This window comes from Streptomyces sp. NPDC058326 (assembly GCF_042879855.1).
Taxonomy (GTDB): Bacteria; Actinomycetota; Actinomycetes; order Streptomycetales; family Streptomycetaceae; genus Streptomyces.
Genome location: NZ_JBHVZO010000015.1, coordinates 1 through 52,970, shown reverse-complemented (window position 1 = coordinate 52,970; position 52,970 = coordinate 1). Strand labels below are relative to the sequence as shown.

The 52,970-nt window shown below is 72.3% G+C and carries 45 protein-coding genes; 19 read left to right on the top strand and 26 right to left on the bottom strand.

The genetic code is table 11. From position 1 onward, the window contains the following. Nucleotides 1-106: 106 nt before the first annotated feature. The 3 genes from ACFVYX_RS25265 to pulA all read left to right on the top strand — a co-directional run bounded on the left by ACFVYX_RS25265 (nt 107) and on the right by pulA (nt 8,343). Nucleotides 107-1,147, top strand: coding sequence for a LacI family DNA-binding transcriptional regulator (locus ACFVYX_RS25265; protein ID WP_389683900.1), 1,041 nt, complete (start codon nt 107-109; stop codon nt 1,145-1,147). 123 nt (nt 1,148-1,270) lie between these two features. Continuing rightward, entirely contained in the window at nt 1,271-2,971 is a 1,701-nt protein-coding gene (locus ACFVYX_RS25260; protein ID WP_389683751.1) for a carbohydrate-binding module family 20 domain-containing protein, read from the top strand. A gap of 71 nt (nt 2,972-3,042) precedes the next feature. After that, the gene (gene pulA, locus ACFVYX_RS25255; RefSeq protein WP_389683750.1) at nt 3,043-8,343 is read left to right on the top strand and encodes a pullulanase-type alpha-1,6-glucosidase; all 5,301 of its coding nucleotides are present in this window, start codon (nt 3,043-3,045) and stop codon (nt 8,341-8,343) included. 3 nt (nt 8,344-8,346) lie between these two features. Here the strand turns inward: pulA and ACFVYX_RS25250 are convergent, their stop codons facing one another. Next, nucleotides 8,347-8,865, bottom strand: coding sequence for a GNAT family N-acetyltransferase (locus ACFVYX_RS25250; RefSeq protein ID WP_389683748.1), 519 nt, complete (start codon nt 8,863-8,865; stop codon nt 8,347-8,349). A gap of 65 nt (nt 8,866-8,930) precedes the next feature. On the opposite strand from ACFVYX_RS25250, the gene ACFVYX_RS25245 reads away from it, so the two are divergent. Then, complete coding sequence (locus ACFVYX_RS25245; protein WP_389683747.1) at nt 8,931-9,263, top strand: 5-carboxymethyl-2-hydroxymuconate Delta-isomerase; 333 nt, start codon at nt 8,931-8,933, stop codon at nt 9,261-9,263. On the opposite strand, the gene ACFVYX_RS25240 is transcribed toward ACFVYX_RS25245, so the two are convergent. Then, a complete protein-coding gene (locus tag ACFVYX_RS25240) occupies nt 9,248-9,970 on the bottom strand; it encodes a TetR/AcrR family transcriptional regulator (RefSeq protein ID WP_389683746.1) in 723 nt (240 codons plus the stop codon). The two genes, ACFVYX_RS25245 and ACFVYX_RS25240, sit on opposite strands and share 16 nt — an antisense overlap. Before the next feature lie 37 nt (nt 9,971-10,007). Between ACFVYX_RS25240 and ACFVYX_RS25235 the strand changes: the two genes are divergently transcribed. Next, nucleotides 10,008-10,565 (top strand): hypothetical protein, encoded by a 558-nt coding sequence (locus ACFVYX_RS25235; protein ID WP_389683745.1) that lies wholly within the window; start codon nt 10,008-10,010, stop codon nt 10,563-10,565. Nucleotides 10,566-10,572: 7 nt separating this feature from the next. On the opposite strand, the gene ACFVYX_RS25230 is transcribed toward ACFVYX_RS25235, so the two are convergent. From ACFVYX_RS25230 to ACFVYX_RS25210, 5 genes are all read right to left on the bottom strand, one after another. Continuing rightward, on the bottom strand, nt 10,573-11,622 hold the full coding sequence (locus ACFVYX_RS25230; protein WP_389683744.1) for a PDR/VanB family oxidoreductase: 1,050 nt from the start codon (nt 11,620-11,622) through the stop codon (nt 10,573-10,575). Continuing rightward, nucleotides 11,622-12,506 carry a metal-dependent hydrolase gene (locus ACFVYX_RS25225; protein ID WP_389683743.1) on the bottom strand — a complete coding sequence of 295 codons (885 nt, stop codon included), beginning with the start codon at nt 12,504-12,506 and terminating at the stop codon, nt 11,622-11,624. Before ACFVYX_RS25225 ends, ACFVYX_RS25230 begins: the two co-directional genes overlap by 1 nt. A 157-nt stretch (nt 12,507-12,663) precedes the next feature. Continuing rightward, on the bottom strand, nt 12,664-14,811 hold the full coding sequence (locus ACFVYX_RS25220) for a hypothetical protein (RefSeq protein WP_389683742.1): 2,148 nt from the start codon (nt 14,809-14,811) through the stop codon (nt 12,664-12,666). Between the two features lie 101 nt (nt 14,812-14,912). Next, entirely contained in the window at nt 14,913-15,740 is an 828-nt protein-coding gene (locus ACFVYX_RS25215) for a tyrosine-protein phosphatase (protein ID WP_389683741.1), read from the bottom strand. A gap of 126 nt (nt 15,741-15,866) precedes the next feature. Then, nucleotides 15,867-16,853, bottom strand: a complete 987-nt coding sequence (locus ACFVYX_RS25210; RefSeq protein WP_389683740.1) for an NAD-dependent epimerase/dehydratase family protein — start codon at nt 16,851-16,853, stop codon at nt 15,867-15,869. A gap of 290 nt (nt 16,854-17,143) precedes the next feature. Here ACFVYX_RS25210 and ACFVYX_RS25205 point away from each other — a divergent pair, with 290 nt between their 5' ends. Together ACFVYX_RS25205 and ACFVYX_RS25200 are read left to right on the top strand one after the other, a co-directional pair. Then, on the top strand, nt 17,144-17,773 hold the full coding sequence (locus tag ACFVYX_RS25205) for a hypothetical protein (protein ID WP_389683739.1): 630 nt from the start codon (nt 17,144-17,146) through the stop codon (nt 17,771-17,773). A gap of 45 nt (nt 17,774-17,818) precedes the next feature. Continuing rightward, a complete protein-coding gene (locus tag ACFVYX_RS25200) occupies nt 17,819-19,291 on the top strand; it encodes a PepSY-associated TM helix domain-containing protein (protein WP_389683738.1) in 1,473 nt (490 codons plus the stop codon). Here the strand turns inward: ACFVYX_RS25200 and ACFVYX_RS25195 are convergent, their stop codons facing one another. The 4 genes from ACFVYX_RS25195 to ACFVYX_RS25180 form a co-directional block, all read right to left on the bottom strand. Further along, nucleotides 19,292-19,834, bottom strand: coding sequence for a winged helix-turn-helix domain-containing protein (locus ACFVYX_RS25195; RefSeq protein ID WP_389683737.1), 543 nt, complete (start codon nt 19,832-19,834; stop codon nt 19,292-19,294). It lies immediately after the preceding gene. Between the two features lie 351 nt (nt 19,835-20,185). Then, nucleotides 20,186-21,217: a glutamine synthetase gene (gene glnII / locus ACFVYX_RS25190; RefSeq protein ID WP_389683736.1), complete on the bottom strand. Its 1,032-nt coding sequence runs from the start codon at nt 21,215-21,217 to the stop codon at nt 20,186-20,188. A 138-nt stretch (nt 21,218-21,355) separates the two neighbouring features. Then, entirely contained in the window at nt 21,356-22,513 is a 1,158-nt protein-coding gene (locus tag ACFVYX_RS25185) for a hypothetical protein (protein ID WP_389683735.1), read from the bottom strand. Then, nucleotides 22,510-23,907: a hypothetical protein gene (locus ACFVYX_RS25180; protein WP_389683734.1), complete on the bottom strand. Its 1,398-nt coding sequence runs from the start codon at nt 23,905-23,907 to the stop codon at nt 22,510-22,512. Before ACFVYX_RS25180 ends, ACFVYX_RS25185 begins: the two co-directional genes overlap by 4 nt. Before the next feature lie 205 nt (nt 23,908-24,112). Between ACFVYX_RS25180 and ACFVYX_RS25175 the strand changes: the two genes are divergently transcribed. Continuing rightward, nucleotides 24,113-25,084 (top strand): Gfo/Idh/MocA family protein, encoded by a 972-nt coding sequence (locus ACFVYX_RS25175; RefSeq protein WP_389683733.1) that lies wholly within the window; start codon nt 24,113-24,115, stop codon nt 25,082-25,084. Here ACFVYX_RS25175 and ACFVYX_RS25170 read toward each other — a convergent pair. Both ACFVYX_RS25170 and ACFVYX_RS25165 read right to left on the bottom strand, forming a co-directional pair. Beyond that, complete coding sequence (locus tag ACFVYX_RS25170; protein ID WP_389683732.1) at nt 25,018-26,433, bottom strand: PLP-dependent aminotransferase family protein; 1,416 nt, start codon at nt 26,431-26,433, stop codon at nt 25,018-25,020. The genes ACFVYX_RS25175 and ACFVYX_RS25170 overlap by 67 nt on opposite strands. Before the next feature lie 34 nt (nt 26,434-26,467). After that, on the bottom strand, nt 26,468-26,827 hold the full coding sequence (locus tag ACFVYX_RS25165; RefSeq protein ID WP_389683731.1) for an arsenate reductase family protein: 360 nt from the start codon (nt 26,825-26,827) through the stop codon (nt 26,468-26,470). Nucleotides 26,828-26,975: 148 nt separating this feature from the next. On the opposite strand from ACFVYX_RS25165, the gene ACFVYX_RS25160 reads away from it, so the two are divergent. The 5 genes from ACFVYX_RS25160 to ACFVYX_RS25140 all read left to right on the top strand — a co-directional run bounded on the left by ACFVYX_RS25160 (nt 26,976) and on the right by ACFVYX_RS25140 (nt 31,964). Continuing rightward, nucleotides 26,976-27,251 carry a hypothetical protein gene (locus ACFVYX_RS25160; RefSeq protein WP_389683729.1) on the top strand — a complete coding sequence of 92 codons (276 nt, stop codon included), beginning with the start codon at nt 26,976-26,978 and terminating at the stop codon, nt 27,249-27,251. Nucleotides 27,252-27,395: 144 nt separating this feature from the next. Next, entirely contained in the window at nt 27,396-28,088 is a 693-nt protein-coding gene (locus ACFVYX_RS25155) for a Crp/Fnr family transcriptional regulator (RefSeq protein WP_389683728.1), read from the top strand. A 107-nt stretch (nt 28,089-28,195) separates the two neighbouring features. Continuing rightward, on the top strand, nt 28,196-29,101 hold the full coding sequence (locus tag ACFVYX_RS25150) for a hypothetical protein (protein WP_389683727.1): 906 nt from the start codon (nt 28,196-28,198) through the stop codon (nt 29,099-29,101). Between the two features lie 65 nt (nt 29,102-29,166). After that, nucleotides 29,167-31,146, top strand: coding sequence for a hypothetical protein (locus tag ACFVYX_RS25145; protein ID WP_389683726.1), 1,980 nt, complete (start codon nt 29,167-29,169; stop codon nt 31,144-31,146). Beyond that, nucleotides 31,143-31,964: a hypothetical protein gene (locus ACFVYX_RS25140; RefSeq protein WP_389683725.1), complete on the top strand. Its 822-nt coding sequence runs from the start codon at nt 31,143-31,145 to the stop codon at nt 31,962-31,964. The genes ACFVYX_RS25145 and ACFVYX_RS25140 overlap by 4 nt, the downstream gene beginning before the upstream one ends. A gap of 135 nt (nt 31,965-32,099) precedes the next feature. On the opposite strand, the gene glnA is transcribed toward ACFVYX_RS25140, so the two are convergent. Next, on the bottom strand, nt 32,100-33,524 hold the full coding sequence (gene glnA, locus ACFVYX_RS25135) for a type I glutamate--ammonia ligase (protein ID WP_389683724.1): 1,425 nt from the start codon (nt 33,522-33,524) through the stop codon (nt 32,100-32,102). Nucleotides 33,525-33,768: 244 nt separating this feature from the next. On the opposite strand from glnA, the gene ACFVYX_RS25130 reads away from it, so the two are divergent. Then, the gene (locus tag ACFVYX_RS25130) at nt 33,769-34,236 is read left to right on the top strand and encodes an RDD family protein (RefSeq protein ID WP_389683723.1); all 468 of its coding nucleotides are present in this window, start codon (nt 33,769-33,771) and stop codon (nt 34,234-34,236) included. Nucleotides 34,237-34,383: 147 nt separating this feature from the next. Here the strand turns inward: ACFVYX_RS25130 and ACFVYX_RS25125 are convergent, their stop codons facing one another. From ACFVYX_RS25125 to lipB, 4 genes are all read right to left on the bottom strand, one after another. Next, nucleotides 34,384-35,088: a DUF4191 domain-containing protein gene (locus ACFVYX_RS25125; protein ID WP_389683722.1), complete on the bottom strand. Its 705-nt coding sequence runs from the start codon at nt 35,086-35,088 to the stop codon at nt 34,384-34,386. Between the two features lie 10 nt (nt 35,089-35,098). Next, entirely contained in the window at nt 35,099-35,314 is a 216-nt protein-coding gene (locus ACFVYX_RS25120) for a hypothetical protein (protein ID WP_055602841.1), read from the bottom strand. Nucleotides 35,315-35,567: 253 nt separating this feature from the next. Further along, on the bottom strand, nt 35,568-36,524 hold the full coding sequence (gene lipA, locus ACFVYX_RS25115) for a lipoyl synthase (RefSeq protein WP_389683721.1): 957 nt from the start codon (nt 36,522-36,524) through the stop codon (nt 35,568-35,570). Nucleotides 36,525-36,626: 102 nt separating this feature from the next. After that, nucleotides 36,627-37,436: a lipoyl(octanoyl) transferase LipB gene (gene lipB, locus ACFVYX_RS25110; RefSeq protein ID WP_389683720.1), complete on the bottom strand. Its 810-nt coding sequence runs from the start codon at nt 37,434-37,436 to the stop codon at nt 36,627-36,629. A gap of 287 nt (nt 37,437-37,723) precedes the next feature. On the opposite strand from lipB, the gene ACFVYX_RS25105 reads away from it, so the two are divergent. Next, nucleotides 37,724-39,250, top strand: coding sequence for a regulator (locus tag ACFVYX_RS25105; protein WP_389683719.1), 1,527 nt, complete (start codon nt 37,724-37,726; stop codon nt 39,248-39,250). 28 nt (nt 39,251-39,278) lie between these two features. On the opposite strand, the gene ACFVYX_RS25100 is transcribed toward ACFVYX_RS25105, so the two are convergent. Both ACFVYX_RS25100 and ACFVYX_RS25095 read right to left on the bottom strand, forming a co-directional pair. Continuing rightward, entirely contained in the window at nt 39,279-40,655 is a 1,377-nt protein-coding gene (locus tag ACFVYX_RS25100; protein WP_389683718.1) for an NAD(P)/FAD-dependent oxidoreductase, read from the bottom strand. A 174-nt stretch (nt 40,656-40,829) separates the two neighbouring features. Beyond that, nucleotides 40,830-41,741, bottom strand: coding sequence for a TIGR01777 family oxidoreductase (locus ACFVYX_RS25095; protein WP_389683717.1), 912 nt, complete (start codon nt 41,739-41,741; stop codon nt 40,830-40,832). 46 nt (nt 41,742-41,787) lie between these two features. Here ACFVYX_RS25095 and ACFVYX_RS25090 point away from each other — a divergent pair, with 46 nt between their 5' ends. After that, nucleotides 41,788-42,297, top strand: coding sequence for a GNAT family N-acetyltransferase (locus ACFVYX_RS25090; protein WP_389683716.1), 510 nt, complete (start codon nt 41,788-41,790; stop codon nt 42,295-42,297). On the opposite strand, the gene ACFVYX_RS25085 is transcribed toward ACFVYX_RS25090, so the two are convergent. Then, complete coding sequence (locus ACFVYX_RS25085; protein ID WP_389683715.1) at nt 42,287-43,012, bottom strand: TetR/AcrR family transcriptional regulator; 726 nt, start codon at nt 43,010-43,012, stop codon at nt 42,287-42,289. The genes ACFVYX_RS25090 and ACFVYX_RS25085 overlap by 11 nt on opposite strands. 106 nt (nt 43,013-43,118) lie before the next feature. On the opposite strand from ACFVYX_RS25085, the gene ACFVYX_RS25080 reads away from it, so the two are divergent. Beyond that, a complete protein-coding gene (locus ACFVYX_RS25080) occupies nt 43,119-43,913 on the top strand; it encodes an SDR family NAD(P)-dependent oxidoreductase (RefSeq protein WP_389683714.1) in 795 nt (264 codons plus the stop codon). Between the two features lie 78 nt (nt 43,914-43,991). On the opposite strand, the gene ACFVYX_RS25075 is transcribed toward ACFVYX_RS25080, so the two are convergent. Further along, the gene (locus ACFVYX_RS25075) at nt 43,992-44,513 is read right to left on the bottom strand and encodes a DUF4240 domain-containing protein (protein ID WP_389683899.1); all 522 of its coding nucleotides are present in this window, start codon (nt 44,511-44,513) and stop codon (nt 43,992-43,994) included. A gap of 98 nt (nt 44,514-44,611) precedes the next feature. On the opposite strand from ACFVYX_RS25075, the gene ACFVYX_RS25070 reads away from it, so the two are divergent. After that, complete coding sequence (locus ACFVYX_RS25070) at nt 44,612-45,532, top strand: SDR family oxidoreductase (protein WP_389683713.1); 921 nt, start codon at nt 44,612-44,614, stop codon at nt 45,530-45,532. A gap of 28 nt (nt 45,533-45,560) precedes the next feature. Here the strand turns inward: ACFVYX_RS25070 and ACFVYX_RS25065 are convergent, their stop codons facing one another. After that, nucleotides 45,561-46,523 carry a helix-turn-helix transcriptional regulator gene (locus tag ACFVYX_RS25065; RefSeq protein ID WP_389683712.1) on the bottom strand — a complete coding sequence of 321 codons (963 nt, stop codon included), beginning with the start codon at nt 46,521-46,523 and terminating at the stop codon, nt 45,561-45,563. A 68-nt stretch (nt 46,524-46,591) separates the two neighbouring features. Here ACFVYX_RS25065 and ACFVYX_RS25060 point away from each other — a divergent pair, with 68 nt between their 5' ends. Then, nucleotides 46,592-47,980 (top strand): protein kinase, encoded by a 1,389-nt coding sequence (locus ACFVYX_RS25060; RefSeq protein WP_389683710.1) that lies wholly within the window; start codon nt 46,592-46,594, stop codon nt 47,978-47,980. 135 nt (nt 47,981-48,115) lie between these two features. On the opposite strand, the gene aceE is transcribed toward ACFVYX_RS25060, so the two are convergent. From aceE to sucB, 3 genes are all read right to left on the bottom strand, one after another. Continuing rightward, entirely contained in the window at nt 48,116-50,821 is a 2,706-nt protein-coding gene (gene aceE, locus ACFVYX_RS25055; RefSeq protein ID WP_389683709.1) for a pyruvate dehydrogenase (acetyl-transferring), homodimeric type, read from the bottom strand. 291 nt (nt 50,822-51,112) lie between these two features. Next, entirely contained in the window at nt 51,113-51,736 is a 624-nt protein-coding gene (locus tag ACFVYX_RS25050; RefSeq protein ID WP_389683708.1) for a GntR family transcriptional regulator, read from the bottom strand. Between the two features lie 120 nt (nt 51,737-51,856). Beyond that, nucleotides 51,857-52,970: 2-oxoglutarate dehydrogenase, E2 component, dihydrolipoamide succinyltransferase (gene sucB, locus ACFVYX_RS25045; RefSeq protein WP_389683707.1), on the bottom strand; the 1,114-nt coding region annotated here is incomplete at its 5' end.

Sequence of the window (52,970 nt, the reverse complement as noted above, 5' to 3'; positions counted from 1 at the left end):
CGGGGGGGGCCCCCGGGGGGGGCCCCCCCCCCCCCCCGGTGGGGGGGGGGGGGTCCCCCCCCCCCGGCGGGGGGGCGCGGGCACCGGCCCCCCGCGGCTCGCGGACATCGCGGCCCAGTCGGGCGTCAGCGAGGCCACCGTCAGCCGGGTCCTCAACGGCAAGGCGGGAGTGGCCGGCGCGACCCGGCACAAGGTGCTCGCGGCGCTCGACGTGCTCGGCTACGAGCGTCCCGTACGGCTCAAACGCCGCAGCGCGGGCCTCGTCGGGCTCGTCGTGCCCGAGCTGACCAACCCGATCTTCCCGGCGTTCGCGCAGGTCGTCGAGCAGGTCCTCGCCGGGCACGGCTACACCCCGGTGCTCTGCACCCAGATGCCGGGCGGCGCCACCGAGGACGAGCTCGTCGAGCAGCTCGTGGAGCGCGGGGTGGCCGGCATCGTCTTCCTCTCCGGCCTCCACGCCGACGCCTCCGCCGACCCGGCCCGCTACGCCCGGCTGACGGCCCGGGGCGTGCCGTACGTCCTCATCAACGGCTACAACGAGCACATCGACGCCAACTTCGTCTCCCCCGACGACCGGGCCGCGGCCCGCATGGCCGTCCGGCACCTGGTCGAACTGGGCCACGAGCGGATCGGTCTCGCCATCGGCCCCACCCGCTACGTGCCCTCGCGCCGCAAGGCCGAGGGCTTCACCGCCGAGCTGTACGAGCTCCTCGGCGTCGAACGGGCCGACGCGGAACGGTTCATCAGGCCCACGCTCTTCGGCGTCGAGGGCGGCCACGCCGCCGCCGACATCCTGCTCCGCGAGGGGTGCACAGGCATCGTCTGCGGCTCCGACCTGATGGCGCTCGGCGTGATCCGCGCCGTCCGTGCCCGCGGTCTCGACGTGCCGGGGGACGTCTCCGTCGTCGGCTTCGACGACTCACCCCTGATCGCCTTCACCAGCCCGCCGCTCTCCACCGTGCGCCAGCCGGTGCAGGCCATGGCGACAGCCGCCGTCGGCGCGCTCCTGGAGGAGATCGAAGGCAATCCGGTGCAGCGCACGGAGTTCGTCTTCCAGCCGGAACTGGTGGTCCGCGGCTCCACCGCGCAGCCGCCCGCCAAGGCCGAGGCCGCGTTTCCGCAGGTGGTCCCGCAAGTCCTTTCGTAACAACTTGCGTTGCGGCGTCCGGAGGGTTGACCGGGCGCCGGGGCGCTCGTACGGTCACGGCTGAAAACAGTTGCTGAAGTTTTCGGCAACTTCTTGCGACACCGACGTCGTACAGGAGGAAGCATGGCCAGAAAAACCGTGGCCGCTGCACTCGCCCTCGTGGCGGGAGCCGCCGCTGTGGCCGTCACGGGAAACGCCCCGGCGCAGGCCGCCCCCACAGGCGACAAGGACGTCACCGCGGTGATGTTCGAATGGAACTTCGCCTCGGTCGCCCGGGAATGCACCGACCGCCTCGGCCCCGCCGGATACGGATACGTCCAGGTCTCCCCTCCCCAGGAGCACCTCCAGGGCGGCCAGTGGTGGACGTCGTACCAGCCGGTCAGCTACAGGATCGCCGGACGCCTCGGCGACCGCGCCGCCTTCAAGAACATGATCGACACCTGCCACGCGGCGGGCGTCAAGGTCGTCGCCGACTCCGTCATCAACCACATGGCGAACGGCTCCGGCACGGGAACGGGCGGGACCCCGTTCTCCAAGTACGACTACCCGGGCCTCTACTCCGGCTCCGACATGGACGACTGCCGCTCCTCGATCACCAACTACCAGGACCGCGGCAACGTCCAGAACTGCGAACTGGTCCAGCTCCCCGACCTCGACACCGGCGAGGGGTACGTCCGCGGCAAGATAGCCGGCTACCTGAACGACCTCCTCTCCCTCGGCGTCGACGGCTTCCGCATCGACGCCGCCAAGCACATGCCGGCCGCCGACCTCGCCGACATCAAGTCCCGGCTGACGAACCCGAACGCGTACTGGAAGCTGGAGGCCATCCACGGCGCCGGCGAGGCCGTCTCCCCGAGCGAGTACCTCGGCAGCGGAGACGTCCAGGAGTTCCGCTACGCCCGCGACCTGAAGCGCATCGTCCAGAGCGAGAAGCTCGCCTACCTCAAGAACTTCGGCGAGGCCTGGGGCTACATGCCCTCCGGCCAGTCCGGCGTCTTCGTCGACAACCACGACACCGAGCGCGGCGGAGACACCCTCTCCTACAAGGACGGCGCGAACTACACCCTCGCCTCCGTCTTCGCGCTCGCCTGGCCCTACGGCTCCCCGGACGTCCACTCCGGCTACGAGTGGACCGACAAGGACGCGGGACCGCCCAACGGTGGCCAGGTCAACGCCTGTTACTCCGACGGCTGGAAGTGCCAGCACGCCTGGCGCGAGATCTCCTCCATGGTCGCCTTCCGCAACACCGCGCGCGGCCAGGCCGTCACGAACTGGTGGGACAACGCCAACAACGCCATCGCGTTCGGCCGCGGCTCCAAGGCTTACGTGGCCATCAACCACGAGTCCTCGGCGCTCACCCGCACCTTCCAGACCTCCCTGCCCGGCGGCGCCTACTGCGACGTCCAGTCGAACACGCCCGTGACGGTGAACTCGTCCGGCCAGTTCACGGCCACCCTCGCCGCCAACACGGCCCTGGCCCTGCACGTCAACGCCACGAACTGCGGAGGCGGCCCCACCACCCCGCCCGCCACCGCCAGCGCCTCGTTCAACGTCACCGCCACCACCGCGGTCGGCCAGAACATCTACGTCACCGGCAACCGCGCCGAGCTCGGCAACTGGGCCCCGGCCGCCGCCCTGAAGCTCGACCCGGCCACGTACCCCGTCTGGAAGCTCACCGTCGGCCTCCCCGCCGGAACGGCCTTCGAGTACAAGTACCTCCGCAAGGACGCCGCCGGAAACGTCACCTGGGAGTCCGGCGCCAACCGCACCGCGACCGTCCCCGCCTCGGGCCAGATCGTCCTGAACGACACCTTCCGCAGCTGAGGCATCCCCCTCTCCGCAGGGCCGCCCCACCGGGGCGGCCCCCTCTTCCCGTACCTCCAGGGAGCACCCCCGTGACACGCAAGAGAACGGCGGTCGCGCTCGCCGCCGCCCTGTGCGCCGCCCTCGTGCCCGCCATACCCGCGGCCGCCGCGCCCCGGCCCCCCGCGCCGCCCTCGGACCGGGCGCTCGCGGCCGAGCCCGCCCGCCAGGACCTCACCCGCGAGCAGTTCTACTTCGTGCTGCCCGACCGCTTCGCCAACGGCGACACCTCCAACGACCGGGGCGGCCTCACCGGCAGCCGTACGCGGACCGGCTTCGACCCCACCGACAAGGGCTTCTACCAGGGCGGCGACCTCAAGGGCCTGACCCAGCGGCTCGACTACATCAAGGGCCTCGGCACCACCGCCATCTGGATGGCGCCGATCTTCAAGAACCGGCCCGTGCAGGGGGAGGGGAAGGACGCCTCCGCCGGCTACCACGGCTACTGGATCACCGACTTCACCCAGGTCGACCCGCACTTCGGGACCAACGAGGACCTGGAGAAGCTGATCGCCGCCGCCCACGCCAAGGGCATGAAGGTCTTCTTCGACGTCATCACCAACCACACCGCCGACACCGTCGACTACGCCGAGAAGAAGTACGGCTACCGCCCCAAGGGCGCCTACCCGTACCTGGACAAGGACGGCCGCCCCTTCGACGACCGAGCCGCGATCGGCAAGGTGGACGCGGACTCCTTCCCGTACACCCCCGTCCAGAAGGCCGAGAAGGCGGACACCAAGGTCCCCGCCTGGCTCAACGACCCCACGGTGTACCACAACCGGGGCGACTCCACCTGGGTCGGCGAGTCCGCCGAGTACGGCGACTTCGTCGGCCTCGACGACCTGTGGACCGAGCGCCCCGAGGTCGTCGAGGGCATGAAGAGGATCTACGAGAAGTGGGTCCGCGACTTCAAGATCGACGGCTTCCGCATCGACACCGTCAAACACGTCGACCTGGACTTCTGGACGCAGTGGGCCACCGCCCTCGACGCGTACGCGAAGAAGCGGGGCCGCGAGGACTTCTTCATGTTCGGCGAGGTCTACTCCGCCGACACCACGGTCACCGCCCCCTACGTCACCCGGGGCCGGCTCGACGCCACCCTCGACTTCCCCTTCCAGGACGCCGCCCGCGCCTTCGCCTCCCAGGGCGCCGGGGCCGACCGCCTCGCCAAGGTCTTCGCCGAGGACTACCGGTACACCACCGACAAGGCCAACGCCTACGAGCAGGTCACCTTCCTCGGCAACCACGACATGGGCCGCTTCGGCACCTTCCTCAAGCAGGACAACCCGCACGCGACCGACGCCGAACTCCTCCGGCGGGCCCGGCTCGCCAACGAGCTGATGTTCCTCTCCCGCGGCAATCCGGTGATCTACTCCGGCGACGAGCAGGGCTTCACCGGCGCCGGCGGCGACAAGGACGCCCGCCAGCCCCTCTTCGCCGCCGAGGCCGCCGACTACCTCGACGACGACCAGCTCGGCACCGACCGCACCCACGCGAGCGACGCGTACGACACGAAGCACCCCGTCTACACGTCCGTCGCCGCACTGTCGCGCCTGACGAAGACCCACCCGGCCCTCCGCGACGGCATCCAGCAGGAACGGTACGCCGAGGGCTCCGTCTACGCCTTCTCCCGTACGGACGCCAAGGCGCGCACCGAGTACCTGGTCGCCACCAACAGCGCCACCACCGACAGGACCGTCACCGTCCCCGTCGACTCCGCGAACTTCCGTGCCCTGTACGGGGGTCAGGGCGCGGTCGCCGCCTCCGGCGGCAAGGTCACCGTCACCGTCCCGGCCCTCTCCTCCCTCGTCCTCAAGGCCGACGCCCCGCTCCCGGCCCCCGCCGCGAAGCCCACCGTCGACCTCAAGGCTCCCGCCGCCGGCTCCACCGGCACCGTCGAACTCACCGCCGACGTCACCGGCGGCGGCCTCAACCGGGTCGTCTTCGCCGCCCAGACCGGCGACGGCCGCTGGCAGACCCTCGGCACCGCCGACCACGCCCCCTACAAGGTCACCCAGCACGTGACCGCCCCCGCCGGCACCCCGCTCCGCTACAAGGCCGTCGTCGTCGACAGCGCCGGCCGCACCGCGAGCGACACCGCCGCCACCACGGCCGGCGCGCCCCCGGCCCCCGAGAAGCCGGTCGCCGTCGAACGGACCCACGCGATCGTCCACTACAAGCGCGAGGACGGGAACTACGACGGCTGGACCCTGAAGGCCGCCGGCCAGGAGGCCGCGTTCACCGGCCGCGACGCCCACGGCGCCTTCGCCTGGGTGAAGGTCCCCGAAGGCGCCTCCACCGTCCCGTACACCGTCGAGAAGGACGGTGCCGCCGAAGGACCGCAGCGCAGCATCAACCTCGGCCGCACCGGCGAGGTCTGGATCACGCAGGGCCAGGACGGCCAGTCCGACACGAACCCGGCCCCGGTCACCCCGGACAGGACCAAGGCCGTCATCCACTACCAGCGCCCGGACGGCAACTACGACGGCTGGGGCCTCCACACCTGGACCGGCGCCGCCCAGCCCACCGACTGGTCCAAGCCCCTCATGCCCGTCCGCACCGACGCGTACGGCGCCGTCTACGAGGTGCCGCTCACCGAGGGCGCGACCTCCCTCTCGTACATCCTCCACAAGGGCGACGAGAAGGACCTGCCCACCGACCAGTCCCTCGACCTCGCCACCTACGGCCACGAGATCTGGACGCTCTCCGGACAGCAGAAGTACCTGCTCCCCACCGTCGGCGCGGCCCCGAACCTCGACCTCACCAAGGCCGAGGCCCAGTGGATCGACCGGAACACCGTCGTCTGGAAGGTCAAGGCCACCGACGCCACCAGCCAGCAGCTGGTGTACGCGAAGGACGGCGGGATCACCGTCACCGACGGGTCGCTCAGCAGCGAGGGCCAGTGGCTCCGACTCGCTTCGGCCGCCCTCACCGACGCCCAGAAGGCGAAGTACCCGCACCTCAAGGAGTACCCGGCCTTCACCGTCGACCCGCGCGACGCCGACCGCGTCCGCGACTCCCTGCGCGGCCAGCTCATCGCCACCCAGCGCGCCGCCAACGGCGCCCTGCTCGCCGCCACCGGAGTCCAGACCGCCGGAATCCTCGACGACCTGTACGCGCCGAAGGCGACGAAGGCCGCCCTCGGCCCGGTCTTCCGCGCCGGCCGCCCCACCCTCTCCCTCTGGGCCCCCACCGCCCGGTCGGTCGCCCTCGAACTCGACGGCAGGACCGTGCCCATGCGGCGCGACGACACCTCCGGCGTCTGGTCCGTCACGGGCCCTCGGAGCTGGGCCGGCAAGCCGTACCGCTACGTCGTGAAGGTCTGGGCGCCCACCGTCCAGAAGATCGTCGTCAACAAGGTCACCGACCCCTACTCGACCGCCCTCACCACCGACTCCGCCCGCAGCCTCGCCGTCGACCTCACCGACAGCCGGCTCGCACCCAAGGGCTGGACGTCCCTGAAGAAGCCCGCCGCCGTGCCGCTCCGTGACGCCCAGATCCAGGAACTGCACGTCCGCGACTTCTCGATCGCCGACCCCACCGCGAAGGCCGAGCACAAGGGCACCTTCCTCGCCTTCACGGACAAGGACAGCAAGGGCTCGAAGCACCTCAAGGCGCTCGCCGACTCCGGCACCTCCTACGTCCACCTCCTCCCCGCGTTCGACATCGGCACCATCCCCGAGAAGAAGTCCGAGCAGACCACGCCCGCCTGTGACCTGAAGGTCTACGCCCCCGACTCCGAGGAGCAGCAGGCCTGCGTCGCCGCGGCCGCGGCGAAGGACGCCTACAACTGGGGCTACGACCCGCTGCACTACACCGTCCCCGAAGGCTCCTACGCCACCGACCCGGACGGCACCCGCCGCACGGTCGAGTTCCGGCAGATGGTCCAGGCCCTCAACGGCCAGGGTCTCCGCACGGTCATGGACGTCGTCTACAACCACACCGTCGCCGCCGGACAGTCCGACAAGTCCGTCCTCGACCGGATCGTCCCCGGCTACTACCAGCGCCTCCAGGCGGACGGCACCGTCGCCACCTCCACCTGCTGCGCCAACACCGCCCCCGAGAACGCCATGATGGGCAAGCTCGTCGTCGACTCCGTTGTCACCTGGGCGAAGGAGTACAAGGTCGACGGCTTCCGCTTCGACCTCATGGGCCACCACCCGAAGTCCAACATGCTGGCCGTGCGCAAGGCCCTGGACGAGCTGACCCTCGCGCGGGACGGCGTCGACGGCAAGGCGATCGTCCTCTACGGCGAAGGCTGGAACTTCGGCGAGATCGCCGACGACTCCCGCTTCGTCCAGGCCACCCAGAAGAACATGGCCGGCACCGGCATCGCGACCTTCTCCGACCGGGCCCGCGACGCCGTCCGCGGCGGCGGCCCCTTCGACGAGGACCCCGGTGTCCAGGGCTTCGCCTCCGGCCTCTACACCGACCCCAACACCTCCACCGCCAACGGCACCCCCGAGCAGCAGAAGGCCCGCCTCCTCCACTACCAGGACCTGATCAAGGTCGGCCTCACCGGCAACCTCGCCTCCTACACCTTCACCGACACCTCCGGGCGCACGGTCAAGGGCTCCGAGGTCGACTACAACGGCGCCCCCGCCGGATACGCCGCAGCCCCCGGCGACGCCCTCGCCTACGCCGACGCCCACGACAACGAGACCCTCTACGACGCGCTCGCCTTCAAGCTCCCGGCCGGCACCACCCCCGCCGACCGGGCCCGCATGCAGGTCCTCGCCATGGCGACCGCCACCCTCTCCCAGGGCCCGGCGCTCTCCCAGGCCGGATCCGACATGCTCCGCTCCAAGTCCCTCGACCGCAACTCGTACGACAGCGGCGACTGGTTCAACGCGATCCACTGGGACTGCCGCGAAGGCAACGGCTTCGGCATCGGCCTCCCGCCGGCCGCCGACAACAAGGCCAAGTGGGGCTATGGCAAGCCGCTGCTCGTCGACCCGGCCCTCACGGTCGGCTGCGCGCAGATCGACGGCGCCTCCGCCGCCTACCGTGACCTGCAGAAGATCCGCACCACCGAGCCGGCGTTCTCGCTGACCACGACCGGGCAGGTGCAGGAGACCCTCTCCTTCCCGCTCTCCGGCCGCGACGAGACCCCGGGCGTCATCACGATGCGCCTCGGCGACCTGGTCGTCGTCCTCAACGCGACCCCGGCCAGCACCTCCCAGAAGATCGCCGACCTGGCGGGCAAGGGTTACGCCCTCCACCCCGTCCAGGCCGGCGGCTCGGACGCCGTCGTCAAGTCCGCCTCGTACGAGGCCGGTTCGGGCACCTTCACGGTCCCGGCGCGCACGGTGGCCGTCTTCAGGGCCGGATGACAGTCACCGCCGGGGGAGTGACCGCTCCATCAGGGTGACCCCGTAGCGCGTGCCGTCGGCGGCGAGCTTTCCCGGCTCCTCGCCGACGGCACGGTAGCCCGCGGCCTCGTAGTACGTACGGAGCCGCGGGTTGTCCGTCAGACAGTCCAGCCGGGCGACCGTCCGCCCGGCCGACGCGATCCGCTCCTCGGCGTGCGCGAGCAGCGCACGCCCGGTGCCGGACGGCGCGGCCTCCCGGTCGGCCATCAGCCGGTGGACGTACCCGGCGTCCGGCGGCTGAGGACCCCAGGCCTGCGGGTCCTCCCACCACAGTTCGTACGCGCCGACCGCCCGGCCGTCGTGGGACGCCAGCCACACCTCGCCCGCGCCGATCCGGCCGCGGAAGTGTCCGGCGCTCCTGCCGCCGGGCTTCCACTGGTCGATGCCGTTCCGCAGCATCCACCGGGCCGCCCCGTCGTACATCCCCACCAGCAGGTCCAGATCACGCTCGTCCGCCTGCCGGAAGGTCACTTGTGTCGTCATGGCGATCACCGTAAAGCTGTGGCCGGACATCCGACAGCCGTATCCTCTGCCCGGGAGTGACCCTCATGCCGCAGATCACCGTCGACTACTCCGCGCCCCTCGACCGGCGCGGTTTCGCACGCGCCCTGCACCCGCTCGTCGTCGAGACGGTCGACACGAAGCTCGACGCCTGCAAGACCCGGTTCCGGGAGGTCGAGGAGCTGATCGTCGGCGACGGAACGGCCTACGACGCCGTCGTGCACGTCGAGATAGCCCTGCTGCCCGGCCGTACGGAAGAGATCAAGGCGCGGCTCTCCGAGGCCGTTCTCGACCTGCTGACGACCAGCCTCAAGACGACCGAGGGCGTCCGCCTCTCCGTCGAGATCCGCGACCTCGAAGCGTCCTACCGCAAGCGCTGACCGGGCACCGCCGACGCCTCGGGCACGAGCGCGACGAGCCGGGCCACCAGCTCCCCGAAGGGGCCGTCGGCCGGCTCGTCGGCGAGGATGCCGACGAGGATCCCCGCCATCTCCGGGTCGTACGCGGCACTCACCGCCGCGAGCGCCGCGAAGTCGTGCACCAGCTGCAACTCGAGCTCCGCGCGCGGGACCCGGCGCCCGTCCAGCCAGAGCAGCGCCGTCGACTCGGCGAGCGACACCCAGGACCGCACGACCAACTCGAGCCGGGCCGACGGCTTGTCGACCTCCAGATGCGCCAGGATCTGCTCGTACGCGGCCTGCCGCACCTCGTCGATCATCGCGTTCGTCGTCGACGACCCCACCGCGGGACCGCCCCGCATCAGCGCCGCGAACCCCGGCCCGTGCTCGTCCACGAAGTCGAAGAACCGCCCCATCACCCGCAGCAGCCGCGCCCCGAGCGGCCCCTGCGGCGGCTCCACGAACCGGGCCGCCAACTCGTCGGCCGCGCGCCGCAGCGCCGCCTCGTAGAGGCTCTGCTTGCCGGGGAAGTAGTGGTAGACCAGCGGCCGCGAGATGCCCGCGGCGGCGGCGATCTCGTCGATGGAGACCTCGTCGGGAGAGCGATGGCTGAAGAGTTCGAGGGCCACCCCGATCAACTGCTGCTTGCGCTCCTCGACGCCCATCCTGCGGCGTACACCGGTCGTCATACGAACAGCCTAACGGGGTCCGTTACGCTGCTGCTCCATGAGCGCTTCCGACCAGGACACCAAGGCCGCGAAGGCCCCGGAGGCCCCTGAGGCCGACGAGCCCAGCCGCGAGGCCTCCTCCGGGGAGACCCCGGAGGAGACTTCCACGAAGACCTCCGCCGAACACGCCGAAGAAGCAGCGGAGGAGGGCCCCGAGGAAGCCGCCGTGGAAGCCGCGGAGGAAGCCCCCCGGAAGGCCGCCGTGGAAGCCGCTGCCGGCGGTGCGGCGGAGGACGCCGGAGAGGAGCCCGCCGAGGGTGCCGACGAGGCCTCAGCGGCCGTCGAGGAGGGCCCCGCCTCGGGACTCACACCGAAGCAGGCCCGGCGGCTGCGCGTCGCCGCCGCCTCCGTCCTGCTCGTGGCGATGGCCGTGGTCCTCGTCGTCCGTCTCGCGAGCCGGACGTCCGTCCTGGTCGTCGGTGTGTACGGCCTCGCCATGATTCTCTGCGGCGTCGTGATCGAGCTCTCCCGCAACGGCCGTACGCGGCTCGGCACCTGGCTCCTGGTGGGAGGCCTCCTCGCCGCGCTGGCCTTCGACTGGCTGATCCTGCCCTGACCCGCTTCTAGAGGTCGAGTACGAGCCGCTTTCCCGCACAGCGCGAGACGCAGATCAGCATCGAGTCGGCCCGCTCGGCGTCGGTGAGCAGCTCGTCCCGGTGGTCGACCTCCCCCTCGACGACCTGCTGCCGACAGGTCCCGCAGAACCCCTGCCGACAGGAGTACATGACGCCGGGAACCTCCTCGCGTACCACCGAGAGGACCGACCGGTCGGCCGCCACCGTCACCGTACGGCCGGAGCGGCGCAGTTCGAGCTCGAAGGCGGTGCCGCCGGTCGTCGCGGCGGCCGAGAAGCGCTCCAGGTACGGCGCCCGGTCCTCCGGCATCGCCGCCGTCACCGCGTCCATCAGACCGTCGGGTCCGCAGCAGTACACCGGGGTCTCGGCGGGGACATGGGCGAGGAAGCCGAGGTCGGGGCGGCCCGACTCGTCCTCGGGGACGACCGTGACCCGGTCGCCCAGCGCCTCGACCTCCGTCAGGTACGGCATCGTGGCCCGGCTCCGCCCGCAGTACACGAGCCGCCAGTCCGCCCCTGCCGCCTCGGCGGCGCGCAGCATCGGCAGGACCGGGGTGATGCCGATGCCGCCCGCGACGAACACGTACGCGGGGGCGCCGACCAGCGGGAAGCGGTTGCGCGGGCCCCGGATCTCGATCTCCACGCCCGCGTGGAGCCGCTCGTGGACCTCGCGCGAACCGCCTCCGCCGTCCTCGATGAGACGCGTGGCCACGGTGTACGAGGAGAGGTCGGCCGGGTCGCCGCAGAGCGAGTACTGCCGCACCAGGCCGGAGGGCAGGACCAGGTCGACATGGGCGCCGGGCCGCCAGGCCGGCAATCCGCGCCCCTCAAGGCGCAGTTCGACGACGCCGTCGGCGGGCGTGGCGCGCCCGGCCACCACGACCTTGCGGGGGACGGTGCTGCCCCTGCCGTACCCGGACACGGGCTCGTCGAGGGCGGGCATCGGCCACAGCGGGGCCGTGGACATGCGGCTGCGGACGGCGCGGCGGACCAGCAGGGCGGCGCCCGCGACGAGGGCGACGGTGGTGAACCGCGGCATCAGCGGCCTCCGTTGGCGCCGGGCGACGAGGCCAGGTAGGCGATGGCCTGCGCGGTGTCGCCCTCCTGGGAGGGGTGGTAGGCGCGGCTGAGATAGCGGGGTATCGAGCGCAGCATGTCCGGGGTGGAGGGCAGGACGCCCTGCCGGCCCTTGCGGACGAACTGGCCGAGGGAGGCCTTGCCGTCGAGGAGGCTCGGGTCGTTCTCCATGAAGAAGCGGACGCCCCGCTGCCAGAGGAAGACGAGCGCGGAGAAGGCGAGCGCCCAGGTGCGGGCGCGCCGCCGGTAGCCGCCGTCGAGGTGCAGGAAGAGCTCGAAGGCGACCGAGCGGTGCTCGACCTCCTCGGCGCCGTGCCAGCGCAGCAGGTCGAGCATGACGGGGTCGGCGCCGACCCGGTCGAGCTCGTCGGCGTTGAGGACCCAGTTGCCGAGGAAGGCGGTGTAGTGCTCGATGGCGGCGATCAGCGCGACCCGCTCCATCAGCCACCAGCGGCGCGGCCGGCCCGGCGGCAGCGTGCGGTCCCCGAGGAGCTTCTCGAAGAACCAGTCGACCTGCGCGGTGTACGGGGTGGGGTCGAGGCCCTGCTCCCGGAGGTGGGGAAGGACGTCGTCGTGGGCCTGGGAGTGGACGGCCTCCTGGCCGATGAAGCCGATGACGTCCGCGCGCAGCCGGTCGTCGGTGATGTACGGCAGCGCCTGCTGGTAGACGTGCACGAACCAGCGTTCGCCGGCCGGGAGCAGCAGGTGCAGCACGTTGATGGTGTGCGTGGTGAAGGGATCGCCGGGTACCCAGTGGAGCGGGGTCTGCTCCCAGTCGAAGGAGACCTTGCGGGCCTTGAGCTCCACGTGCTCCGACGCCACCGGTGCGGGCTGCGTATTAGACATGACGTCAATGTACTGAGGCGTAGGGGATGACGACAGGTCTGTGCACCCCCATTTTCGCCACCTCTCTTTCCGGCTCTCTCCGCTTCCTCTCCGGTGCTCTCAGGCTCCCTCGCCGGCTCGCTCGCCGGTGTCCTCTCCGGCTCCCTCTCCGCTCGCGCTAGCGCAGGGCTTCGATCCGCGTTCCGTCCCGCAGGGTGCCGTCCAGGTCCGCCCGGGCCCCGGCGGCCGCCTTCACCGCGAGGACCGGGCCGTCCGCGCGGCCCTTCACCCCGCCCGAGGTCTCCAGGGCGGTGACGTCCGGACTGCCCGCCGCCAGGACGTACCAGCCGCCGCTCGGCGCCTGCCACAGGACGCCCGCCAGGACCCGCGGATCCCGCACCCCGCAGGCCGGTGACCCCTCGGAGCGGGCCGCGAGCGCCGCCGGGACCCCGGGGGACGGGACCAGGAACTGGGCGAGGACCCTGCTGCCCGTGCCCCGCCAGGTCTCCGCGCGCGTGCACAGCCAGGTGCCCCGCCCGGCGCCCTCGGGGAGCGGCTGGTCGGCGAACCGCCAGGCGTTCACCGACCGCACTCCGTGCGCCCGTACCGCCGTCAGCTGGCAGGCGGTACGGGCCCATGCCGCCCGCGCCTCCGGCCCCGTCGCGTCCACCGGCCCGGCCGGCGGGCCCCACAGGAGCCGGGCGGGGGCCAGTTCGCCCAGGTCGGCGAGGAGCCGCAGCCCCGAACCGTCCCGTACCTGGAGGGTGTTCCAGCGGGTGCAGCCCTTCGCGAGCGCGGGGCTCGGCACCGGCTCGGTCATCCCGTGCGCGTCCCGCGCCAGTGGCCGGGGCTCCTTCGCGGGCGCGAGGAGGTCCCGTACGGCCGTCTCCTTCACCCAGGGCGCGGTCAGGTAGCGGACGTTGCCCGCGGCGCGGGACACGACGAGAGCCGCCGAACCGATGGTGTCGGCCCCGTCCGTGCGCGCGAAGTCGAGCGCGGCGCCCGCGGTTCCCCCGACCGGCTCCGCGTACCGCACCGCCCGCAGCCCGTCGTGGAGGAGCACCACCCTGGCGCCGTCCACCACACCGGCGAACAGCAGGTGCGGCGGGCCCATCGGCGGCCCCACCGGCGTCCCGGGCGTCGCCGAGGAGCGCACGGAGACGCCGGGCCTCGCCCAGACGGCGAGCGCCCGCCGCAGCAGCGCGCTGTCACCGGTCAGACCGCCACGGGCGGGCCACACGGAGAAGTCCTGCCTCGTCGAACCGGGCCAGGCGGCCGGGGCGACGCGCTTGAGCGTCCCGGGGTCGAGGGCGGCCTCGGCGGCCGGGTTACGCGCGTACGGGGGCGCCGCAGCACCGTTTCTGCTCCATCCGTCGCCGGGCAGCCCGAGCAGTGCCCCGCACACGACGAGCGCGGCGACGGCGACGACCGCGGCCCGACCGTGCTGCCGCCGCCGCAGGAGATCGGTGGGCCGCGCCTGAAGCGCACAGGGATCGAACTCGGCGGACTCCAGCAAGGCGGCGCCACTGACACGGCTGGAAGGAGCGGGCGGCGCGGTCGCGCGCCGACCGGGCCCGCTCGCGCGGCCGCGCGGTCCGCCGGGGCCCCGGGGGCCGGCCTGTTCGGCGACCTTCTCCGTCCGCCCGTCCGGGCCGACGGGGCCCTCCACGACGGCGTCGGGCGACCCGGCCGAGGCCCCGGCCTCCGGTTCGTCCACAGCGCCCGGTTCGTCCACCGCGCCCGGTTCGCCCACCGCCTCCGGTTCGTCCACCGTGTCCGCCTCCGCCAGCGCCGCCGCCGGGTCCTCGACGCCGACCGACGCCAGAACCCGCAGCACCTCGGGGTCGCCCTGGCGTTCCAGACCACGCAGGACGTACGCCGCGCGTCCGGGCCCGGAGAGCCGGGAAAGCCGCTGGTCCAGGGCGAGTTCGTCAGCTCCGCCCACCCGGGGGAACAGCCGGAGCCCCCACACGTGGGGGAGCAGCGGCGGGAACTGCGCCCGGCGCGGCAGCGCGAGGCGCCGAAGCGGCAGCCCGGCGACGATCGCCTGCCGCAGCACCTCCCCCCGTACGTACGCGTAGCCGGGATCCACGGCGTCCTCCGCGAGCCGCGGCGCCGGCAGGGCGGGGCCCGGCACCCGGCGGCGCGGCAGCGAACGCTGGACGAGCGCGTGCGCGGTCAGCACCCGGCGGTTGCGGCCGAGCGACGGCGGCAGCACGAGATACGCGATGCGGACGAGACGCGGATAACGCTCGACGAGCGCGGCCTCGGCCTGCTCGACGTCGACGGGGCCCACGGGGGAGGGAACGAGATCCTGGGTGCTCACGTGCAGCAGAACGAGCGATTCTTCCGATGGTCACCCCGGCCCCGGGAGGTGACCCGCCGCGGGCCTCCGGCCGACAAGACACCTAGGGGGTGTCTTGTCGATCACGCGGTTCCGCCGGCTCGGCCCGCCGGTACCCCCTGCACCGTCAGCCGCTCACGGATCCGCTCCGTCACCTCGTCCGGGACGCCGAGCCCCTCCCGTACGTACTTCTCCATCGACCCGTGCCGCACGGCCACTTCGTCGAGCGCCGCCTCCAGGTACTCCGGCACGACACCGATCAGGTCAAGGGCGAGGTCCGGATCGCCGCCCTGCGCGGTGAAGCCCTCGATCATCGGCGCGAACGCCTGCCGTACCGCCGCGTTGACCGCCAGGTACTCGCTCCGCACGGTCCTGTCGTCCGCGCCGAGCAGACCGAGGACGACCGTCGCAGCCCAGCCCGTACGGTCCTTGCCCGCCGAGCAGTGGAAGAGCAGCGGCCCGGCGCCCGGAGCCCCCAGCTCGGTGAGGAGGGCGCGGTAGGAGGCGCGCCCGGAGTCGCTGGAGACGAAGGTCCGGTACGTCCGGGCGAAGGCCGCCCGGACCTGGCCCCCGCCGAGATACTCCTCGGCGAGCGCCGGGTCGGTGAGCAGTTCCCTCAGACGGGCGGCGGGCGGCAGCCCGCTGACGGCCAGATGGTCGGCGAGCACGTCCGCGACGAGCAGCCGCGCGCCGGCGGGCAGCCGGTCGGGCCGCTCGCCGCGCTCCCTCTCCGTCCGGAGGTCGACGACCGTACGGATGCCGAGGCCGGCGATCGCCGGCTCGGCCGGGTCGAGCCGGTCGAGCTGCGCGGAGCGCAGGACCTGGCCGGGACGGACCGAACGCCCGGCCCCGAGCGGCAGACCGCCGAGATCGCGGAGGTTGGCCACGGAGGCGGCGGGGATGACGGGCATGCGGCGGCTCCTCCGGTTCGTACGCGTTCGTCTCGACCGTAAGGGATCATCCCGGTTCGGGCAGGCCAGGGCGCTTCCCCGCCCTGCCGGGACGCTTCGGAGGTCCGGCGGGCCCGCCCCCAGGGGCTACGCCAGGAGCTCCGCCTCTCGCGCGGCGGAGAGGCCGACCGGCGGCCGGTCGGGGCGGTGCGGCGGGACCCCGCCGATCGATTCCAGCCACGCCCATGTGTCGGCGACCGTCTCCTCGACCGGCCGGCAGCGCAGCCCGGCCGCGAGCGCCCGCGAGACGTCGGCGGTGTGCATCGCGTCGTACATCTCGCCCGGCGGCAGCCACACGGGCAGCTCCGTCCACGGCTCCACCCCGGCCACGAGCAGTGTCTCGGGGTCGGTCCAGCGGAGCTCGGCGCCCGCGCCGGTGACCCGTACACAGGCGTCGAGCAGCTCGCCCATGGTCGTGTGACCGGGCGGCGAGACGAGGTTGTACGGCCCCGAGAGCCCGGCGGCGACCGCGTCGAGCGTCCACTCGGCCAGGTCGCGGCCGTCGATGTACTGGATCGGCAGGGCGGCGGGTCCGGGGGCGAGGACGGGGCCGCCGCGCGCGATCCGGCCGAGCCACCAGGGCAGCCGGCCGATGTTCTCGTACGGGCCGACGATGAGGCCCGCCCTGACGAGCAGCGCCCGGTCCGTGCCGAAGGCCTCCGTGACGGCGAGCTCGCCGCCGCGCTTGGCCTCCGCGTACGGCACGTCCCCGGCGTCCGGGGACCCCTCCACCAGCGGCCCGTCCTCGTCGAGTCCGGCGGCCGGCGGCCACGCGTAGACGGAACGGCTCGACACGTACACGTACCGCCCGACCCGTCCGGCGAGCAGCCGGGCCGCGTCCCGTACCGCCGAGGGAGCGGCCGACCAGGTGTCCACGACGGCGTCCCAGGAGCCGGCCGCGAGGGCGGCGAGACCCTCAGGGCCGGTGGTGCGGTCGCCGAGCAGCGAGGTGACCCCCGCGGGCGGTGCGTGCCGGCCACGGTGGAAGACGGTCACCTCCCAGCCCCGTTCGAGCGCGGCCTCGACGACCGCGCGTCCCACGAACTCCGTGCCTCCGAGCATCAGCAGCTTCATGATCGGATCCTCTCCGGAGGCGCATCGCGGGGCCAGCGCTTTCCGCTCCGGGAGGATTCCGCCACGGGAGGAACGGCACGGGAACTCGCGAGGACGCCACGGGAGGAACGGCACGGGAACCCACGAGGACGTCACGGCATCCGCGTCGCACCAGGAGGCGGTCTCGTGCGGGGCGCGGCCGGGTGACAGCATGGTGGGCGATGACGGATGCCCGGTCGCCCCTGCGCGCGCTGCGAGCCGCCCTGTTCGCGGTGGTGTGCGTGACCTTGGCAGCTGTGGGGCATTCGTCCATGTCTGCCCACCGGCTTCCCGTGCTCGCCCTGCTCGGCGCCTTCGCCGTGACGGCCGCCGCCGCCTGGGCCGCGGCGGGCCGGCGCAGGGGCGCGCCGGCGATCGCGGGCGCGCTGCTCGCCGTCCAGGGCGGGCTGCACCTGATCTTCTCGATGGCCGGATCGCACCCGGGCGACACGGGCCACACGCCGCCGACGCCCGCGCACGGCGGCAGCGGCGGGACGCACACGCACGCGCACGGCGGCACCGGCGGGACACACGCGGTGCACGCGACGCACGGCGCGGGGGCGGGCGCCGACACGGGCATGGACATACTCTCCGGCGCGGCCTCAAGCACCGCCGGCATGCTCGCCGTCCACCTCCTCGCCGCGCTCCTCTGCGGCCTCTGGCTGGCGCACGGCGAAGCGGCGTTCTTCACGCTGGCGCGAGCCGCCCTGGCGTACGCCTTCATCCCCCTGCGCCTGCTGTCCGCACGCGTCCGCCTCCCCGACGCCCCGCGCCGCCCGGTCCGCAGGACCCGGCGGAACACCCACCTGCCGCACACCGTCGTCCTCGCGCACACCCTCTCCCGGCGCGGCCCGCCCCACGCGCGCGTACCCCACGCCACGGCCCTCGGAGCACACGTCTGACCCGGGGGTCCTTTCCCCCTGTCTGCACCGACTCCCAGGACAGCCATGACCATCGACGATCCCGCACGCCCGGAAACCGCCGAACCCCCCCGCCCGGCAGCCCCCGACGCGCCGCCGCCGAAAGCGCCGGAACCGTCCGAAGCCGCCCCGGCCCCCCAGAAGCCCGGGACCTGGAGCGCCCTGCGCCCCCTCGTCCTCCGCCTCCACTTCTACGCGGGCGTCCTCGTCGCCCCCTTCCTCCTCGTGGCCGCCGCCAGCGGCCTGCTGTACGCGCTCTCCTTCCAGGCCGAGAAGACCGTGTACGCGCACGAGCTCGCCGTACCCGTCGGCGACACGACCCTGCCGCTCGACCGCCAGGTGAACATCGCCCGCAAGGTCAATCCGAACGGCACCGTCACCGCCGTCTGGCCGGGCGCCGAACCGGGCGCCACCACCCGGGTCCTGATGGCCGACCCCGACGTCCCCGAGGGCACCTCGCTCGCCGTCTTCGTGGACCCGTACACGGGGGACGTACGCGGGCAGCTGCCCAGCTACGGCAGCTCCGGCGCGCTCCCGCTGCGGACCTGGATCGACGGTCTGCACCGCGATCTGCACCTCGGCGACCTCGGCCGCAACTACAGCGAGCTGGCCGCGAGCTGGCTGTGGGTCATCGCGCTCGGCGGCCTGCTGCTCTGGCTCGGCCGGCGACGGAGGAACCGCCGCGCCCTGTTCGTCCCCGAGGGCGGTCCGGCGTCCCGCCGCCGCACGCTGTCCTGGCACGGCTCGGTCGGCCTGTGGGCGGTCACCGGACTCGTCCTGCTCTCCGCGACGGGTCTCACCTGGTCACGGTACGCGGGCGAGAACATCGGCGCGGTCCAGGACGGACTCGGCGGCGCGACGCCCACCCTCTCCGCGACCGTCGACGGAGCGGCGGCCGACGGCTCCTCGGAACACGAGGGCCACGGAGGCGCCCACACCGGGACCGGCGCCACCGCCCAGGGGCCGGACATCGGCCTCGACAAGGCACTGGAGGCGGCCCGCGCGGCCGGCATCGACAGCCCGAGGATCTCGGTCGTCCTGCCGGCCGAGGGCAAGGGATACGTGGTCAAGGAGACGGACACGCAGTTCCCGCTCCAGCTGGACTCGGCGGCCGTGAACCCGGCGGACGGCACGGTCGTCGACCGCCTCGCCTTCGCCGACTACCCGCTCCTCGCCAAGCTGACCCGGATAGGCATCGACGCGCACACCGGCGTCTTCCTCGGCCTCTTCAACCAGCTGGCCCTGGCGGCCCTGGCGCTCGCCCTGATCCTGCTCGTCCTCTGGGGCTACCGCATGTGGTGGCTGCGCCGCCCGGGCCGTCCGGCGGCCCGGGGGGCGTGGCGGCGCGTCCCGGTGACCATGCTGCTGCCGCTCGCGGCGACCACGGCCCTGGTGGGCTGGTTCTTCCCGCTGCTCGGCCTCAGCCTGCTGCTGTTCCTGGCGGCCGACCTCGCCCTGGCCCTGGTGTCCAGGCTTCGGGCGAGGTCGCGAACGAGCTGATCAGGGCGCGTACTTGTAGCCGACCCGCCGCACGGTCTGGATCGTGTGGCGGTGCTCGGCGCCCAGCTTGCGACGCAGCCGGGCCACATGCACGTCGACCGTACGGCCGTCGCCGACGTGCCCGTACCCCCACACCGTGCTGACCAACTGGTCGCGGGTGTGCACCCGGTGGGGGTTCGCCACGAGATGGGCGAGCAGCTCGAACTCCAGATACGTCAGGTCGAGCGCCCGCCCGTCCACGGCGGCGATCCGCCGCACGCCGTCGATGGCGACGGGCCCCTGCTCCTCCACCGCGACGGACGCGGGGGCGGCGACGGGCAGCCGCGGCTGCTGGTCGGCCGGTACGAGCACCAGGTACCCGACCATCGGCGGCCCTCCCGGCAGCGTCGGCAGGGTGTGCGGGGGAGCGGGCAGCAGGGTGGCGCCGGGCGGCAGGAAGTCCGCGACCCGGGCGAGGTCGACGCCCTCGTCGGGCTCGACGGCACGCAGTCGGTGCCGTCCGGGACGGACGGCCGTGAGGGAGGCACTCTGGGTGTGGGCCATGAGAGGTCAGCTCTTTCGCGCGGAGAAACGGACGGACAGGAGTCGTACGTCGTGCGCGTCGGCCGAAGGCCGTGGATCGGACCGTACCGATCGGGGCGTTAGAGGGCCGACGCGTTCCTCGCGCGGCAACACACCCGGTCGAAGTCGTGATGCTGCCGGGAAGGCCAGAACGGCTCGAGGTCATGACGACCCGTCGCGCTGTCGTTCCGTGTGAGGGCCATATCCCTATTCAACCAGAAGGGAACGCGGGTGAGCAGCCCCGTACCGGCCAGAACCCGGCCGCCCGTCCCCCCATGACGGAAGGGGCGCCCCCGTGCGAAACGGTGGGCGCCCCTTCCGGAAAGGTGCGGATCAGACCTGGCCGGCCTTCTCCAGGGCCTCGCAGCAGGTGTCCACCAGGAGGCGGGTCACCGTGTACGGGTCCACGTTCGCGTTCGGGCGACGGTCCTCGATGTAGCCCTTCTGGTCCTGCTCGACCTGCCACGGGATGCGGACCGAGGCGCCTCGGTCCGAGACGCCGTAGGAGTACTGGTCCCACGGAGCGGTCTCGTGCAGACCCGTCAGGCGGTCGTCGATGCCGGCGCCGTAGTTCTTGACGTGGTCGAGCGGCTTCGAACCCTGGCCGAGGGACTCGGCGGCGGTGATGATCGCGTCGTAGCCCTCGCGCATCGCCTTCGTGGAGAAGTTGGTGTGCGCGCCCGCGCCGTTCCAGTCGCCCTTCACCGGCTTCGGGTCGAGCGTCGCCGAGATGTCGAAGTCCTCGGCCGTGCGGTACAGCAGCCAGCGGGCGATCCACAGCTGGTCCGAGACCTCCAGCGGAGCCAGCGGGCCGACCTGGAACTCCCACTGGCCCGGCATGACCTCGGCGTTGATGCCGGAGATGCCAAGACCCGCCGTGAGGCAGTTCTCCAGGTGCGCCTCGACGACGTCACGGCCGAAGATCTCGTCCGCGCCGACACCGCAGTAGTAGCCGCCCTGCGCGGCCGGGAAGCCGGCCTCGGGGAAGCCGAGCGGGCGGGAGCCCTTGAAGAAGGTGTACTCCTGCTCGATGCCGAAGATCGGCTCCTGAGCGGCGTACTTCGCGGCGACCTCGGCCAGCGCGGCACGCGTGTTGGACTCGTGCGGCGTCATGTCCGTGTTGAGGACCTCGCACAGCACCAGGATGTCGTCGCCGCCGCGGATCGGGTCCGGGCAGGAGAAGACCGGCTTGAGGACGCGGTCCGAGGCGTGGCCCTTGGCCTGGTTCGTGCTGGAACCGTCGAAGCCCCAGATCGGCAGCTGGTCGAGCGCGAGCGCGTCACCGACGATGATCTTCGTCTTGGAACGAAGCTTCGCGGTCGGCTCGGTGCCGTCGATCCAGATGTACTCAGCCTTGAAGGTCACGGGCCTCATCCTTTGGGCGTGCTGCTGCGGGAAACGCAACGGCTCGCGGCGCTGCGAGAAGCTGCGGTGTCTGTGTCCGGTCGCAGCTTCGCAACACGGGATTTCCCGTCGGTTGCCCGAATGTGAACCCCGTGTTACTCAGCTTTCCTGTGTTTCCCGCAACCGCTGTGCGACACCGTGCGCGTCGAGGAGTCCACCGAGCCCGGCACCCCGCACCCGCCGCACCACCTCGGCGTACGAGGTCCCGAGGGCCTCCGCGGTCCGTCCCAGGTGCCAGTCGCAGGCGGCGAGCCGCCGCAGCAGATGCCCCTTCCGGATCTGGTTCTCCGAGAGCCGGAACGTCTTCAGATAGACCGCCCGGCCCTTGCGGTCGGTGATCAGCTCACCGATGTGCTGCTCCCGCCCACCGCGCTGGAACGGCGGAAGGAACCGGTACAGGTCGAAAGGACCCGCCCGGTACACCCGCTCGAAGGCGTACGAGGTCTCCAGGAGGTCCCGCGCCATCAGCTCGTCGTGCGCCACCGCCCAGGACCGCTCCTGCTCACGCGCCGCCGCCCGCAGGTCGGCGAGCGTACGGATGCCGCCCGCCCCGTCCCTGATCCGCGCCGTGAACTCGGGCACGGGCCCGCCGTAGTACGCGTACTGGTGCACCAGCTCCCCGAACAGGTCCTCCACGAGCGTCGGGTGCAGCAGCCGGTAGTCGTCCGGGTGCGGCACCACGAACGCGGCGGCCAGCGTGTCGGCCACGTACAGGAACATCCCGCACTGCCCCGGATGCGGCTCGAAGACCCGCAGCGCCTCCGCGAGCCCCGGCACCGCCCACCCCGCGTAGGCCGCCTCGGCACGCGGCGAGAGGCCGTGCCGCAGTGCCTCGCGCGACCAGTCGTCCCAGACCACCGACGGCCCGCCGAAGTGCAGCGCGAGATATCCCTCCAGGGCGAGGTGCAACGGGAGGAACCGCAGCCTCCGCTCACCCTGGCGCCGCTTCGCCATCCGGTGGATCCGCCGCACGGGCACGCAGGCGGGCGGCTCCTCACCGCCGAGCCGGGTCCCGTACGCGGCGGACTCCGCTCCCGTCCCCACGTCCGTCCCCGACCAGTCGGCGACGAGACCGTGCGGGAGGTACGAGGTGTAGGTGGTGCGGTCGGGCAGGTCGACGGCCCCGAACCCTCCGTAGACCTCACGGCGCAGCCGCAGGTCCGGCACCGGCTCGGCCCGTACCAGCGGAACGATCCGCACCCCGCCCCACACCTGCGAGGGCCGGACGTCGAGCCCGGTCAGATCGATCCTGGTCATCCTTCGGCCCTTTCGAGGAAAAGCTCCACCCGCCGGTCCAGATAGGCCCGCAGCTCGCCGAACCCCGTCCGGCCCTCGGCGAACTGCGCGATCTCCACCAGCGCCGCCAGATCCTCCGCGTCCCGGATCCCGGCGACGGGCACGCTCGGCGCGAGCCGGCGCACGTCAAAACCCTCCGCGTCGTATACGGGGTTCAGGTGCACCACGCTGGTCCGCCGCTCCGGATCGAGCCGCGTCCGCCACACCCGCAGCACTTCGCCCGCGAGCCCCGGCGGGGCGTTGTCCCAGCCGTCGGAGACGATCACGAGCCGCTCGGGGCCGCTCTCCAGGGCGTCGAGGATCCGCAGGCCCAGCGGGGTCGGCCCGGACGGCCGGACGAGCAGGGGATCACGGCCGCCCGAGGTCCACAGCGGGGTGTACGCCCCCGGCGCCGCGAGGGCCTCCAGGAGATGGTGGGAGCCGAGCGCCACGGCCAGCGGACGGCGCCGCTTCACCGCCGAGCCCGAGGAGGAGAAGCTGTCGTCGAGCACGGCCGCGACCCGCCCCCAGCTCCCGGCGTACGGGCCCGCAGCGCGCCGGGCCGCGGCCCGCAGCGCACCCGTCAGCTCGGCCCGCCGCTCCACCCGCTCGCCGAACGGCAACGAGAGGACGTACAGGGCGAGACGGGTCAGCGGCATCACGGACAGGTCGGCGGCCCGATCGGCCCTGAGCTGTTCGAGGCGGGTCATCCGGGGCGCGATCCGCTCCAGGAACACCGCGCGCGGCACCCCGTGCTTGGCGGCGAAACCCTCAGCGACCGTGAACGGCAGCTCGTAGAGCGCCCCCTGCTCGTAGCGGGCCCGGCGGAAGGCGTCGAGCGTCGCGTTCTCGTACCGGACCCGGCGGCCGGGCGCGAAGAGGAAGTCGCCGGTCTCCGGATCGGGCAGTCGCCCGTGGACGTGCCGCAGGGCGGACTTCAGACCGGCCCGGTACTTCACCGCGTCCAGGGCGGGATCGGGGCGGGCCGCGAGCCACGCGCGCGTGATCGCGCGCGTACGCCGGTTGTTGACCCCGGCCCTGCGCAGCGCGCGGAACAGCCGGTAGACGCGCTGCGGCGGGAGCAGCGCCAGGCGCGCGCCGATCAGCCGCCCCTCCGCGCGCTTCTCCTCGGGCCCGCCCGCCTCGTCGGCGGTGCGCAGCAGCCGCTCGATGATGAGGCAGGCGTTGTGGTGGTTGATGTCGAGCGCCAGGGCGGCGGCGTACACGGGCCGGTAGTTGACCCGGACGTACTCGTGGACGAAGCGGAGCGAGAAGTCCTGCGCGGCGGCGGAGGACCGGAACTCACGCTGGCCGGTGGCGGTCACGGCGGCGTTGACGAAGAGGAGCACGTCCTCGGCGGCGACGAGCTCGGACATGACTCTCCCCTTCTCGTGGGCGCCGGCCGGGGAATGAGGGCGCGAACAGCGAAGACGTTGCTTCAGAGGCAGGTTCCGGAAGTCGCACCGGAGTCCCGCGGCCGGCCCGGAAACGCTAACACCGGGCGGGGGGAGGTCCGCCAGGCATTTCGGGGCGGTCGGCATCACCGGGGCCGTTGTCACTGCCACCCGGCAGACTGGGGGCATGGCGAAGAACCCGGGCGCGAAGCCCCGTATCGGACTCCTCGGCACCGGCCCCTGGGCCGCGCGCACGCACGCGCCCGCGCTCGCCGGGCATGCCGGGATCGAGTTCAGCGGGGTGTGGGGCAGACGCCCCGAGGCGGCGGCCGCGCTCGCCGCCGCGTCGGGCACGCGCGCGTACGACGACGTGGACGCCCTCTTCGCGGCAAGCGACGCCGTCGCCCTCGCGCTGCCGCCGGACGTGCAGGCCCCGCTGGCGGTGCGGGCCGCGGAGGCCGGGTGTCACGTCCTCCTCGACAAGCCGGTCGCGACGACGGTCGCCGGGGCGCGCGAGGTGACCGAGGCGGTCGAGGCGGCCGGGGTCGCCTCGGTGGTCTTCTGCACGCTGCGGTTCGCCGAGCCGACGGCCCGCTGGATCGGGGAACAGACGGCGGCCGGCGGCTGGTTCCTCGGCGAGGCGCACTGGCTCGGCTCGCTCTACGGCCCGGGTTCGAGCAGCGCGTACGCGGCCTCCCCGTGGCGGCGGGCGAAGGGCGGTCTCTGGGACGTGGGCCCGCACGTCCTCTCCGTCTACCTGCCGGTCCTCGGCGACGTCACCGAGATCACCGCGGCGCCCGGTCCCGACGACACCCATCACCTGGTCCTGCGGCACGCCTCGGGCGCGAGCAGCACCGCCACGCTCACCCTCAGCGCCCCACCGGAGGCGGCAGGGGCGGCCCTCACGCTGTACGGCTCCGGTGGCAGAGCCGAACTGCCCCCGTGGGACGGGGCGGTGGACGCCTTCGCCGCGGCCGTGGACGCCCTCGTCACGGCGGCCCGTACGGGCGTGCCGCACGCGTGCGACGCCCGCTTCGGCCTCCGCCTCACCGAGATCCTGACGACGGCGGAGGCGCAGGTGGCCCGTCGCCGTCAGGAGCAGCCGCCGCGCGAGGTCTCCTCCAGCGCACCGCACAGCGCCTCCACAGCGGCCCCGTAGAGCCGCTCCGGCGGAGTGGCGTAGCCGACGACCAGGCCGTCCGGGCGGGCCGGGTCACGGGCGTCGGGGTGGCGGTAGGGGGCCAGGCCCTCCACGGCGATCCCGTGCCGGGCCGCCGCGTCGAGGGCCGCCCGCTCCGTGCCGGGCGGGAGCTCCACGACGGCGTGCAGGCCGGCGGCGATCCCCGTCACCCGCACCCCCGGCACCCGCTCGGCGAGCGCGGACACCAGCCGGTCGCGCCTCCGCCGGTGCCGCTGGCGCATCCCCCGGACGTGCCGGTCGTACGCGCCGGAGACGAGGAAGTCGGCAAGGGTGAGCTGCTCCGTCGCGGAGGCGTACGGCTCGCGCTCACCCTTCGCCGCGACGACCCCGTCGACGAGCGCCGACGGCAGGCACATCCAGCCGAGCCGGAGCGCGGGGGAGAGGCTCTTGCTGACGGACCCGACGAAGGCGGTGCGCTCGGGGTCGAGGCCCTGCACGGCGCCCACCGGCCGCCGGTCGTACCGGAACTCCCCGTCGTAGTCGTCCTCCACGACCAGGCCGCCGGAGGCCCGCGCCCACTCCAGGACGCCGGCCCTGCGCCCGGGATGCAGGGGCCCGCCGGTGGGGAACTGGTGGGCGGGGGTGAGCAGCACCGCGCTCGCGTGCCGGGGGATCTCCCCGGCCCGTACCCCGTGGTCGTCGACGGCCACCGGCATCGTGGTGACTCCGGCGTCGGCGAGGAGCCCCCGGTGGAAGGGGAGCCCGTACGCCTCGACCGCCCAGGGGTCCGCCGTGCCGAGCACGCGCGCGAGCAGCCGCAGGGCATGCGCGGCGCCCGAGCAGATCACGATCCGGTCCGGGGAGGTCCGTACGCCCCGGACCCGCGCGAGGTACTCGACGAGCGCCCGGCGCAGTTCGATCCGTCCGTGCGGGTCGCCGGTCCCGAAGGCCTCGTGGGGCGCGGCGGTGAGGGCCCGCCGGGCCGCCGCGAGCCAGGCGGCCCGCGGGAAGGCGCCGGGGTCGGGCTTGCCCTGGACGAGGTCGTACGGGAGCGGGGGCGGCGCGGCGGGCCGCACGGGCCCGGGGGCGGGCGCGGCGATCCGGTCGGCGACCCGGGTGCCGGAGCCCTGCCGGGAGGTGAGCCAGCCTTCGGCGACCAGTTCGGCGTAGGCGTCGGCGACGGTGTTGCGGGCGATCCCGAGGTCGGCGGCGAGCGTCCGGTAGGGCGGCAGCCGGGTCCCGGGGGCAAGTCGCCCGCCGCGCACGGCTTCGCGCAGGGCCGCGATGAGCGCGGCCCGCCGCCCTCCCGCCGGGCTCAGCTCCAGATGCAGGTCGGCCCCGAGCCCGTCGGCGTCCGTCTCCCTCACGCCGGGACCCCTCCTCTTCCCCTCGCTCCTCCGGTCAGCGGGACAGGGCGTCCCGGACGGCCTCCTCGGACCGGCCGACGACGGCGGTGCCGTCCTCGGCGGTGATGATGGGCCGCTGGATGAGCTTGGGGTGCTCGGCGAGCGCCTCGATCCACCGGTCGCGGTTCTCGGCGTCCCGGGGCCACTCCTTCACGCCGAGCTCCTTGGCGTCGGCCTCCTGGGTCCGCGTGATGTCCCACGGTTCGAGCCCGAGCCGTCCGAGCACCGCCCGGATCTCCTCCGGCGAGGGCACGTCCTCCAGATAGCGCCGCACGGTGTACTCGGCGCCCTCTGCGTCGAGAAGGGTGAGGGCGCTGCGGCACTTGGAACAGGCGGGATTGATCCAGATCTCCATACGCCCACGGTACCCCCCAGCCCTCCCTCCACCACCCCCCAAACCCTGTCTGGCCAGGGGCGATTGTCAGTGGGGGCTACTAAAATAGGGGGTGAAGGTGAGGGTCCCGGGGAGGGCCCCCACCCCATCGTTCGCCAGGAGGTAGCCCATGGCTCTGGCCGTGATCCGGACGCCGTCCATCGAACCCTGGAAGCCCCTCCAGAGGAAGCCCCTGCCCGCGGGCCGCCCCCGCGAGTGGTACGTGACGCACAACCGGCGCCTGAAGGCCATGCGCCTCGCGATCGCCCTCCTCGACGCCGGCGTCTACGTCCCGTCGAAGGCGACGAACGCGACGATACGCACCACGGCCGACCACATCGGCATCCACCCGCCCTCGGACACCACCTGCCGCATGGTCCGCACCTTCATCCGCTACGGCCGCTGACCGGGCCGGAAGTCGCGGAGGGGCCGCCGTCCCGGGAGCCCGGGTCAGCGGCTCCTCCGCCTTGTCGCTGGGGCAACCACACGTATCAAGCCATCGAGAGCGAATCACCGGAGGGAGACAGTCCCCCAAGGATAGAACCGCGTTATGACGGTTGATCCCGGAGAAGTGCCAGGACCTGGCCAGCGACTGTCCCCGGATGTGTGGCGGGAACTGTGCGGCCTCGGAGTGGAACGACGGTTCTGGGCCGGCAGCACCATGCTGCGTCAGGGTGCGTCGGGCACCCACCTGCTGGCACTCACCGATGGGCTGGTCAAGGTTGTAAGGCGGGAGGAGAGCGGGGAATCCACGCTGCTGGCCTTTCGTGGCCCAGGTGACCTGCTGGGTGAGGTGGCCGTCTTCGATCACCAGGTACGGATCGCCGATGTCATCGCGCTGCGGCCTTGCAAGGCGGTGACGCTGGAAGCCGAGAGGTTCCGCGCCTTCGTGCAGCAGCGGGGCCTGGTCATGGAGCTGATGCAGCAGACGCTTGCCCGCCTTCGTGAGGCCGACCTGAGACATGCCGAACTGCAGCGGCTTCCCATCCCTACGCGTCTGGCCCGATCACTCGTACGTCTGGCGGACCTCATGGGACCCGTACCGGTCGGTGACGGGCCGTTGCGGCTGACAGGGCTGACCCAGGAGGAGCTTGCCCAGGCCATCGGCGTCACCCGGAACGCCGTCGTCGGCAGCCTTCACGAACTGCGTCAGGCCGGAGCGGTGGAAACGGGACGGCGAGTGATCGGGATCTGCGACATGGACACGCTCCGAGCCTGGGCGGCCGGGATCGAGAACATGTGATGGTCACCACCTCCCAGGCGCACAGCGCTGGGCATTCGACGAGCGCACCTCCGTCGATGCTTGCGGCGGGCCGCGGATCTGCGGCCCCTGCCCCTCGGAGGTCGCCCATGTCCCAGCAGCTGCCCACATTGTGGACCGAGAGCCGTCCCCTGCCGCCCTACACGGCCGTGCTGGCCGTCGACGCCAAGTACTTCACTGGTCTGCCGGCCATTCTGCACGCTCCCGTCAGCCAGATGATCCCCGAGCTCGTCGACCAGGCGCTGGTCAAAGCCGGGCTGACCGGAGTGCAGCAGGACAAGAGGTTTTTGGCCAACACGGGAGACGGCATCGTCTTCGGCTTCGATCCGACGCAGCTGCCGTTCGTCATCTCGCCATTCCTGAACGTGCTGGACGAGGTACTCGCTCAGTACAACGCCCTGTCGGTCGGCCCCCGCATCCGTCTGCGGGCCAGCGTGCACGTCGGCCCGCTGCCGGACGAGGGCCGGTCGAGTGACGGCAACGGAACGCCCCGTAACGACACCCACCGGCTGCTGGACTCCCGGCCCGTCAAGGCGGTCCTGGCCTCCTCCAGTGAGGAGACCACACACCTCGCGGCGATCCTCTCGGACCGGGTGTACGAGGACGTGGTGCGGGGTGGCTACGCGGGCCTGCACCCGGACCGGTGCATCGAGGTACCCGCCACGGTCGAGGGGAAGCCCTTCGCACAGCGGGCCTGGCTGTTCATCCCCTCGCCCTCCGCAGCCCTTTTCCGAGCGGGTGTCCTGACCCCCGACACGCCGCGCGAGCCTGATGGGACGACCGGGCCGTCCGACCGTCCCGGCGAGCAGCTGGGAAGGGTCTACCAGGGCAACACGCAGGAGGTCCGCGAAGGCATGGCCATCATGGGCGACGTGTCCGGCGGTGCCAGCTACCAGGGCGGTGCCACACACAACAACGCCACCAACCAGCACTGGGGTGGCGGGGACAACGTCTCGGGCACCAAGAACACGGGCGCGTCCGGGGAGCAGCGGTGACCGCGCCTGGAGCTGAGGGGACTTTCGAGGATGTCCCGCAGGGCGCTGCGGCTACCGCGCCGAGCGTGCCGTCGACGTACGAGGGCAACGAGCAGCGCGTGCGGGACGGATTGGCGCTGATGGGGAACGCCTATGGCGCCATCACCGTCAACAACCTCACGGTTCGTCGTGACGGCGAGGCGGAAGGAAAGATCGCGAAGCCACGGTTTCGTGAGGGTCCGTACCCGCCGGAAGAGGTCGGTGACCGGCTGCGCGCCTTCGTGGAACCGAGGTCCTACGCGCTCTGCAAGGAAGCCCTCCGTGGACGGCGCGTGTTGCTGCTGCGGGGCGAATCCGGAAGTGGCACCAGTACGGCCGCTTTCGCGCTGCTTCGCGACCTGACCGGCAACGGTCGGATCATCGGTCTCGACTCGGCCAACGGCCTGACCGACTGGCAACCGTCGATGTCAGCCGGTTACGTGGTCCAGGGCAACGCGCCTGAGGCCGGGGAGCGGCTCGACGAAGTGGCGCTCAACCAACTCACCGACCGTCTTCGCGGCAAGGACGCGTACCTGGTGGTCATCGTGAACCAGGTGAGCACGTTGCCGCGAGCAGTCCAACTTTGGTGTCACAATCACATCGCGCCTTCGCCCCGCGATGTGGCGCAGGCACGGCTGAACGGCATGGCCAACGAAGGAACCCTCAGCGTGGAGCAGCTGAGAAAGGCGGTCAATTCGCTCGACCTGCCGCCGTTCAGGGACATCCTGGCTGCCGAGCGATCTCCGGGCGCTGGCGTCGACGTGGCCGAGGAACTGCGGGAAGTCGCGGCCAACCGCCGAACGCCGGAGGCTGCGGCCGACAACCTGCGGGCCGGGACCGCCGAGGCAGCGAAGAAGCTCCTGAACAGTGTGCGCCGCAACGTCGATGACCTGGCCCTGACCGCGACCATCGCCCTGCTCGAGGAACAGGACCGTTCGGTCGTCGAGAGGTTCGCCGCACAGCTCAGGCCGCTGCTCAGCACGCGTGCCACACCGTCACCCGGGGAGGCGATCGATGACCTCCTCGGCCGTGACATCGACGACCGTCTCGCAAAGGTGCAGGCGCGGCTGCTGCCCCGTATCGCGGGAACCTCACGGAGCCATCGCTACTGGAGCGAGCCCGTGGCCTTTCGCGGCAAGCACCTTGGCGAGCAGGTCCTCCGGCGGCTTTGGCTCGACTACGAGGGCTTCTCCGAAGTCCTGATGGCGTGGATGCGTGAACTGCCCTACGAGCCCGGAGTGGACAGGGCTGCGGGTCGACGGATCGGACAGGTGCTCTGTCAGGCATCAGGCCCCGATGTCCTCCGGCAGCTCGACCCGTTCGCCGGCTCCTCTCTCAGCTGGCAGCGGAGACTCGCTGCCCACGCCCTCGGAGAAGTGGTCCAGGACGCGATGCTTTCCGCCGCAGTCCGAGCGCAGCTGCGTCAATGGAGCCGCCTCAAGGCGCCCGAAATGCGCTGCACGGTAGCCGAGGCCTGCGCCGGCAGCCTGGGGCTTGCTCTGCCCCACTTCGCTGTCGACCTGCTGCACACGGTCCTGGACGCCAAGGGCGGACCTTTGGGTGACGACGTGTACCGAGCGGTCTCTGCCGGACTGGGTGTGCTTCTCACCGAGGACGCCAACAGAGAACGTGTCGTCGGCAAGCTCACCACCTGGCTGGGCGAGACACGTGACACCGCCCGCCACACGTACGCGGTTCGAGCGGTCCACGCTCTGTGTGACGGCGGTTTTCCCGCGATCAACCGAGCCGGTGTCCGCAAGGTGACCCTCGCGGACCTGTTCGCCGGCTCCTGGGAGCCTCTCGTCCCTCTGGTACTGGCTGCGCTCGACGACGACCAGTTGCACGACGCGATGGTGAAGGGCCTGTCGTCTATGGAATCCTCCCTGGGACCGGACGGACGCCTGAGGGTGGAAGCCTTCCTCGGCGCGGTGGCGAAGGCCTCGGGAGGCAGCCGGGGCCTTCGTAGACTTCTCTTCGCCCGAATCCGTGACCGTGCTCCGGTCCCAGCGAGGGAGGCCGTGCGATGATCGATGCTCTCGTGGAACCGTTGACCACCTCCCCGCTGCGCAGCCTGCTCCGTCTCCGGCTCGGCACCCGGGTCGACCGTGCGCTGGTGTTTCTCGCGGCTGGCGAGGAACCGCGGGTGGCGCGTCCGAAGCGCGATAAGACGTGCCCCTACCGGGCCCCGCGCATGACCTCGGTGGGCCGCAGAGGCTTCGATCAGGCGTACTGGGTGTCGTTGGTGGAGCGCGACGCCGTGGTGGACCTCCAGGACCGTCGGTCGGACACGTGGGCCGGAGACTCGACGCGAGCGTCTGTCACCTGGCGGGTTGCGGACCCCGTAGTTGTCACCAGGGAGCGTCTGTCAGCGCGGGAAGTACCGCCGTGGATCGCCCACGATGCTGCCAGGCGGAACCTGCGTGCTGGCATGGACCACGGGGAGTTCGAGATTCCGGAGGTGGGCATCTCCTACCGGCTCGGGCGATCGGTGCCGGCGGCTGTCCCTCAACTTTCGCAGACAGCCGGCATGCCGTTCGTCTGGGGCGACGAGCGACGGGAGGCCTATCGCTTCTACCGCGAAGCGGTGGCTCAGGGCCCGTACAGCCTTGCCGGGCTCTGGCTGCTGCACCATCCGGATCAGGCACGGGAGGTTCTCGACTGGACCGTGCAGAACCGGAGCGTTCTCAGCGACCAGGCCGAATGGGAACGGTCGCTCGTGGCGCTGTTGCAGGGATTGACCACAGAGGACCGCGGCTTCATCGGGATCAAGATGGCCGAACTCCTCAGCGGAATGGGCGTTCCCCAGGCCGACGAGACGCTGCGCCGCGTGCAGTCCGCACAATGACGTCCAGGGTATGGTTCGGCGACCTCGTGAGCCGTTCTCGAGACAAGCGGCCTGAAGCGGCCCGGTCGCCGAACGGCGAAGGCCGCCGCCCCCGATTTCGGGGCGACGGCCTTCGGCACGTGCCAAGGCTCCGGCTTAGAGGTCGAAGTACAGCTCGAACTCGTGCGGGTGCGGGCGCAGCTGGATCGGGGCGATCTCGTGGGTGCGCTTGTAGTCGATCCACGTCTCGATCAGGTCGGAGGTGAAGACGCCGCCGGCCTGGAGGTACTCGTTGTCGTTCTCCAGGGCGGAGAGGACGGCCTCGAGGTTGGTCGGGACCTGCGGGACGTTGGCGTGCTCCTCGGGAGCCAGCTCGTACAGGTCCTTGTCGATCGGCTCCATCGGCTCGATCTTGTTCTTGATGCCGTCGAGGCCCGCGAGGAGCAGCGCCGAGAAGGCGAGGTACGGGTTCGAGGACGGGTCCGGCGCGCGGAACTCGACGCGCTTGGCCTTCGGGTTCGAGCCGGTGATCGGGATGCGCATGGCCGCGGAGCGGTTGCGCTGCGAGTACACCATGTTGACCGGGGCCTCGAAGCCCGGGACCAGGCGGTGGTACGAGTTCACCGTCGGGTTGGTGAAGGCGAGCAGCGACGGCGCGTGCTTGAGGATGCCGCCGATGTAGTAGCGGGCGGTGTCCGAGAGGCCCGCGTAGCCCGTCTCGTCGTAGAACAGCGGGTCGCCGTTCGACCACAGCGACTGGTGGACGTGCATGCCCGAGCCGTTGTCGCCGAAGATCGGCTTCGGCATGAAGGTCGCGGTCTTGCCGTTGCGCCAGGCGACGTTCTTCACGATGTACTTGAAGAGCATCAGGTCGTCGGCCGCGGCGAGCAGCGTGTTGAACTTGTAGTTGATCTCGGCCTGGCCGGCGGTGCCGACCTCGTGGTGCTGGCGCTCGACCTGGAGGCCGACGTTCTCCAGCTCCAGGGAGATCTCGGAGCGCAGGTCGGCGAAGTGGTCGACCGGCGGGGCCGGGAAGTAGCCGCCCTTGTAGCGGACCTTGTAGCCGCGGTTGTTCTCCTCCGCACCGGTGTTCCAGGCACCGGCCTCGGAGTCGATGTGGTAGAAGCCCTGGTTCGCCGAGGTCTCGAAGCGGACCGAGTCGAAGACGTAGAACTCGGCCTCGGGGCCGAAGTACGCGGTGTCGGCGATACCGGTGGAGGCGAGGTACGCCTCGGCCTTCTTCGCGATGTTCCGCGGGTCACGGCTGTACTGCTCGCCCGTGATCGGGTCGTGGATGAAGAAGTTGATGTTCAGCGTCTTGTCGCGGCGGAAGGGGTCCACGCGGGCCGTCGACAGGTCGGCGCGGAGCGCCATGTCGGACTCGTGGATCGCCTGGAAGCCGCGGATCGACGAGCCGTCGAAGGCGAGCTCCTCCGCCGGGTCGAAGGCCGTCGCCGGGATCGTGAAGTGCTGCATCACGCCCGGAAGGTCGCAGAAGCGGACGTCGACCATCTTGACGTCGTTGTCCTTGATGAACTTCTGGACCTCGTCGGCGTTCTGGAACCCGTGCTTCTCGGACATCCCACTCCTCCTACTCCCGGCCCGGGGAGGGGCGGGGTTGCAGCTCGGTCATGCGGCCAGTGCGGTGGCACACGCTGGACCCGACCATAGGCAGACGGGATTTCTCAAGCATGACCCATTTGTTTCGTCCAAGTTAACCGGGGTGGGTGCCGTTCCGGTGTCCGGCGCCGTTCACCGCCCGATGCGGCCCGTGTTCGCCGACCCGGGCCGAAGTGATCAAAAACGGGCGCAGTACCGTGGTCGGGTGGACAACAGGCAAGCACTCGGATCATGGCTCTCCGGCCCCCGCGCGGCGGCCGAGGACGCAGGCGTCGACTTCGGTTACCGCGGTCAGCAGCTGGGGCTGCCGGAGGAGGGCCCCGGTTCGATCGCCCGCCCCGGCAGGCGCCTCGGCGCCCTCGCTGTCGACTGGGCCCTCTGCACGCTGATCGCATACGGCCTGATCACCGACGGCTACAACCAGGCGACCGGCAACTGGGCCCTCCTGATCCTCCTCGTCCTGAGCGTGCTGACGGTCGGCACCATCGGCTCGACGCCCGGCAAGCGCCTCTTCGGCCTCGGGGTCGTCTCGGTGCGCGGTGGCCGGCTCGGCCTGCCGCGGGTGGCGCTCCGCTCCCTGCTGGTCTGCCTGGCGATCCCGGCTCTCATCTGGGACCGCGACGGGCGCGGCCTCCACGACCGCCTCTCCGGCGCCGTCCAGGTCCGTATCTGACCGCCATGAGCGCGTGACGTCTTCACCGTCATGACTGTCATGAGCGTGTGATCGTCATGAGCGTGTGAGCCGCTGATCGTCATGACATGCGAGAGGGGCTCCGGACCTCGCGGTCCGGAGCCCCTCTTCTGTGTTCGGTCGGGCGCGTCAGCGCATCTTTCCGCCCCGCGGCATCCGCATGCCCTTCGGCATCGGACCCTTCGGGAGCGGCATGTTGCTCATCAGGTCGCCCATCGCCCGCAGCCGGTCGTTGGCCGCCGTCACCTGCGGGCCGGTGAGCACCCGAGGCAGCTTGAGCATGGTCGTACGGACCTTCTTCAGCGGCACCTGGCCCTCGCCGTCGCCGACGATGATGTCGTGCACCGGAGTGTCCACCACGACGCGGCTCATCCGCTTCTTCTCGGCCGCGAGCAGCGTCTTGACCCGGTTCGGGTTGCCCTCGGCCACCAGCACGATGCCGGCCCGGCCGACCGCCCGGTGCACGACGTCCTGGCTGCGGTTCATCGCGACCGCGGGGGTCGTCGTCCAGCCGCGCCCGACGTTCTGCAGCACCGCCGCGGCCGCGCCCGGCTGGCCCTCCATCTGCCCGAAGGCCGCGCGCTCGGCGCGCCGCCCGAACACGATGGCCGCCGCCAGGAGCGCCAGGACGAAGCCCAGGATGCCCAGGTAGACCGGGTGCCCGATCAGGAAGCCGATCGCGAGGAGGACACCGAGTACGACGATGCCCACGCCTGCGACGACAAGTCCGACCTTCGGGTCGGCCTTTCGGGTCATCTTGTACGTGAGGGCGATCTGCTTGAGCCGCCCCTGGTTCGCAGCGTCAGCGCTGCCCGTGTTTGCCTTCCTCGCCATGTCCTGAAGTTTACGTGGCCCGGGAAGTCCGGCCCGACGCGACCTCCATCACGTGCTGGGCCTCCACCCGGTCCCTGGCGCGACGGCGGTCCTCCAGGACGGAGTTCCAGGCGTTGCGCCGTGCGGTGCGCTGCCCGGCGCCGAGGAGCAGTGCCTCCACGGCCTTCAGGGCGTCGGTGACGGACGGGATCGCGGTGACGCGGACGTGCGTCGATGCGGCCGGCATGTCGGGGTCCTCCCTCGATTGCGGGTGAGACGAGGCGGGGGTGTGAGCAGGCGGTGGCGGTGAGTGAAACCAGGCTCACAGATCGGTGTTACCAGGGCGTGACCCGGTGGTCAAACACTGATGAAACGTTGATACGGCCAAGTGGGCGGCCGGGGAGACGCCGACGCGGCCCGTACCTCCCCGCTGAGCTGCGGGAGCGTACGGGCGGCGCCGGATTCGGCCACTACTGACCGGTAACTACTTGTGCTCGGGTTCACACGCCCTGGGCGGCGGCGCGCTTCTCCATGGCCTGCTGGTACAGCCGGCCCGCGCGGTACGAGGAACGGACCAGCGGGCCCGACATCACACCGGAGAAGCCGATCTCGTCGGCCTCCTCCTTCAGCTCCACGAACTCCTGCGGCTTCACCCAGCGCTCCACGGGGTGGTGCCGGACCGAGGGGCGCAGGTACTGGGTGATCGTGATCAGCTCGCAGCCCGCGTCGTGCAGCTGCCGGAGCGCCTCGCTGACCTCCTCACGGGTCTCGCCCATGCCGAGGATCAGGTTCGACTTCGTGACCAGACCGTAGTCCCGCGCCTGCGTGATGACGTCGAGGGAGCGCTCGTAACGGAAGCCGGGACGGATCCGCTTGAAGATCCGCGGCACCGTCTCCACGTTGTGCGCGAAGACCTCGGGGCGGGAGGCGAAGACCTCCGCCAGGAGCTCCGGCACCGCGTTGAAGTCGGGCGCGAGCAGCTCGACCTTGGTGCGGCCCTCGGCGCGCTCCGCCGTCTGCTGGTGGATCTGGCGCACGGTCTCCGCGTACAGCCAGGCGCCGCCGTCCTCCAGGTCGTCGCGCGCGACGCCCGTGATGGTGGCGTAGTTCAGGTCCATCGTGACGACGGACTCGCCGACGCGGCGGGGCTCGTCACGGTCGAGCGCTTCGGGCTTGCCCGTGTCGATCTGGCAGAAATCGCAGCGCCGGGTGCACTGGTCGCCGCCGATGAGGAAGGTCGCCTCACGGTCCTCCCAGCACTCGAAGATATTGGGACAGCCCGCCTCCTGGCAGACCGTGTGCAGCCCCTCGCTCTTCACGAGGCTCTGCATCTTCGTGTACTCGGGCCCCATCTTCGCCCGGGTCTTGATCCACTCGGGCTTGCGCTCGATGGGGGTCTGGGCGTTCCGGACCTCCAGGCGCAGCATCTTGCGTCCGTCGGGTGCGACTGCGGACACATCGGCTCCTGTAGCTTCGATTCTTCGGCGCACACCAGGGTACGCCGTTGCTTCCCATGCCTTACTACTGCTGGCCAACCTCTGGCCAGTGCCCTGCATTCCTCAGGCCGAGGCCGTCTCCACCGGACGCTCGATCTCGCGCGGCTTCAGCTCCGCACCCTCCATGACCTCCCGCAGGCGGCGCTCCACCACCGGCAGCACCTCCGCGATCGAGATGTCCCGGCCCAGCTCGTTGGCGAGCGAGGTCACGCCCGCGTCACGGATGCCGCACGGGATGATCCGGTCGAACCACGCGTTGTCCGGGTTCACGTTGAACGAGAAGCCGTGCATCGTGACGCCCTTGGCGACCCGGATGCCGATGGCGGCGAGCTTGCGGTCCTCGCGGCGCTGGCCGGCGTTGGACGGGGCGTACTCGGGGCCGTTCAGGCGCGGGTCGAACTCCTCGTCGTTCAGACGCGGGTCGAAGTCGAGCGAGAGACCGCCGAGGGACGGCCGCTGCTCCACCGGGTCACCGAGTACCCAGACGCCGCTGCGGCCCTCGACCCGGGTCGTCTCGACCCCGAACTCGGCGGCCGTGCGGATCAGCGCGTCCTCCAGACGCCGGACGTGCGCGACGACGTCCACCGGGCGGGGCAGCTTCATGATCGGATAGCCCACCAGCTGGCCGGGGCCGTGCCAGGTGATCTTGCCGCCGCGGTCGACGTCGACCACCGGCGTCCCGTCGAGGGGGCGCTCGCTCTCCGCCGTGCGCCGGCCGGCCGTGTAGACCGGCGGATGCTCCAGGAGCAGACAGGTGTCGTCGATCTCGTCCGCGAACCGCGCGGCGTGCACCTCGCGCTGCTTGTCCCAGGCCACCTGGTAGTCGACGGCTTCCTCGCCGAATCCAAGGCGGACGAATCGCAGCTCACTCACGGCCATGCCTCCTCCTGGGTGCCGGGGCCGGGGACCGGGGATCATCCCGGGCCGGCTCGGCACCATGCGTCATTCGCGCCCATGCCACTGTACGGCGGTGCCGGGAAAGCCCCTCCGGCAGGTGGACGAGGGCGCCCGCGTCAGCGATGCCGTCAATCCTCACACGATCGGATGAATGTGGGGCGAAGGTGGCGGTACAGGCCGTCAAGGCCGCTAAATTCACGCCGTTCCATGAGGGTCCGACGGGGCTGCCGCCCGGACCCGGAAGGCAGGAGACCGCACAGCTGATGACGGAACGACCACCGCAGCGCATCCCGAACCGCCAGCTCGCCGCGCTCATCGCCGAAGCCGGGTTCTCCCACGCCGGGCTCGCGAGACGGGTGGACCAGCTCGGTCTCGAACACGGTCTCGACCTGCGGTACGACAAGACCTCCGTGACCCGCTGGCTCCGCGGCCAGCAGCCGCGGGGCACGACACCCGCGCTCATCGCCGAGGTCTTCACCCGCCGGCTCGGCCGCCGCCTCTCCGCCCAGGACCTCGGCCTCGACGCCTGCGCGCCCGTCTACGCGGGCCTGGAGTTCGCCGCGACCCCCGAAGAGGCGGTCGACATCGTCAGCGGGCTGTGGCGCAAGGACTCCGGCAGCCACGCCGAACTCCGCAAGATCGCCTTCACTCCGGCGGGCCTGGTCGTCCCCAGCCGCGACTGGCTGATCGGGCGCCCCGACGACCGCGTGGCACGCGGGGAGCAGCCGCCAGGCCCCCGCGCCCCCGCCCCGCCCGTGGCCGCCGAGGCCCGGTTTCCGCAGGACACCCGCCTCGGACACGACCCGCGGCCCCCGCACGACCCCCGGGTCCCGCCGCAGGGGCGCTTCTCCGTCCCCCGGCAGCGCGGTACGGACCGGGGGCCCGGCCAGCGGGTCTCCAGCGGGGACATCGCCGCCCTCCGCTCGGTCGGCGAGCTCTTCCGCACCCTCGACCACGCCTACGGCGGCGGCCACGCCCGGCAGGCCCTCGTCCGCTACCTGGAGCACGAGACCGAGCCGATGCTGCGCGGCACCTACGGGGAGTCCGTCGGCCGCCGTCTCTTCGCCGCCGCCGCCGACCTCACCCGGCTCGCCGGCTGGACCTCGTACGACATCGCCGCCCACGGGCTCGCCCAGCGCTACTTCGTCCAGGCACTGCGCCTCGCCCAGGCCGCGGGGGACCGGGCCTACGGCTCGTACGTGCTCCTCACCATGAGCTGCCAGGCCGTCTACCTCGGCCACGGGCGCGAGGCCGTCCAGCTCGCCCGGGTCGCCCAGCAGGGCGTCGGGCCCGCCGCGCCGCCCGTCGTCCAGGCGATGCTGCACGCGGTCGAGGCGCGCGGGCACGCGGTCCTGGGCGAGGCGCGGGTGTGCAGCGCCTCGCTCGTACGGGCCGAGCGCGCCCTCGAAGCGGCGCGGCCCGGTGACGAGGTGCCGTACTGGGCCCGGATGTTCGACGAGGCCCAGCTCGCCGACGAGCTCGGACACTGCCACCGCGACCTCCAGCAGTACCGCCCGGCCGCCCAGCACGCCGAACGCGCCCTCCAGCTCCGCGCCCCCGGCTTCGCCCGCAGCCGCCTCTTCTGCCGGGTGGTGCTCGCCACGTCCCGCCTCGCGCTCGGTGAACTCGACCAGGCCTGCGCGCTGGGTGCGGAGGCGGCGCAGCAGGCGTCGGAGATGCGGTCGGCGAGGGCGGTGGAGTACGTACGCGACTTCGAACGCCGCCTGGAGCCTTACCGCGACGCGGCAGCGGCCCGTACCTACCGCGACCGGGTGGCCACCCTCGGCTGACCGCCGCCGCCCCGCCGGCGGGACGTCCTCAGGCCGCCTCCTCCGGGGACCGGGCTTCCCGGGGGCACGGGACGCCCAGGTCCCTCAGGAGGGCGTGGGCCGCGCGTGTGCCCGAGGAGAGCGCTCCCTGAAGCGTGCTCGTGGCGCGGTGGTCGCCGCAGACGTACAGCCCCGAGAGCAGCCGTACCGAGCGGCCCGCGTCGTGCGGCGGCACCATCGCGGGATAGGCGTCCCGGGTGTGGTGCTGGGCCAGCAGCTCCCACTCGTCGGTCGACGTGCCGTACAACGTGGCGAGGTGCTTGCGGACCCGCCGCTCCGTGTCGTCGGGCGGTGTCCCGAGCACCGTCGAGGTGATCAGGGCCCGGCCCCGGGGCGCCCGGCGCGGGTCGACCGCGCTCATCACGGCGGTGTGGGCGACCGGCCCGCCCGGATCGGACTCCAGGAGCAGCGCCGGCTCCCCGGTGGGTGCCACGGGTGCCGTGTGATGGAGCACCGTCACGGAGTGGAAGGCGGGCGTCCGCAGCCCCGGAAGCAGCGCGGCCGCCGTCCGCGCCCCCGTGGCGAGCACCACCGAACGGCAGCGGAACACCCCGTGTTCGGCCGTCGTGACCCGCGCGATCGACGCCTCCGTGACACGGACGCCGGTACGGACCGTGCCCGGCGGCAGCGCGGCCGCGAGCCGCTCGGGGAGCGCCGCGGAGCCGCCCTCGGGGACGGCCGCCCTGCCCCGGGCGAAGGCGCGCAGCGCGAGGTCCGCGCGACGGCTCGACGTGCCGAGGTCCGGGTCGCCGAGGAGCGCCGCGAGCAGCGGCCGCAGCACTCCCTGGACGGTCCGGGCGGGCAGCCGGGCGGTGAGGGCCTCGCGCGCGGTCCGCTCGGGACGGGCGAGGATCCGCTGCGTCGGGGTCGCGGCGAGCCGGACGAGGGAGGCGCCGAGCCGCGCCTGGTCGAGCGAGGAGGCCGGATGCCGGGGGGCGCTCGCGAGGGCGCGCGCCACACTGAACGCTCCCCCCACGCTCCGGTGGCCCGTCCCCCGGGCTCCCCCGGCGGCCCGGCGCGGCTGCGGGACGCCCCACCGCGCGTACCGCCCGTCGCTGTGCACGAGCGCCCCCGGGGCGAAGGGGCGCAGCACCAGGCCGTCGAGCCCCGGGGTGGCCCGCAGCTCCTCGTGCGACAGGGTGAGCAGCGGCCCGACCCGGTCGAGCAGGAAGCCGTCGACGGACTCGGTCGCCATCCGGCCTCCGATCCGGGGCTCGGCCTCCAGGACGGCGACGGAGAGCCCCGCGCCGGTCAGCCGGTGGGCGGCCGCGAGGCCCGCGACCCCGGCTCCCACGATGACGACGTCGACGGCCTTCGTGGCGTCCGTTCGCTGTGCGGTTTCTGCGCTGTCTGCGCTGCTGAGCACGTGCCCCTCCCCAGGTCGGCGCGGCCGGTGGGAGGCCTATGCCCCCAACCGGCCTCCGGAATGCCCGAGTTCGCGGTTCGTGTCGAGCCTAGGCAGCGCTCCCACGGGTGCCAGCAGCGCGCGCGGGGGTGCGTGCGGCACAGGGGAGCGCAGGAGGACCGGAGAGCGCTTCGCTCAGTGGGCCGCCGCCCTGATCGACTCGTCGATCGTCGGGAACGCGAAGTCGAAACCGGTCTCCAACAGGCGCCCCGGCAGCACCCGCTGACTGCCCAGCACGTCCTGCGCGAAGTCCCCGAGCACCACCTTCAGGGCGGGCGCCGGAACCGTGAACAGCGTCGGCCGGCGCAGGACCCGCCCCATCGCCGCCGTCACCTCGCGGTTGGTGACCGGCTCGGGCGCCGTCAGGTTCACCGGGCCCGAGAGCGACGGGGTGTCGACCAGGTGCCGGAGGGCGGCCACCTCGTCGTGGAGGGAGATGAACGACCAGTACTGGCGGCCGTCGCCCATCCGCCCGCCGAGCCCGGCGCGGAACACGGGGAAGAGCCGCCCCCACGCCCCGCCCTCGCGCGCCACCACCAGGCCGGTGCGGGCGTACGTGACCCGGATGCCCGCTTCCTCGGCGGGGGCGGCCGCCGCCTCCCACTCCACGCAGACCGAGGGCAGGAAGCCCGTGCCCGCGGGGGCGCTCTCGTCGACCGCGCGGCTGCCGGTGTCCCCGTACCAGCCGAGCGCCGTACCGCACACCAGGCTCTCGGGCGGCTCCGCGAGCGAGGCGAGGGCCTGCGCGACGGCCGTCGTGCCGAGCACCCGGCTGTCCCGGATCTCCCGCTTGTACGCCTCGTTCCAGCGGCGCTCGCCGACCCCGGCGCCCGCCAGGTGGACGACGGAGTCGACGCCGACCAGCCCGGCGGCGTCCACGTACAGCCGTCTCGGGTCCCACTCGACCTCGTCGGCGGTACGGGCGGGCCTGCGGACGAGCCGGAGGACGTCATGGCCGTCGGCGCGCAGGGAGCGGACGAGGGCCGAGCCGATGAGCCCGGTCGCTCCGGTGACGGCGACACGCTTGCGGGTGGCGGAACGCTGCATGGGGCCATCCTGCCCCGCCCGCCCCGTACGTGACACAGTGGCCGTCATGAAGAGGTCGGAGGGTCCGGAGACACGGATACGCGGGGCCGAGCCCGGGGACGAGGACGCCCTCGCCGTGCTCGACCGGGACACCTGGTCGCCCCTGCACGCGGTACTGCCGGCGCCCACCCCGCCGTACGAGCCGTTCTTCGACGCCCGGCACCGGCCCGAGGACTACCTGGTCGCGGTGCGCGGCGGCGCGGTCGTCGGCTACGTCCGGGTGGTGCCGCCCACCCCGCTCGCGGCCAACGCCCACGTCCGCCAGATCCAGGGCCTCGCCGTCGCCGAGACGGCCAGGGGGCACGGCGTGGCGCGGGCGCTCCTGAGGGCCGCGATGGACAAGGCGCGCGCGGACGGCGCCGTGCGGATCACCCTCCGGGTCCTCTCCCACAACGCCCCCGCGCGGGCGCTCTACGCCTCCGAGGGCTTCGTGGTCGAGGGAGTGCTTCCGGACGAGTTCCTGTTCGACGGCCGGTACGTGGACGACGTCCTCATGGGCAGGACGCTCAGGGGCTGACGCCCGCGCCCGGAGCGCCGCCGGCCGGACCCAGCAGGCGCATGCCGCCCATCAGTTCCCGCAGGCACCGGACCGCGAGTTCCGCCGGTGCGCCCTCGCCGCGCACCGGCGCGTCCGTCTCCGCCCAGGTCTCCAGGGCGAGCCGGACGGCGTCCGTGGCCGCCGCCGCCGCGAGCCGCACTTCCAGCACGTCGGCGTCCGGCCCGGCGAGCCCGGCGACGACCTCGCGCAGCCGCTCCTCCGACTCCTGGTTGACCCGGTACCAGACGGCCCGCAGCGCCGGGTCCTCGGCGGCCGCGCGCAGCAGGCCCCGGGTCCAGCGCAGCCCCTCGTCCGCGGCCTCGTCCGCCGGGGTCAGCGACGCGGCGATCGAGCGTTCCAGGGCCTCGGGCAGGCCGGAGCCCGGTTCCGTCGCGGCGAGGATCTCCCGCCAGCGGTCGCCGCCACCCGCGAGGAGCGGGGCCACGGCGTCCTGCTTGGAGCGGAAGTACCGGTAGAAGGTGCGCAGGGCGACTCCGGCCCGCAGGGCGATGTCCTCCGCGGTGGTGCCGTCGGGGCCGTGCTCGGTGAAGAGCTCGGCGGCGGCGCGCGCGATGTCCAGCTGGGTGGCGGCCTTGCGGCGTTCCGTCAGCGTCCGGGTGGGGGGCGTGGCGCCCTCGGGCTTGGTGCTCACCGTACGAAGAGTACGCCCGTGACCGCCGAACGTGCACGACATGCAGCTATGGCAAAACGTGCCACTTGGGCGTACGGTGGCAGCATTCCGCACCGCATGACCGCGCAGGCCGGCGCATGACACCGCATGACATCGAGAGGTTGACGCCATGAACCAGCTGACCCGTTACGAAGGACGCCGCGCCCTCATCACCGGCGGCGGCTCCGGCATCGGCCAGGCCACCGTCCTCCGCATGCTCGCCGAGGGAGGCCGGGTCGTCGCCGCCGACATCAGCGAGGACGGCCTCAAGGACACCGTGGCCAAGGCCGGCGACGCCGCCGACCGCCTCACCACCGTCGTCCTGAACGTCGCCGACGAGACCTCCGTACGCGCCGGCGTCGCCGCCGCCGTCGAGGCGCTCGGCGGCCTGGACGTCCTGGTCAACGCGGCCGGAGTCCTGCGCTCCTCGCACACCCACGAGACGAGCCTCGACTCCTTCGAGCAGGTGATACGGATCAACCTCACCGGCACGTTCCTTATGATCCGCGAGGCGATCCCCGCGCTCCTGGAGGGCAACGGCGCGGCCGTCGTGAACTTCTCCTCCACCTCCGCGATGTTCGCCCACCCCTACATGGCGGCCTACGCGGCCAGCAAGGGCGGCATCCAGTCCATGACCCACGCCCTCGCCGCCGAGTACGCCAAGCAGGGCATCCGCTTCACCGCCGTCCAGCCCGGCTCCATCTCCTCCGGCATGACCGACGGCACCGGCGCCAGCCGCCAGAGCGTCGGCCCCGGCCTCCCCGAGGACACCGACTGGTCCCTCTTCACGAAGCTCGCGCCCGCCCTCGGCCAGGGCTTCGCGGGACCCGAGACCGTCGCGGGCGTCGTCGCCATGCTGGCGAGCGAGGACGGCGCGTTCATCACCGGCACCGAGATCCGCGTCGACGGCGGCACGCACTTCTGACGCGGACGACGGCCTCCGACGGCGGGAGACGCGTACGAAGGTCTCCGCTGGCTTGACGTCCGCCGCCGGAGGCCCCGGTCACCCCGCGCCGAAGCGCTCCCAGAGCCGGGGGAAGCGGGCCGCGAGCACCTCGTCGTCCGCCAGGTCGAAGGGGGTCCCGAGCGGCTCCCCGCCCGGCATCGGAATGCCCAGATCAGGGGTCTCGGCACCGGTCAGCCGCTCGTACGCCTCGTCCGCCGCGAAGCCGATCTCCTCACCGTCCCCGTCGATCTCCACGTCGAAGTCGCCGAGCAGCTCCGCCAGCGCGTCCGGATCGTGCACCGCGCCCTCGTAGACCTCCCGGCCCTGGCTGATGAGCCAGCAGCGGAACGAGTCGAAGGTCTCGTCCCCCGCCCCGTCGAACAGCACCGCCGCCGCACCCCACAGATCCCAGAGGTACGCGCGGTTGTAGCGGGCCTCGAAATGGCGCGCGTAGTCGAGCACGGAGTCGGGGTCCAGCCGGGTCAGCCGTTCCACGAGCAGATCGGCCTGCTCCTCGGGGTCGCCCTCGGCTTCCTCGCGGGTGGAGTCGATGATCTGCCAGAACTCTGTCTCGTCCATCACGGCACCAGCATCGTGGCTCGGGGGGTGCGACGCACCCGGAAAGCCCGAAATGAAACCGGACAGAAGGTGTCGTACTTTCCTGCGAGTCTGATGCCATGACGACTGAGAAGAAGCCCCTGCACGGACGGATCTGCCTGGTCGCGGGCGCCACCCGGGGAGCCGGGCGGGGCATCGCCGTCCAGCTCGGAGCCGCCGGAGCCACCGTGTACGTCACCGGCCGCACCACCCGCGAGAAGCTCAGCGAGGTCGGCCGGGCGACCGAGACCATCGAGGAGACGGCCGAACTGGTGACGGCCGCCGGAGGCGAGGGCATCGCCGTCCCCACCAACCATCTGGAGGTGGAGCAGGTCCGGGCCCTCGTCGACCGCATCGACCGGGAGCGGGGGCGGCTCGACGTCCTCGTCAACGACGTGTGGGGTGGCGAACACCTCCTCGTCTTCGGGAAGAAGACCTGGGAGAACGACCTCGCCCAGGGCCTGAGGATGCTCGAACTCGGCGTCCGGACACACGTCATCACCTCGCACACCGCCCTGCCGCTGCTCATCCGCCACCCGGGCGGCCTGGTCGTCGAGGTCACCGACGGCACCGCCGAGTACAACGGCACCCGGTTCCGCGAGAACCTCTTCTACGACCTCGCCAAGAACGCCCCGATCCGGATGGCCTTCGGCCTCGGCGGGGAACTGGAGGAGTACGGCGGCACGGCGGTCGCCCTCACCCCCGGCTGGCTCAGGTCCGAGCAGATGCTCGCCGGGTTCGGCGTCACCGAGGAGAACTGGCGTGACGCCGTCGGGAAGATCCCCGACTTCGCCGTCGCCGAGTCCCCGGTGTACGTGGGACGGGCCGTCGCCGCCCTCGCCGCCGACCCCGACCGGCACCGCTGGAACGGCCGGTCGCTCTCCAGCGGCCAGCTGTCCGGAGAGTACGGCTTCACCGACGCGGACGGCTCGCGGCCCGACGCCTGGGGCTTCATCCTCGCCGGTGAGACGGGCAAGCCGGACGTGAACGACTACCGGTAGGGACAGGGCGGAGCCGTACGGACGAGACTCACTTGTACGCCTCCGCCATCGCGCGGGCCGCCTCCCCGAAGCGGGCGCGCAAGGAGGCCGGGGCGAGCACCTCGGCCTCCGCGCCCAGGGCCAGGAGCTGGGAGAAGGCGACCTCCTCGCTCTCCACCGCGAGCGTCACCGTCACCCGGCCCGCCGCATCCCGCGTCCCCGCCGCCAGAGCCTCCTCGGCGGCCGCGCGGTCCGTCACGTACGGCAGCCGGCGGCCCCCCGCCTCCGAGAGCCGTACGACGGCCTCCGCGCGCAGGATCGACCGGGCGAACTCCGCCGCGCGCTCGGCCCAGAAGGCCGGCAGGTCGAAGTCCTCGTCCCGGACGAACCGCTCCCCGGCCAGGGCGACCGCCACGAAGCGATCCACCCGGTAGGTGCGGAACGCCGTACCGGAACGCGCGCACAGGTACCAGACGCCCGCCTTCAGGACGAGACCGTACGGGGCGAGCTCGCGCTCCACCTCTCGGTCGCCCCGCCGGTAGCGGGCGGCGATCACCCGGTCGTCCCAGACCGCCTCCGCGACCGGCGGCAGCATCTCCGGTGTCTCCGGCTCCTGGTACCAGCCCGGCGCGTCGAGCAGGAAGCGCTGTGCCACCGAGTCCGGGGCGTCCCGCAGCGAGGGCAGCAGCGCCGCCGACACCTTGAGCCGGGCCGCCGACGCCGCGTCCTCAAGACCCATGTCCCGCAGCGCGCCCGGCAGCCCGGACAGGAACAGCGCCTCGGCCTCACCGCGCGCCAGGCCCGTGAGACGGGTGCGGTAGCCGCCGACGAGCCGGTACCCGCCGGCCCTGCCCCGGTCCGCGTACACGGGAACCCCCGCCTCGGAGAGGGCCAGGGCGTCACGGGTGATGGTCCGTTCCGACACCTCCAGCTCCTCGGCGAGCTCGGCCGCCGTCATCGACGGACGGGACTGGAGCAGAAGGACCATCTTGATCAGCCGGGCGGCACGCATGCCCCCACCCTGCCATCCATACTGGGCCCGGGGGCGCGGAGCCTGAGGGACCACCGGGGAGGGGCACGATGCGGGGGACGGTGCTGGACGGGCGGTACGAGCTGGAGACCCGGCTCGGCCGCGGCGGGATGGGGCAGGTGTGGAGCGCCCTCGACCGCCGGATGCAGCGGAGCGTGGCGGTCAAACTCGTCACCGCGCTGCCGGAGATGGGCGAGGAGGAGACCTTTCTCCGCTTCCGCCGGGAGATCCGTTCGGCGGCGAGCCTGCCCGGCCGGTACACGGTCACGGCACATGACTGCGGATCGGCCGAACTCGACGGCGAGCGCGCGCTCTATCTGGTCATGGAGCTGCTGACCGGCCGGACTCTCACCCGGACCGTCCTCGACCGGCGTCCGCACTGGCACGTCGCCGTCGCCTGGGCGCGTCAGCTCGCCACCGCCCTCGAAGCGGCCCACTCCCGCCGGATCGTCCACCGGGACATCAAGCCCGACAACGTGATGTTCGCGGACGACGGCGACCTCAGGATCCTCGACTTCGGCGTCGCCAAGTTCCTCGGGGACACCCTCAGGGTCGGCGGGCTCACCGGCACCGGCGTCGCCATCGGCACGCTGCTCTACATGTCACCGGAGCAGGCCCTCGGCGAGCGGACCGTCGACCACCGCACCGACCTTTACTCCCTGGGCTGCGTCCTCTACTTCGCCCTTACCGGCCGCGCGCCCTTCGCCGCGGACAACATGCTCGGCCTGATCAACCAGAAGCTGCACGGCACGGAGCTCCCGCCGCACCACCACGACCCGGTGATCCCGGCCGAGCTGAGCGCGCTCGTCATGGAACTGCTCGCCCGCGAGCCGGCCGACCGGCCGGAGTCGGCGGCGGTCGTCCTCGCCCGGCTCCGCGCGCTGACCGAGCCCGTCGCCGCCGCTCCCGTGTCCTCCGGGACGGGGGACGTGGAGAGCGAGCGGGAACGGATCCTCGCCGAGGCCCGGCGGGACGCGCAGGCCGTGCGCGCGGCGGCGGACGCCCTTCTCAAGGAGACCCGCGCCAAGGCCGCGCAGGCCGCCGCGGACTTCGAGACCAACCTCGCCCGGCGGCGCGAGCAGTCGCAGAAGGACCTCGAAGAGCGCCAGGCCAGGGCGGAGCGGCGGCTCGCGGAGATCGAGCAACGGGCCGAGGAACTCCGCGTGGAGGCGCGGGCGCTGCGGATGGACGCGGAGAGCAGGGCCCGCCGGACGGTGGAGACCGCGCAGCTGCAGGCCGACGACATCGTGGCCGACGCCAACGCCCAGGCGGACCGCGTCCGCGGTGAATCGGAGCGTGAGCTGGCCGCCCTGACCGAACGCCGCGACAAGCTCCAAGCCCAGCTGGCTCAGATCCGCGAGATGCTGGCACTCCTGACCGGCCCTGCCGCGCCGAAGGAGCCGCCCCGCACCGGCGCCCCACAGGCGCTCGACGACTGACCCGGGTCCCTGCGGCCGGCCCCGGCCCCGGCCCCTGCCCCCGGCCCCTGCCCGGTCCGGTCCGGGAACGACCGGGGGGCCGCGCCGTACGGAGAACGTACGTGCGCGGCCCCCCGGCCCAGGAAAGCCCAGGCCCTACAGCCCGTAGCGCTCGCGCGCCTCCTTCACGGCCGTCGCCTGTACCTCGCCGCGCCGCGCCAGCTGTGCGAGCGCCGCGACGACGATCGACTGGGCGTCGACACCGAAGTGGCGGCGGGCCGCGTCACGGGTGTCCGAAAGGCCGAAGCCGTCGGCGCCGAGCGAGGACCAGTCCTGCTCGACCCACTGCGCGATCTGGTCCGGGACCTGGCGCATGTAGTCGGAGACGGCGAGGACGGGGGAGTCGACGCCCTCCAGGGCCTTGCGGACGTACGGCACCTGCTCCTCGCCGCGCAGCAGCGCCGCGTCGGCCTCCAGGGCGTCGCGCCGCAGCTCCGTCCAGGAGGTCGCGGACCACACGTCGGCGCCCACGCCCCACTCGGCGGCGAGCAGCTTCTGCGCCTCCAGGGCCCAGTGGATGGCCGTACCGGAGGAGAGGAGCTGGATGCGCGGGGCGTTCGCCGGCAGGTCCAGACCGGCCGACTCCGCGGTGTTGAAGCGGTAGAGGCCCTTGACGATGCCCTCGTCGATGCCGGCCGGCTTGGCCGGCTGCGGCATCGGCTCGTTGTAGACGGTGAGGTAGTAGAAGACGTTCTGGTCCTCGCCCTCGGCGGCCTCGCCGTACATCCGGCGCAGACCCTCCTTGACGATCGCCGCGACCTCGTAGGCGAACGCCGGGTCGTACGTCAGGGCCGCCGGGTTCGTCGCCGCGATCACCGGCGAGTGGCCGTCGGCGTGCTGGAGGCCCTCACCGGTCAGGGTCGTACGGCCCGCGGTGGCGCCGACGAGGAAGCCGCGGCCGAGCTGGTCGCCGAGCTGCCACATCTGGTCGGCGGTCCGCTGCCAGCCGAACATCGAGTAGAAGATGTAGAACGGGATCATCGCCTCGCCGTGCGTGGAGTACGCGGTGGAAGCGGCGATGAAGTCGGCCATCGAACCGGCCTCGGTGATCCCCTCGTTGAGGATCTGGCCGTTGACGGCCTCCTTGTAGTACATCAGCTGGTCGCGGTCGACCGGCTCGTACGTCTGGCCCTTCGGCGAGTAGATGCCGAGCGACGGGAACAGCGACTCCATACCGAAGGTACGGGCCTCGTCCGGGACGATCGGGACCCAGCGCTTGCCGGTCTCCTTGTCGCGGATCAGGTCCTTGACCAGGCGGACGAACGCCATCGTCGTGGCCATCGACTGCGCGCCGGAGCCCTTGTCGAAGGCGGTGAACGCCTTCTCGGCCGGGGCAGGCAGCGGGGCCAGCGGCTGGGTGCGGCGGGCCGGGGCCGGGCCGCCGAGGGCCGCGCGGCGCTCCTGGAGGTAGCGGACCTCGGGGGAGTCGGCGCCGGGGTGGCCGTAGGGCACCTGGCCGTCGACGAACTGCGCGTCCGTGATGGGGAGGTCGAGCAGGTCCCGCATGTTCTTGAACTCGTCCGTGGAGAGCTTCTTCATCTGGTGGTTCGCGTTCTTCGACGCGAAGCCCTCACCGAGGGTGAAGCCCTTGACGGTCTGCGCGAGGATGACCGTCGGCGCGCCCTTGAACTCCACGGCGGCCTTGTACGCGGCGTACACCTTGCGCGGCTCGTGCCCACCGCGGGAGAGGTGGAAGCACTCCAGGATCTTGTCGTCGCTCAGCAGCTGCGCCATCGCGACGAGCGCCGGGTCCTTGCCGAAGAAGTCCTGGCGGATGTAGGCGGCGTCGCGGGTCTGGTACGTCTGGACCTGCGCGTCCGGCACCTCGCGGAGGCGGCGGACGAGGGCGCCGGTGGTGTCGAGCGCGAACAGCTCGTCCCAGGCGTTGCCCCACAGCGACTTCACGACGTTCCAGCCGGCGCCGCGGAACTGGGCCTCCAGCTCCTGCACGATCTTGAAGTTGGCGCGGACCGGGCCGTCGAGACGCTGCAGGTTGCAGTTGATGACGAAGGTCAGGTTGTCCAGACCCTCGCGGGCCGCCAGGGCGAGGGCGGCGGTCGACTCGGGCTCGTCCATCTCGCCGTCACCGAGGAACGCCCACACGTGCGAGGCGGAGACGTCCTTGATGGAACGGTTCGTCAGGTAGCGGTTGAAGCGCGCCTGGTAGATCGCGGAGAGCGGGCCGAGACCCATGGAGACGGTGGGGAACTCCCACAGCCACGGGAGGCGCCGCGGGTGCGGGTAGGAGGGCAGGCCGTTGCCGCCGGACTCCTGCCGGAAGTTGTCGAGGTGGGCCTCGTTCAGGCGCCCGTCCAGGAACGCGCGGGCGTAGATGCCGGGGGCGGCGTGACCCTGGATGTAGAGCTGGTCGCCGGAACCGTCGGCTTCCTTGCCCTTGAAGAAGTGGTTGAAGCCGGTCTCGTACAGCCAGGCGGCCGACGCGAAGGTGGCGATGTGGCCGCCGACGCCGTACTTGGAGCCGCGGCTGACCATCGCGGCCGCGTTCCAGCGGTTCCAGGCGGTGATCCGGCGCTCCATGTCCTCGTCGCCGTCGAACGCGGCGCCCGTCGGCTCGGCGGAGGTGGGGATGGTGTTGACGTAGTCCGTCTCGAGCAGCTTGGGCAGGGCCAGGCCCGCGCCCTCGGCGTGCTGGAGGGTGCGGCGCATCAGGTAGGCGGCCCGGTGGGGGCCGGCGGCCTTGGTGACGGCGTCCAGGGAGGCCGCCCACTCGGCGGTCTCCTCGGTGTCACGGTCCGGGAGCTGGTCGAGCTCGCTCGGAATCTTGCCTACGGGATCGGTCATGATCGCCGCCTTCCGGACAGATGGGGGTGAAGAAGGGGTGCCTTGTCTGGCAGGACAGGGCGAAGGGCCGGGTAGCGGCCCGCCGAAGACTGTAAACCGGCGATCGATGATCGATCAAAGGGTTGAAGGGGAAAACCTCTTCAGATCGAGAAAGTCGGCACAGGGTGCCGCGGATCGGGGCACCCGGTGCCTTGTTTTCGCAGGTGAGGGCCGCTTTCTGAGGGGGTGCTCGCACGAATGAGCGGGCCCGCCGGAGGGTGGGCCCGCTCACTGTCCGTGACGAGAAAGGGGTCAGGCGCGCGGCGCGCAGCCCAGCACATGCGCCTTCACCAGGGCCCCGATGTTCGGGTCGCCCCGCCGGAAGGCCTCCACCAGCTCCTGGTGCTCCTCCGCGTACGACTTCTGGACCGTGCCCAGCCACCGGATCGACAGGGCGGTGAAGACCTCGATGCCCAGGGTCTCCCAGGTGTGCAGCAGGACCTTGTTCCCCGCAGCCTTCACCAGCTCCCGGTGGAACGCCACCGTGTGCCGTACCTGCGCCGTCCCGTCGGAGGTCGCGTCCGCCTCGTACAGCGCGGCCACGTGCGGTTCGAGCGCCGAGCAGTCCGCCGCGAGCCGGCCTGCCGCCAGCTCGGCCGCGATCTGCTCCAGGCCGGCGCGGACGGGGTAGCTCTCCTCCAGGTCGGCCGCGGTCAGATTCCGCACCCGTACGCCCTTGTTCGGCGCCGACTCGATCAGGCGCAGCGACTCCAGCTCGCGCAGCGCCTCGCGGACCGGGGTCTGGGAGACCTCGAGCTCGGTCGCGATCCGGCGCTCCACGATCCGCTCGCCCGGCTTCCAGCGGCCGCTGACGATCCCCTCCACGATGTGCTCGCGGATCTGCTCGCGCAGCGAGTGGACGACGGGGACGGTCATGAAGCGGCTCCTCGGGGAGTGTTGACTCTAAAGACAATACGGCGGCGCCCCCGCCCGGAAACACTTCCGGACGGGGGCGCCGCAGGTGAGGCTCGTTACGTTGCCACGGAGGCCACGCGCTTACAGACCGAGGTCGACCTCGAACTCGCCGGCCTCGAGGATCGCCTTGACCGAGGTCAGGTAGCGGGCGGCGTCGGCGCCGTCCACCAGACGGTGGTCGTAGGACAGCGCGACGTACGTCATGTCGCGGATCGCGATCGTCTCACCCAGGTCCGGGTGGTTGATGACGACCGGACGGCGCACGGTGGCGCCGATGCCCAGGATGGCGACCTGGTTCGGGGGCACGATGATCGTGTCGAACAGCGCGCCGCGCGAACCGGTGTTGGAGATGGTGAAGGTCGCGCCGGCCAGGTCGTCCGGCGTGATCTTGCTGGCGCGCACGGCGCCGGCCAGCTCCGCGGTCTTCTTCGAGATACCGGCGATGTTGAGGTCGCCCGCACCCTTGATGACCGGGGTCATCAGACCCTTCTCGGAGTCCACCGCGATACCGATGTTCTCGGTGTCGAAGTAGGTGATCGTGCCCTCGTCCTCGTTGATCCGGGCGTTGATGACCGGGTGGGCCTTCAGCGCCTGGGCCGCCGCCTTCACGAAGAACGGCATCGGGGAGAGCTTGACGCCCTCACGGGCGGCGAAGGCGTCCTTGGCGCGGGCGCGCAGCTTCATCAGCTTGGTGATGTCGACCTCGACGACCGAGGTCAGCTGGGCCTGGCCGTGCAGCGCCTTCATCATGTTGTCGCCGATGACCTTGCGCATGCGGGTCATCTTGACGGTCTGACCGCGCAGCGGGGAGACCTCGAGAGCCGGAGCCTTCGCAGCGGCCGGAGCGGCGGCGGGGGCAGGGGCCTGGGCGGCCTTCTTGGCCTCGGCGGCCGCGAGGACGTCCTGCTTGCGGATACGGCCGCCGACGCCCGAACCCTTGACGGCCGCCAGGTCGACACCGTTCTCGGTGGCGAGCTTGCGGACGAGCGGGGTCACGTACGCGCCGTCCTCCGACGGAGCGGCCGGAGCCGGGGTGACCAGCGCCGGAGCGATGGACGGGGCCTGCGCGGCCGGAGCCGGAGCGGCGGCCGGGGCGGCCGGAGCCACCGGCGCGGGAGCCGCGGCGGCGGGGGCGGCCGGGGCCGGGGCCGGAGCAGCCGGAGCGGCCGGAGCCGGGGCGGGGGCGGCCGGGGCC

Bases quoted from the DNA above. Each gene is read 5' to 3' on its own strand.
- ACFVYX_RS25080 (WP_389683714.1), top strand. From the start codon at position 43,119: ATGAACCAGCTGACCCGTTACGAAGGACGCCGCGCCCTCATCACCGGC.
- ACFVYX_RS25180 (WP_389683734.1), bottom strand. From the start codon at position 23,907: ATGTCCGAGCTCGTCGCCGCCGAGGACGTGCTCCTCTTCGTCAACGCC.
- ACFVYX_RS25125 (WP_389683722.1), bottom strand. From the start codon at position 35,088: ATGGCGAGGAAGGCAAACACGGGCAGCGCTGACGCTGCGAACCAGGGG.
- ACFVYX_RS25090 (WP_389683716.1), top strand. From the start codon at position 41,788: ATGAAGAGGTCGGAGGGTCCGGAGACACGGATACGCGGGGCCGAGCCC.
- ACFVYX_RS25240 (WP_389683746.1), bottom strand. From the start codon at position 9,970: ATGACGACCGGTGTACGCCGCAGGATGGGCGTCGAGGAGCGCAAGCAG.
- ACFVYX_RS25050 (WP_389683708.1), bottom strand. From the start codon at position 51,736: ATGACCGTCCCCGTCGTCCACTCGCTGCGCGAGCAGATCCGCGAGCAC.
- ACFVYX_RS25150 (WP_389683727.1), top strand. From the start codon at position 28,196: ATGTCCCAGCAGCTGCCCACATTGTGGACCGAGAGCCGTCCCCTGCCG.
- ACFVYX_RS25070 (WP_389683713.1), top strand. From the start codon at position 44,612: ATGACGACTGAGAAGAAGCCCCTGCACGGACGGATCTGCCTGGTCGCG.
- ACFVYX_RS25155 (WP_389683728.1), top strand. From the start codon at position 27,396: ATGACGGTTGATCCCGGAGAAGTGCCAGGACCTGGCCAGCGACTGTCC.
- ACFVYX_RS25060 (WP_389683710.1), top strand. From the start codon at position 46,592: ATGCGGGGGACGGTGCTGGACGGGCGGTACGAGCTGGAGACCCGGCTC.
- ACFVYX_RS25225 (WP_389683743.1), bottom strand. From the start codon at position 12,506: ATGTCTAATACGCAGCCCGCACCGGTGGCGTCGGAGCACGTGGAGCTC.
- ACFVYX_RS25085 (WP_389683715.1), bottom strand. From the start codon at position 43,012: ATGTCGTGCACGTTCGGCGGTCACGGGCGTACTCTTCGTACGGTGAGC.
- ACFVYX_RS25250 (WP_389683748.1), bottom strand. From the start codon at position 8,865: ATGACGACACAAGTGACCTTCCGGCAGGCGGACGAGCGTGATCTGGAC.
- ACFVYX_RS25140 (WP_389683725.1), top strand. From the start codon at position 31,143: ATGATCGATGCTCTCGTGGAACCGTTGACCACCTCCCCGCTGCGCAGC.
- ACFVYX_RS25095 (WP_389683717.1), bottom strand. From the start codon at position 41,741: ATGCAGCGTTCCGCCACCCGCAAGCGTGTCGCCGTCACCGGAGCGACC.
- ACFVYX_RS25215 (WP_389683741.1), bottom strand. From the start codon at position 15,740: ATGCCCGTCATCCCCGCCGCCTCCGTGGCCAACCTCCGCGATCTCGGC.
- ACFVYX_RS25075 (WP_389683899.1), bottom strand. From the start codon at position 44,513: ATGGACGAGACAGAGTTCTGGCAGATCATCGACTCCACCCGCGAGGAA.
- ACFVYX_RS25175 (WP_389683733.1), top strand. From the start codon at position 24,113: ATGGCGAAGAACCCGGGCGCGAAGCCCCGTATCGGACTCCTCGGCACC.
- ACFVYX_RS25195 (WP_389683737.1), bottom strand. From the start codon at position 19,834: ATGGCCCACACCCAGAGTGCCTCCCTCACGGCCGTCCGTCCCGGACGG.
- ACFVYX_RS25210 (WP_389683740.1), bottom strand. From the start codon at position 16,853: ATGAAGCTGCTGATGCTCGGAGGCACGGAGTTCGTGGGACGCGCGGTC.
- ACFVYX_RS25120 (WP_055602841.1), bottom strand. From the start codon at position 35,314: ATGCCGGCCGCATCGACGCACGTCCGCGTCACCGCGATCCCGTCCGTC.
- ACFVYX_RS25065 (WP_389683712.1), bottom strand. From the start codon at position 46,523: ATGCGTGCCGCCCGGCTGATCAAGATGGTCCTTCTGCTCCAGTCCCGT.
- ACFVYX_RS25205 (WP_389683739.1), top strand. From the start codon at position 17,144: ATGTCTGCCCACCGGCTTCCCGTGCTCGCCCTGCTCGGCGCCTTCGCC.
- ACFVYX_RS25160 (WP_389683729.1), top strand. From the start codon at position 26,976: ATGGCTCTGGCCGTGATCCGGACGCCGTCCATCGAACCCTGGAAGCCC.
- ACFVYX_RS25105 (WP_389683719.1), top strand. From the start codon at position 37,724: ATGACGGAACGACCACCGCAGCGCATCCCGAACCGCCAGCTCGCCGCG.
- ACFVYX_RS25230 (WP_389683744.1), bottom strand. From the start codon at position 11,622: ATGCCGCGGTTCACCACCGTCGCCCTCGTCGCGGGCGCCGCCCTGCTG.
- ACFVYX_RS25235 (WP_389683745.1), top strand. From the start codon at position 10,008: ATGAGCGCTTCCGACCAGGACACCAAGGCCGCGAAGGCCCCGGAGGCC.
- ACFVYX_RS25245 (WP_389683747.1), top strand. From the start codon at position 8,931: ATGCCGCAGATCACCGTCGACTACTCCGCGCCCCTCGACCGGCGCGGT.
- ACFVYX_RS25260 (WP_389683751.1), top strand. From the start codon at position 1,271: ATGGCCAGAAAAACCGTGGCCGCTGCACTCGCCCTCGTGGCGGGAGCC.
- ACFVYX_RS25165 (WP_389683731.1), bottom strand. From the start codon at position 26,827: ATGGAGATCTGGATCAATCCCGCCTGTTCCAAGTGCCGCAGCGCCCTC.
- aceE (WP_389683709.1), bottom strand. From the start codon at position 50,821: ATGACCGATCCCGTAGGCAAGATTCCGAGCGAGCTCGACCAGCTCCCG.
- glnA (WP_389683724.1), bottom strand. From the start codon at position 33,524: ATGTCCGAGAAGCACGGGTTCCAGAACGCCGACGAGGTCCAGAAGTTC.
- ACFVYX_RS25200 (WP_389683738.1), top strand. From the start codon at position 17,819: ATGACCATCGACGATCCCGCACGCCCGGAAACCGCCGAACCCCCCCGC.
- ACFVYX_RS25185 (WP_389683735.1), bottom strand. From the start codon at position 22,513: ATGACCAGGATCGATCTGACCGGGCTCGACGTCCGGCCCTCGCAGGTG.